Genomic DNA, 56,522 nt, shown 5'->3' with positions numbered 1-56,522 from the left:
ACGTCGTCGCCGCAGTCCGCCTCCTCGCCCGCTCCGGCGGAGGTGGTCTGGAGGTGCGGCCGGAGGTGGCTGCCGCGTTCGACGCGGAGATGCGATCCCGGCTCGGGCACGGCGTGTGGAGCGGCTGCGGCTCCTGGTACCGCGCCGACGACGGGTCGGTCACCACCAACTGGCCCGGCGGCACCGCCGAGTACCTGCGCCGGACCGCACGCCTGCGGGCGGAGGACCACGTGCTGGTCAAGGCCGCGGAAGAGGTGTGAGACGTGGACTACGACGTGCTCGTCATCGGCTCGGGGTTCGGCGGCGCGGTCACCGCGCTGCGGCTGACCGAGAAGGGCTACCGCGTGGGGGTGCTGGAGGCCGGTCGCCGGTTCGCCGACCACGAACTCCCCCGCACGTCCTGGCACCTGCGCGACTACCTGTTCGCGCCGGGCATCGGGTGCACCGGCATCCAGCGGATGACGTTGCTGCGCGACGTCCTCGTGCTCAGCGGCGCCGGTGTGGGCGGTGGTTCGCTGGTGTACGCCAACACCCTCTACGAACCGCCGGACTCGTTCTTCCGCGACCGGCGCTGGGCGCACATCACCGACTGGCGGGCCGAGCTCGCGCCGCACTACGACCAGGCGAGCCGGATGCTCGGCGTCGTCGAGAACCCGGTGCGCACCGAGGCCGACCGGCTATTGGGCCAGGTCGCGGCCGAGCTGGGTGTCGAGGACACGTTCCGGCCCACCCGCGTGGGTGTCCACTTCGGACCGGACGGCGAGGACCCGTTCTTCGGCGGGGCCGGCCCGCGGCGCACCGGCTGCATCTCCTGCGGCGCCTGCATGACCGGGTGCCGAGCGGGCGCGAAGAACACCCTGCCGAAGAACTACCTGCACCTCGCCGAGCAGGCGGGCGCACAGGTGTGGCCGTTGACGACGGTGATCGACGTGCGGCCGGCACGCGACGGCTACGTGGTGCGTACCCGCCGCACCGGCAGCCGCGCAGAGCGTGCGTTCACGAGCAGTCAGGTGGTGGTCGCGGCGGCGTCGCTCGGCACGCAGAAACTCCTGCACGGCATCCGCGACCGGGGCGGCCTGCCGGGCCTGTCGCCACGGCTCGGAGCGCTGTGCCGCACCAACTCCGAGGCGGTCGTCGCGGTGCGCACCCCCGGCGGCCGGATCGACCACTCGCGCGGCATCGCGATCACGTCGTCGATCCACCCGGACGCGGACACGCACGTCGAGGTCGTGCGGTACGGGCGCGGCAGCAACCTGCTGGGCCTGCTGATGACCACGCTCGTCGACGGCGGCCCTTCCCGGATGCGCCGCGGCCTCGCCCAGCTCCGCCGCGAGCTCCGCACCGCCCTGCGCACGCACACACCCCGCAGGTGGTCGGAGGAGACGATCGCGTTGCTGGTCATGCAAAGCCTGGACAACTCGCTCACCACCGGCCTGCGCGGCGGCCGCCTCACCACGGCCCAGGGCGAGGGCGCGCCGAACCCGTCGTGGATCCCGGCCGGGCACGAGGTGGCGCGGCGGCTCGCGGCCCGCGCGGGCGGGGTGCCCAGGGGCGCGTGGACCGACCTGGCGAACGTCCCGCTGACCGGCCACCTCATCGGCGGCTGCGTGATCGGCGACTCCCCCGCCACCGGCGTGGTCGACCCGTACCACCGCGTGCACGGCCACCCCGGCCTGCACGTCGTGGACGGGTCCACGATCCCGGCCAACCTCGGCGTCAACCCGGCGCTGACGATCACCGCGCTCGCCGAGCGCGCGATGTCGTTGTGGCCGCGCAAGGGAGAGCCGGACCCGCGCCCACCGCTCGGCGCGCGCTACCGGCGGATCCCGGCCGTCCCCCCGCTCCGCCCCGCCGTGCCGGTGGGCGCGCCGGGCGCTCTGCGCGAGGGAGCCTCCGATGCCTGACTTTCCTGCTGCACCGTGGACCCTGTGCGGCCGGGGTTGGCTCACGGTGTGGACGGCGCCACGTTCGGCGGTCCCCCTGCTGCCCGCCGGCGTGGCGCCGCTCAGCCTGTTCGGGCGGGTGGTCGTGGTGACCGCGTTCGTCGACTACTCGCCCGCCGGGCTGCTCTCGTACCGCGAGCTGATGGCGGCGGTCGTGGTGCGCCGGGGAGTCCGGTTCGGACTGTCCATCACGGACATCTGGGTGGACGACGAGACGTCGCGGCGAGGAGCGCGGGCGATGTGGGGAATCCCCAAGGAGATGGCGGAGTTCGCGCTCGACGCCACGCCCCACCTGACCGCTCGGGCACACGGGATCGCGGAAGCACGCGAGACCGCCAAGACACGCGCCGAGTCAAGTGCCGAGGTCCCCTCACGGCCTGCACCTGGTCTCCCCGCGTGGATCGCGACCTCCGTCTGGCAGTCGCTCGGCCACCGCACCGCCCGCACTCCCCTGCGCACCTCCGCCCGCGTCCGGCCGGCCCGGCTGCGCTGGCGGTTCTCCCCGGACGGCCCGCTAGCCAGGCTCGCGCACGCCCGGCCGCGCCTGCACCTCGCGGTCACCGGACTGCGGATGCGGTTCGGGAAACCCTGACGTCGCGGTGCCTCCTGAGCACCGCGCATCCACCCATCTCACGAGGAGCGGTTCATGCGAGTTCTCGCGCTGATCCTTGCCTTGGCGGCCACCACCCTGGCCGCCCCGAGCGCGTTAGCGGCGCCACCGGACTACGGCCTGCCCGGCACGTACCCGGTGGCGTACAGCGATGTCACCGCCGTCGCGGGCGGCCGGTCGGTCGCCGCACGCGTCCACTACCCCGCCACCGCCGCCGGCACTAACCAGCCGGTCGCGACCGGCCGGTTCCCCGCGATCGCCTTCGGGCACGGCTTCTTCCAGGCGACCTCGAAGTACACGAGCACCAGCAACCACCTGGCATCGTGGGGCTTCGTCGTCGTGGTGCCGACCACGCAGGGCGGTCTCAGCCCGAACCACGGCACGTTCGCCGACGACCTCAACACCGGCCTGACCTGGCTGGTCGCCCAGGACACCACCACGGGTTCGCGGTTCCGCGACCACATCAGCACGGCCGCGCTCGGCGTCGCGGGTCACTCCATGGGCGGCGGCGCGGCGGTGCTCGCGGCCTCCCGCAACCCGAGGATCACCGCCGTCTCCACCTACGCCGCCGCCGAGACCACCCCGTCGGCCAAGGCGGCGGCCGCGACTCTGGCGGCACCGGCGCAGTTCCTCGCCGGGTCCCAGGACACCATCACGCCGATCGCCGACCACCAGCGGCCGATGTTCGCCGCGAAGCCACCGTCGAAGCAGCTGCGGACGATCACCGGCGGGTTCCACTGCGGCTTCATGGACTCGTCAGGTCTGTTCTGCGACAACGGTTCCATCACCAGGGCCGCTCAGCTCGTGGCGGCCAAGCGGGTCATGACGTCGTGGTTCCGCCACTACCTCAGCGCCGATCCGGCCGCGCGCGACCTCGTGTGGGGCCAGCCCGCCCGCACGGACGCGGCCGTCGTGTTCGAGGGCACCGAGTAGCCGGGCGCGGGAGCGGAACCTCAGCGGCGACTCGCCGACCTCGCGTTTGAACGCAGTGCAGAACGCGCTCTCCGACCCGAACCCGAGTGACGCCGCGAGCGCGCCGACGCGCTCGTCGGTGTCGCGGAGGGCGCGTTCGGCCAGCAACATCCGCCACCGGCACAGGTAGGTGAGCGGCGGCACCCCGGCCACCGCGCGGAACCGCGTCGCGAACGTGGTGCGGGACATGGCCGCCGCCCTGGCCAGGTCACCGAGCTGCCACGGGTGACCGGGCCGGGTGTGGATCAACGTGACGGCCGGCAGCAGCCGCGCGTCGGTGAGGAGTTTCAGCAGCCCCACCGGCAGGTCCGCGCGGCCGAGTTGTGCGCGCAGCACGTCCAGCACCACCAGCTGGGCGTGCTGCCGCACGGCGAAGGCGGCACCGATCCGGTCCGACGTGAACTCCTCGACCAGCTGGTCGATCCGCGACCGCAACGACGACCCGGCGGCCGCGCGCACGACGCTCACGTCCGGCAGCGCCTGCAACAGCAGCACCTGACCGAGCGGGTTGAGGTGCAGGTGCCCGCCGATCACGGCGTCGTCGTCGTGCGGCGAGAACTCCCCCGGCCGGGTCACGTCGATCTCGCGCGGCACCTCCCCGGCCGGCCCACCACGTCCCCGCAACCAGGTCTGCCGGTTGAGCACGACCACATCCCCCGTCGTGACCTCGACCGGCTCCGCCGTCCCGTTCGTCTCGAAGCTGGCCCGCCCGCGCGCCAGCACGACGAACTCCAGTGGCCTGCTCAGCTCCCCCTGCGCGACCCACGCCCCGCTGGCCGTGAACCCGCCGGTCATCACGCCCTGGACGTCGATGAGCTCCAAGACCTCGGACAACGCGTCGCTCCGCACGTCCGAACTATCGCTCAACTTTTCCGGACTTTCAATTATTCAGAGTTCGAGTCACGCGCCTTAGCGTCGAGACCATGTTCGAAAAGCAACGCCCCCTGGGCACCGGGTTCACCGCCGCGTCGACCACCGACGACGTGCTGAAGGGCATCGACCTCACCGGGAAGCACGCGATCGTCACCGGCGGCACCGCGGGCCTCGGCCTGGAAACCGCCCGAGCCCTCAGCAACGCCGGCGCGACCGTCACGGTCGGCGCCCGCAACCCGGACCGCGCCCCAGTCCTGCCCGGAGTCGAGGTCGTCCGGCTGGACCTGCTCGACCCCGCCTCGATCGACGCGTTCGCCGAGCGCCACCTCACCGCGGGCAGGCCGCTCGACATCCTCGTCAACAACGCCGGCATCGGCTCCGACAAGCTGGAACTCGACCCGCGCGGCTACGAGAAGGTCTTCGCCACCAACCACCTGGGCCACTTCCAGCTCACCAAGGCCCTGCTGCCCGCCCTGCCCGGCGCACGGGTCGTGACCCTGACCTCCGGCGGTCACCGGCTCTCCGACATCCGCTGGGACGACCTCCACTTCGCCACCGGCTACGACGCGGGCGCCTCCTACGGCCAGGCCAAGACCGCGAACATCCTGTTCACCATCGAGCTCGAACGCCGTTACGCCGCAACGGGTCTGCACGCCTACGCCGTGCACCCCGGCATCGCGGTCGCCACCACCCTGGCCCGCGGCGCCGACGGCATGTTCCCGCCCGAAGCCCTGAAAGCCATGGGCCTCATCGACGAGGCGGGCGAGCCGATCATCGACCCGGACACCGAACGCAAGACTCCCGCGCAGGCGGCGAGCACCGTGGTGTTCGCCGCCACCAGCCCGTTGCTGGACGACATCGGCGGGATCTACCTGAAGAACAACGACATCTCGCCGGTGGACGCCACCCCGTTCGACGGCACGATCGGGACGGCGCCGCTCACCGACGTCGCACCGCACGCGCTCGACCCGGAGTCGGCGCGCCGGTTGTGGGAGCTGAGCGAACGGCTGATCGGGGCCTAAGCCTCGAACCGCCACTGCTGCTGGGGCTGCACACCACCGCCGCAGTCCCACAGCTGCAACCGCGTGCCGTTCGCGGTCCCCCGCTCAACGGCGTCCAAGCACCGCCCCGACTGCGGGTTCCGCACGTTCCCGTTGGCATCGCGCACCCACCGCTGAGCGCCGTTCCCCAGGCACGACCAGAGCCACACCTGGGTTCCGTTGGCCGTACCACTGCCACGCACGTCAAGACACTTGCCCGACACCGGGTTCACCAGCGACTCACCACGCCACTCCCACCGCTGGTTGGCACCGCCGTGGCAGTCCCAGAGCATCGCGACGGTACCGTCCGAGGTCCCCCAGCCATCGAGGTCGACGCACCGGTTGCTGCCCACCCCGACGATCTTCTGGGCGCCACCGCCACCACCGCCGTCCACGGTGAAGCCGAACCGGTTGACCGCGAGGCCCGCGCCGCCGACCCAAGGCTCGAACCCCGCCTGCACGCTGGTCATGTACCAGGCCGGGTTGATCTGGCCGCGGTTCACGGCGTCCTGGGTGAAAGCCTTCACGCTGAAGTCGGACATGAGGTTCGTCGGCTGCTGCCGGACGTAGGAGATGACGTTCCAGCCGATGTTGCCGATCCACACGTCCCAGGTGGCGCCTTCGAGGTTCACGGTGGCGCTCCTGGAGCCGATGGGTTGCGGGCGACCGCGGTGGTTGGCCCAGATCATCACCTCGGCGCCGTAGTTCTGGCCGGCCGGATTGGGGTTCGCGTCGAACCAGATGTCGAACGACGCGTTCCACTCGCCCGCGTCCGGGGTGCTGATGTCGTAGGTGGCGCGGGGGTTGCGGAAGTCGCTGACGCGCAACGGGAGTCCGCTGCCGGTGGTGCAGCTGCCGTAGTGGCATCCTTTGTAGACGGACGGGTAGCTCGCCGGGGCGCCGTTAGTGGGGTTGTTGTGGTCGGCTCGCGTGATGCGGAAGCCGGTGCCGTCCGCGTTGATGCACTGCGCGGTCGAGGCTCCCCACCGGTTGTTCTGCGCGATGATCCGGCCGCCGTCGAGACTCGTCGTGCCGTACTGCTCACAGATCTCCACGGCGGCCTGGGCCGGTGTCGCCGTCACACCGGCCAGCGCCAGGGCGAGGGTGGCCAGCAGGGTCCACGTTCGCATCGGTCTTCCTTCCACGTCATCGGGGATCTGGGAGCGCTCCCAGCGCTCTCACGGTGAGGCGCATGCCCTGGGATGGCAAGGAAAGCGTCCGAAAGGTGCGTCGATTTCGTCGAACAGCGGCGTGTCCGCGACGAAAGTCACGATGTTTCGCGGTTGCCGCGCGGAACTCGTTGACACGCCGGGAAGAACGCCGGGATTCTCCGATCGGGCGAACTCGGGAGGTTCAACGGTGAAACGCCGAAGTTCAGCACTCTTCCTCGCACTCCTGATGATCATCGGCGCGGTGTCCGCGACTCCGGCCACCGCGGCGACCGGCACTCCGGTGAGCCAGGACGCCGCGATGTACCCCAGAGCGATTCGGCTGGCGAACAGCGGACGCATGCTGCTGACGACCACGGGCTTTCCCGGCGGCGGGCCCGTGGGCGCGATCAGCGAGAGCACCGACGGCGGCGTGACCTACCGCCGCGTCGGCACCGTCGCCGACCCCGAGGCGCGCACCGGCCTGTGCTGCACCACCCTCTTCGAACTGCCACGGCAGGTCGGCTCGCTCGCACCGGGCACGCTGCTGTGGGCGGGCTCCGCCGGTCAGGACGCTCCCGACCGGCGGATGTCCCTGCGCGTGTGGCGCAGCAACGACGTCGGCCGCACCTGGACGCTGCTGTCCACGGCGGTCAGAGCGAGCAACACCGGCGGCCTGTGGGAGCCCGAGTTCTCGATCGACGCCTCGGGAAGGCTGGTGCTGCACTTCGCCGACGAGGGCCAGCCCGGCCGCAGCCAGGTCCTCGCCAGGGTGGTCAGCACCGACGGTCTGCAGTGGACCCAGCGCACGACCACGGTCGCCGGCACGGCGGCAGGCCACCGGCCAGGCATGGCTTCGGTCCGCAGGCTGCACAACGGCACCTACCTGATGGCCTACGAGGTGTGCGGCTTCGGCGGGCAGTTCGACTGCGCGGTCCGGTACCGCACCTCGCCGAACGGCTGGGACTGGGGCGATCCGGCCGACCTCGGCCCGCTCGCCCGCACCGCCGACGGCCGCTACCTCGTCGCCACGCCGACGCTGGCGGTCACGCAGACCGGACGCGTGCTGCTGATCGGCCAACGCGTCCTCAACGCGAATGGCTCGACAGCAGCGCTGAACGGCCTCGCGATGTTCGCCGCAGGCCAGTCGCTCGACTCCTGGACCGCACTCCCGGTCCCGGTGAGCGTGCCCGCGGCACGCCCTGGCGTCTGCCCCAACTACAGCCCCACCCTCGTGCCGCTGGACGGCGACCGCGTGGCCCAGGTGACCACCGACGCCGGGCCGGACGGCGTGTGCCGCGCCTACGCCGGCGCCGCGACCCTGCCCCCGGCGGCCGACCGCACCGGGGCGTTGCGCGCGGTGGGCGGCACGTGCGTGGACGCCGCCGCCGGAGGTGGCCGCAACGGGGACGCCGTCCAGCTCTGGACGTGCAACACCGCGCCCGTGCAGCGCTGGACGTGGCGACCGGACGGGTCGATCACCGTCAACGGCCGGTGCCTGGACGTCCCCGGTGGCGCGACCGCCGCCGGAACCCCGTTGCAGATCTGGGACTGCAACGGCCTCTCGCCGCAGCAGTGGCTGCACCGCCCGGACGGCACGCTCATCAACCCGTTGTCCGGACGCTGCCTCGACTCCCCCAACGGCGCGACGGCGAACGGCACCCGGCTGCGCCTGTGGGACTGCAACGGCTCGCCCGCCCAACGGGTCGAGCACCTGACGAACATCACCACCGCGGCAGCGCGTCCCACCGTCGCCCTGCGGTTCCTGATGATCGTCAAACCCACCTCCACCGCACCCGGCTGGGGCGGGCAGCTGTCCGCCGCCCAGGTCGACGCGGCGCGCAACGCCTTCCTGACCACCTGGCCGCGCATGGTCCGCGACCTCACCGGTGGCACCGTGTTCCTCCAGACGTCCGTCCAGATCTCCCCGGACGCGCTGACGAGCACGAGCGCTGAAGGGATCATCCGGCCCGAGGACGTCGGCGGAGACACCGCGCGCTGGGTTCGCCCCGGCGAGTGGGACGGCGTGCTGATGTACGGGCCGTTCCGCAACCACTCCTACTGGACGCTCGGCGGCACCGGCCCGCACAACACCGGCTGGAGCAGCGTCAACGCGCGCGACGACCTGGGCTACAACCAGGACGCGCTCGCCGGTTGGACGCACGAGGCGTTGCACGGGCTCGCGCAGTTCTACTTCCGCCAGCTCGCCACCGGCCGCGCCCCGCAGTGCGCCGACGATCCCAGCCGCACCGACGGCGTGCACTGCGCCGCCGCCTACGGCTACAACCAGAACTCCGGCGGTCTGCCGTACTGGCTCGGCTGGTACCGCGACTACTTCACCGGCCGGATCGCGAACGGCGCCATCGGGCTGGGCGACCCCGCCTGGGCGCGGGGCAACCGGCGGGAGAACGTCCTGCGCCTCCCCGCCGGCGCCACGGTCCCCAGGGCGTTGGGCGGCGTGCGCAACGCCCTGGGCCGGTGCCTCGACGTCGCCGCGGGCGGGCAGCTCAACGCCACCGCCGTGCAGCTGTGGGACTGCAACACCGCGCCCGTGCAGCAGTGGGCGGTGGAGACCGACGGCACGATCCGCGCGATGGGCCGGTGCCTGGACGTCCCAGGTGGACAGACCGGCAACGGCACACCGCTCTGGGTCTACGACTGCAACGGCTCGGTGTTCCAGCAGTGGGTGCAGCGCGCGGACGGCTCGTTGCTCAACCCCAACTCGGGCCGCTGCCTCGACGTGCCGGGAGGTCAGGGCGGGAACGGCACCCGGTTGCAGATCCACGACTGCAACGGGGCGCCGAACCAGCGCTGGAGCACCGGGCTCTAGGGAGCCCAGGGCGTGTCGACCGACCAGCCGAGGTCGGCGACGAGACTCCCGGCGGTGTCCTGAGGACCGGAGCCGCCGGGGGTCGCGAGCCACAGCTCGCTGTTGACGTGCCGCAGGTAGGAACCTGGGAAGTTCCACGCGCTCAGCCGCACCCCGGTCGGCGCGGACCGGGCGCACCACGTGGCGTCGGCCTTGAGCAGAGCCGAACCGTCGTTGGCGCTGATCTTCACGCGACTGCCCTGGTGGCGCAGGAAGTAGCCGGGGAAGTTGCGCGACTCCAGGCTGTAGCACCCGCCGGCGAGCCCGGGTACGATCCGCCAGGTCGCGTCGGCCTTGAGCAGCGCGGAACTGCCGGAGTCCACGTGTTCGGTGTACCCCAGCGCGTTCTGGTGCCGCACGTACCGGTCGGTGAAGCCGGGAGTGGTGACGCGCAACGACCGCAGGCCGGTGGGCACGGTGACCGGAGCGCCGTCGTCCCCGGCCGAGCCGGGCACGGCGGCGAGCGCGGAAGCCCAGCGGGCGGCCATCTTGTCGTAGCCACCACGCGAGGGATGCACGCCGTCGGCGAGGTCGCCCGTACCCAGGGCGGCGTGCATGTCGACGAAGTGGACGCGGGAACCCTTGCTCCGCACCATGTCCGGGATGGTCGCGTTGTAGGCGTTCGCCCTGGCCTCCAGCACGGGGTCGGACAACGGGATCACGGACGCGACGAACACGTCCGCGTTCGGTGCCGCCGCACGGATGCGGTCGACCAGAGCGCTCAGCCTGGCCGGAGCACCGGCCAGGTCGTAGTTCTGCACGATGTCGTTGGTGCCGATGTGCAGCAGGACGGTCCGCGGTGCGGTGTCTCGCACGACGCCGGTCGCGATCGCGTCGATCTGGTCGATCCGCCAGCCGGAATGGCCTTCGTGGTCGTGGTCCGGCAGGTCGCCGGGTCCGTTGAACTGGGTGCCGACGAAGTCGGTGAGGTGACCCGCGCCGGCCAAGGCGCGCCAGAGGTTGATGCGGTAGCCGCCGGGAACGTTGAAGCCGTCGGTGATCGAGTCACCGAGCGGAAGCAGGCGCGTGCCGCCGTTGCCCTCCGCCGAAGCCGGCGCCACTCCCAGGCAGAGGAGCAGCAAGGTCATCAGGAACGCCGTGCATCGTTGCCACATGCCGAACTCCCCGAAGTAGGAAAGGCCGGGGCGTCGCCGCCCCGGCCTCAGGTGGATCTACGGCGCCCAGGGGGCGGCTGTCGTCCAGGTGCTGTCCGCTGTCAGCGTCTGCGGCCGGTCGAAGCCCGCCTCGGCGTTACCGGATGCGACGAACACCTGGGACTCGAAGTGCCGCAGGTACGAGCCCGGTTTGTTGATCGACTCCAGCGTCACGCCCGTGCCGCTCAGGCCCGGCCGGGCGCAGAACGTGGCGTCGTCGCGGAACAACGCCGAGCCGTCGTTCGGCGAGTTCCGCACCCGGCTGGCGGAGTGCCGCAGGAACTGGCCGGGGAAGTTCACCGACTCGAACGAGTAGCAGGACGAGTCGGCGAGCCCGCGCCGGACGGTGTAGGTGGCGTCGGCCTTCAGGGTCGCGCTGCTGCCGCTGTTCACGATCTCCGTGTACGCCAGGCTGTCGGCGTGCCGGAGGTAGCGGTCGGTGTGACCCCACGTCGCCACCCTCAACGACTGCCGCACGTCCGTCGCCAGCCGCACGGAACTGCGCCACAGGGCCGGATCCGCGGTCGCCCAGGTGGAGTCCGCGGCGAACCCGGTCGCGCTGTCCCACGGGTTCGGACCGCCACTGCGCGCCAGGTAGACGTTGTCCGCGTAGTGGCGCAGGAACGAACCCGGGATGTTCAGCGACTCGAAGGACGTGCCACCCGAAGCGGTCCGCGCACACCAGGTCGCGTCGGCGTTGAACGAACCTCCGGTCGACGCCTCGACGCGCGCGACGTTGTTGGCGTGCCTGAGGAAACGGCCCGGGAAGTTGACCGACTCGAAGGAGTAGCAGCGGGGATCGGCGAGACCAGCCACCGTGCGGAACGACGCGTCCTGACGAGCGCTGTCCGCGCTACCACCGTTGATGACGTCCGTACGTGCCACCGAGTTCGAATGCCGCAGGTAGCGGTCGGTGAAGCCCGGTGTGGTCACCCGCAACGACCGGACGTGCCCGAGCGTGAACGCCACCGACGAGTTGAGGTTGCGCGAGGACGCGATCAGATCGGCGTGCGCCGCCCGCAACTGGTTGGTGTCGACCTTCTGCACCCGCCGGTCGTAGGTGTAGAGGCCGTTGTACTCGCCCTCGACGTCGGTGATCTCCGTGTACACGTACGCGGAGAGCCCCTTGGTGGTCATCAGCTGCTTCACGTCGCGGACCATGCCGGTGTAGCGGTCGTTGAGCTGGCCCGCGCTGAACACCTGCTCGTAGGCGAAGAAGTCGTTCTTCGGGCTGTACTCGTGGCCGGGCGTGCGCAGCCCGATGCCGCCGAACTCGCCCAGCACCGACACGCGGGTCGACGACGGCCGGGGCGCGTCCGGTCCGGTGTAGACGTGCCAGTCGATGATGTCCCCGTTGCCGGGATCTCCCTTGGAGACACAGCAGTTGTAGCCGCTGTGCGCGTTCATCAGCCGGGTCGGGTCGTAGTTCTCCAGGTCGGTGCTCACCCGCCGGGTGTCGGCGAGGTTCCACTCGCCCCACCCCTCGTTGAATGGCACGTACGCGACGACGGCCGGCGAGAACCGGTGCTCGTCGACGATCTCGCGCGCCTCGGTCTCGAACTGCGCGATCTGCGCGGCCGTGCGGCTCTGGTCGAACGCGGGCGTGGACGGAACGTCCTGCCACACCAGCAGTCCGAGGCGGTCGGCGTGGTAGTACCAGCGGGCCGGTTCGACCTTGATGTGCTTGCGGACCATGTTGAAGCCCAGGTCCTTGTGCTTCTGCAGATCGGACGCCAGCGCCGCGTCCGTCGGCGCCGTGTACAGGCCGTCGGGCCAGAAACCCTGGTCCAGCGTGCCGATCTGGAACACGAACTCGCCGTTGAGCGTCGGCCGGAGCACGCCGTTCACGAGTTTCGTGCCGACCTCGCGCATGCCGAAGTAGTTCACGACCTGGTCGACGGTCGCGCCGGAGGAGTTCCGCAGCGAGACCCGCAGGTTGTAGAGGTACGGGTCGTCGGGCGACCACCGGCGGGCGTTCGGCACGGGCACCGAGAACTCCGTGAAGCCACCGGTCGCGGTGCCCACCACCGTCGTTCCGGCCATCGCCTCGGCCAGCACGGTGTGTCCGGCCGCGTTGCCGCGGGTGAAGACCCGGACCCTCGCCGTGTTGTTCGACAGGTTCGGGTACACGTCGACGGAGAACACCGACGTGGGCGCCGTGGGTTCGAGCCACACGGTCTGCCAGATGCCCGACGACGGCGTGTAGAAGATCCGGCTCGTGTCGTTGACCTGCTTGCCCACCGGCTGCTTCTCGCCGCGGCCGTCGGTCGGGTCGTACACCCGCACGACGATCTCGTTGGTGCCGCCGTTGAGCTGCGGCGTGACGTCGACCTCGAACCGGTCGTAGCCGCCCTTGTGCGTGGTGACCTGGGTGCCGTTGACCCAGACCGTCGCCTCGTAGTCGACCGCGCCGAAGTGCAGCTGCACCCGCCTGCCGTTCCAGTTGGACGGCACGGTGAACGTGCGGCGGTAGAACATCAGGTCGCGGTTGTCGTTGCGCATGATGCCGGACAACGCGGACTCGATCGGGTACGGCACGAGCACGCGTTCCGGCAACGTCTGGCCGAGTGGCGGCGCGGCGTACCGGTTGACGTTGCCCGCGCCGTCGGTGGCGGGGTTGAGGAACTCCCACTCCCCGTTGAGGGACTGCCACTCCGGTCTCGTCATCTGCGGGCGCGGGTACTCCGGCAGCGGGTTGGTGGTCGACACCTGGCTGGTCCACGGCGTGGACAGCGGCGGGGTCTTGGGCACGACGGCGGCGGACGCGGTGCTGGAGCCGGTGGCGACGATGCCACCGGCGAAGACCAACACGGCAGCCGCCCACGAGAGGGCGGGGCGCATCGAACTCCTTCAGGCAGGGACTGGAGGTGTGACACACGGGCTAACGCACCGAAAAGATTGCGTCAAAATCCACCAAAGAACAACCCTAAACAACGAAAACTCGACCGAAAGTCGTGTTCGGTTGTGTTGGATTGTTTGATGCCCTGTTTGTCTGCTCCGTCCCCCGCGCTCAGGACGCCGGCACGAGAGCGATCGCGTTGACCTGCGGCTGGTTGACCTTGCCGCGCACGAAGTCGATCCGCACCTTCCCGTTCTCGTCCGCTGTGACGGCGAGGTCCTTCTCCACGCCGAACGCCGTGAGCGGGGCGTCGGCGCCGGCCGCGACCGCCGTGCCGATGATGTCGAAGTCGCTCAGCACGCGGGTGCCGTTCACGTCGACGTCGAAGACCCGCTGGCCGGGCCGGGTGAAGTACCAGTCGAGGAAGTAGAGCCGGAGCTCGTACGTTCCGCCGGCGGTGAGGCCGGTCAGTTCGTAGGTCGACTCCAGATGCCTTGCGGTGTACCAGATCTCGTTCGGGATCGGGTTGGCCACCGTGCGGCTGAAGAACGTGTGCGCCCGCTTGTCGGCCGGTTTGGTGTCGGTGAGGCCGCCGGTCCCGTTGTCCGGCAGGAAGGTCGCGTCGCCCGCGCCTCCCACGTCCACCTGCACCGGTCCGTCCGCCAGCACCGCGGGCGCGGCGCCGAACAGCAGGGCGGCCGACGCCGCGCCCGCGGTGATGAACCTGATGAGTCCACGCATGTGCAGCTCCTGAGATGAGGGTTCGTCAGCGGCGGTAGATGCCGAGCTCGTACAGCGAGTAGCCCCAGCCGGTGCCGCGCTGGGTGGCGTGCAGCCGGATGTACCGGCCGGTCGCGGTCACGTCGATCGAGTCGACGCCGCCGTTGCCGGTGGTCGTGCCGTAGACCGCGCGCCAGTTGTTGCCGTCGTCGGACACCTGGATCTCGTAGGCGCGGCCGAAAGCGCCTTCCCACACCAGTTGCACGTGCTGGAACGTCGTCACCGCGCCGAGGTCGACCCTGAGCCACTGCGGATCGGCCCAGTCGGTGGCCCAGCGCGAGGCCTGGTTGCCGTCCACCGCGTTCGACGGCGGGAACGGCGCGCCGTCCCCGACCTGCTGGTACGACGAGGCCGTGACAGCCTTGCCCTGCGCGACGTTCGTCCCTGCCGGTTGCGGTGCCACGACCCGGATCGACTTGGTCTCGATGCCGATGTTGCCGCGGCCGTCTTCGGCCATGACGTAGACCTTCCACACGCCGAGACGGTCGGGTGCGGTGACGGTGAGGCGGTTGCCGTTGACCTGCACAGGGGCGTTCGCGAGGCCGCCGCTGTTGTCGATGTACTTGCTGTTGAAGGCGGCTGACCAGGTGATCGCGTCACCGTTGGGGTCGGAGGCGGCCACGTCGATGTTCAGCGGAGCTCCGGCCGCGATCGTCTGCGGCAGGTTCATCGCGGAGATCACCGGAGGCGTGTTGGCCGGCGTCGCACCACCGAAGGCCCGTTGCACCGAGTAGAACGACAACCGCTTCTTGCCCGCCGGAGTCAGGTTGAACCACACTGCGCCGAAGTCGTACTCCGTGCCGTAGTGGAACAACGTGCCACCAAAGGAAACCCCGGTGTGCCCGATGATGCAGTTCCACGCCTGGGTGTACCCGTCGCGCTTCTGCACGTCGGTCGGCTCCGCCGGAACACCGTTGGCGTCGTTGGGAACCTCCCATTCCCCCGCCGGTCCGGCCTCGGTCAGGATGTACGGCTTCGTGTACCCACCGGAGATCCAGTCCTGGCGGACCTTGCACACGTTGCCGTACGAGTTCACCGAGTACAGGTCGAGATCAGGCGTGTAGGCCTTCAGGTAGACCCACGCGCCGGTCCACGCGTCCGTGTTCGTCACCGGGTGCGAGGTGTCGATGGCGTGGATCGCCCGCGCGGCCTCGTTGATGTACCGGGCGTAGGCGATCCGCTGGTTCTCCAGTTCGGTGCCCGAGTAGCAGTTCTGCAGGCCCAGGATGGACTCGTTGCCCACGTTCCACATCAGCACACCGGGGTGGTCCTTGTACGTCGTGACCCACTGCCGGATCTGCCCGAGCATGTCCGCCTTGTAGGCCGCGTCCGTCACGTAGTTCACGCACCCACCGGAACCAGGGCCGCCACCGGGCTGCAACCAGAACCCGTTGATCACGCGCAAGCCGTTGGCCGCGGCGGCATCGAGCAACGGCCGAGTCGACGCGTCGGTGCCCCACGTGCGCAACGTGTTGACACCCATGGACTTCAGCTCAGGCATGTACCGGGCGGCATCCGCGGCCGGCGGACCCCAGGTCAGGCCCTTCACCACCCACGGGCGGCCGTTGACGGTGAGCTGCCAGTTGCCCTGCGACCCGGTGACGCGCACGCCGGTTCCCGGTTCGACGACGCCCTGCTCGCCGAACACGCGGAACTCCCACAACGAGACGCCGTAACCGTTCGCGCGCTGGGTGGTGAGCATGCGGACGTACCGGCCGGTGCCGGACACGTCGTAGCCCTGCCTGCCGCCGGTCGAGCCGGTGACCGAGCGGATCGTCTGCCAGGAGTCGCCGGTCGCGGAGACCTGGAGCTCGAACGCCGACGCGTAGGCGCCCTCCCAGTCGAGCTCGACGCGGGTCACCGTCGAGGCGGCGCCGAGGTCGACGCGCAGCCACTGCCCGTCGGTCCACTCGCTGGACCAGCGGGTGCCGCCGTTGCCGTCGACCGCCGCCGACGCGGGTGTGCCGCCGTTCTCGGTCGACGAGGCCAGGGCGGGTTTGCCCTGGGAGAGCAGGGTGGGGGCGGCCTGGGCCGGGACCACCACCGCGAGGCCGAGGAGCACGGCGATCACCGTGCAGATGGAGCGGACGCGAGCCATCGCGCCTCCTGTCACAGGGCAGGGATGTGGGGAGAGCGCTCTCACAACCCTGCCGCCGAACGTTACGACCAGACGTCGGCCGTGTCAAAAGAACCGGGACGAGGACGAAACGGACGAGGTCGCGGAGTTCGCACGCCAGGTCTTGACACCTCGCACGACCTGGCGGGACGCTGTTTGGGAGAGCGCTCTCCAAGCCGGTTCCCCACGTCGGCAGGAGGACATTGGTGTCCCGAAAACTCAGCGCGTTGACGATGACGGCTGCCCTGGTGGCAGCGGTGGTCGTGACCCAGTCGGCGAAGGCCGACGACCTGGTCACGCACCACGAGTTCCAGGCGAACTGCTCGGTCACGACCCATCTCCCGGACGACCCGATCGTCTTCCCGGGACTGCCGGGCGCCTCGCACATGCACACGTTCCTCGGCAACCCCTCCACCAACGCCCGCAGCACCAACGACTCGTTGAAGGGAGCTCAGACCAACTGCAAGACCCCGGACGACAAGTCCGCGTACTGGTTCCCCTCGGTCTACAACGGCGACCAGATCGTGCCGCCGAACTTCCCGCAGGTCATCTACTACAAGTCCGGCATCCTGCGGTACCAGGACGTCGTGCCGTTCCCGCCGGGGATGCGGTTCGTGGTCGGCAGTCCCACGGCGACGCAGGAGCAGTTCCGCACGGCGCCCGGCGCGGTCGAGGGCTGGGAGTGCGGTGACAGCTTCCACAACTGGGACTTCCCCGCGTACTGCCCGCCCGGCACCCAGCTCAACGTCCGCTACCAGGCGCCGAGCTGCTGGAACGGCCGTGACCTCGACTCGGCGGACCACAAGTCGCACATGGCGTACCCGGACCGCGCGACGCTCGTCTGCCCGCCGTCGCACCCGGTCGCGGTGCCGATGATCGAGTTCAAGATGGCGTTCCCGGTCTCGGGTGACATGTCGCGGGTGAGACTCGCCAGCGGGCGTGGCTACACCTGGCACTACGACTTCATGAACGCCTGGGACGCGCCGACCCAGGCCGCGCTGGTCCGGCACTGCATCAACGGCGGGCTGCAGTGCGATCCACGCGGGTTCGACCTGTACAAGCCGAATCGAGGAGCGGCCCTCGGACCGGACTACCGGTTGCCGCGGTGAGGTTCCTCGCCTCATGCACCCCAGGGCGGCGCGTGCCCTGGGGTGTTTCCGCGTTGTTGCTGCTCGCGGGGTGTGCCGCCGCGCCCGCTCCCCCGCCGGCCGAACCCTCGCCGTTCAACGCCACCGACACGGCGTGGGTCCAGCTGATGATCCCGATGAACGAACAGCTGCTGCCCGCGCTGGACGTCGCACCCGCGTCGCTGGCCCAGTTCGCCGCTGACCTGAAGGCGTCGCACACGGCCGAACTGGTCCACTTGCGACAGTTGCGGGACCGGGCCGGGTTGCCCGACACCAACGTGCACGCCGGCCACCAGATGCCGGGCCTGGTCTCGGAAGCCGACCTGCTGGCCATCCGCACCGACCCGTCGGCACTGCCGAAGAAGCTGCACGAACACCTGGATCAGACGGCGAAGCTCGCCCGCAGCGAGCTGGAGAACGGGACGGACGCCGCGACCAAGGAGTTCGCGGCGTCCGTCGAGTCGTCACGCAGGGATCAGCTCGGCAGGCTCGGTCAGGGGTAGTTCACGACGTACCGGACCTGGTTCGCCAGATCCGCCTGACCGCCCGTGCCGTTGATGACGTTGGCGATCGTGCCCACGCCGCCGAGCGACACCGCCACGAGGTGCGTGAACCGGACTCCCGACCGGTTCGGCGCCTCGAAGGCGTTGTCGGTGACCACGCTCGGGTTCGCCTGGTTGAAGCAGTACACGCCGACCCCGAACGCCTGGTGCGTGGTCACGTTGTCCGAGACCTTGTACCCGGCCCAGCCGCGCTTCGAGCCGTTCATCCAGGCGGCCTGGTTCGGCGGGTCGTACGGCAGCTCGTTCTGGTACAGGTAGACGCGGCCGCCGTTGCCGTTCCAGATCAGGTTGTGCTGCTGGTAGTGCTCGACGAACAGGCCGTACGCGATCACGTCGTCACCGTTGACGATCACGCCGTTCTGGCCGGGGTTCGCCGTCCAGCTCACGCCCTCGCCGTGGTCGGCGCGCCACACCCAGGTGTGGTCGATGATCGTGTTGCGGCTGTTCACCCGCATGCTGACGGTGGCCTTGCCGGCCTGCGACCCGCCGACGCGCAGGTACACGTCGTGCAGCGAGGTCGGGTTGGCGGCGTGCGAGGTGGCGCTGGAGTCACCGATCTCCAGCAGCACCGGGGAGTTCTGCACCCCCGCGTCGACCAGGAACCCGGCGAGCCTCACACCGTCCACATCGGACGTCGTCAGCGCGGCCCTGCCGGTGGTCGGCGTCAGCGTCGCGAGGCCGAGGCCGAGCACCACGGTGTTCGGCCGGGTGATGCGGATCGTGTCGTCGAGCTGGTGGATGCCCGGCGTGAGCAGGAGGTGCTTGCCCTGCTGCAACGCGAGGTTGATCGTGGCGGCCGGGGTGCCGGGCTTGACGATGAAGAAGTCCGCGAGCGAGACCGACGTGCCGGGGTTGCCGTTCTCCCAGCTCGTGCCGCGCGAGTTCTGCCGCAGCGCGGGCAGGAAGACGCGGTACTCACCGCCGCTGGTGAAGTACAGGTACGGCTTCTCCCGCGTGACCGGCGACGTGTCGACGGTGGTGTGCGACGGGTTCGGGAAGTTGTTCGGCGGCGCGCCCTGCGTGCCCGCGAACACCATGTTCCAGACCGAGCCCGACCAGCCGCCGGCGAGGTTGCTGTTGCGGGTCAGGAACTGCTGCTGCGACCCGGACACGGTCACGCCGTCGATCTTGCTGTCCACGATCAGACCGCCGCTGGCCCAGCCGTCGTAGCCGTTCCACAGGTGCGCCTGGCCGCGCAGGTGCATCCGCCGGTACGCGGTGGCCTGCGAGACGGCCCAGCGCTCGATCTGGTTCGGCGGCAGCGTGACCGAGAGGTTCTCGGTGCCGCGCCAGAAGTTCTGCGTGGCGTTGCCCAGGTTGTTCGGGTCCTCGCCCTGCTGCAGCCAGTCCGCTTCCACGCGGATGTGGCCGTTGATGTTCACGTCGTCCGGCATCAGGCCGAGACCGACGATCTGCGTGTAGAACCGCAGGTTCACGTCGGCGTTGTAGCTGCCCGGCTTGAACAGCACCGCGTGCCGCTGCGGCCCGAACTGGTTGGTCTTCATCTGCGCGGCGATGGTGTCGAGCCGCGACTGCATCTCCGACTGCGACGAACCGGGCCCGTAGACGTACACGTTCGGACCGAAGTCGGGGTTGCGCGGGTCGGTCGGCGTCACCCCCGGAGTGTCCGGGACGGTGGCGAAAACGCCCAGCTCCCACAACGAGTAGCCCCAGCCGGTGCCGCGCTGGGTGCCGAGCACCCGGACGTACCGGCCGGAGCCGTTGACGTCGAGCGACTGCGTGCCACCGGTGCTCGTGGTCGTCGAGTAGACGTCCCGCCACGAGTTCGCGGCGGCGGTGTCGGACACCTGGACCTGGAAGGCCTTGCCGTACGCGCCTTCCCAGGCCAGGGAGACGCGGCAGACCTGCTGGGTGGAGCCGAGATCCACCTGCAGCCACTGCGGATCGCTGAACTGCGACGACCAGCGGGTGCCCGCGTTGCCGTCGACGGCGGCCGGCGCGAGCGTGCCGCCGTTCTCGGTCGAGGACGCGGTGGCGGTCTTGTTGAGAGCGACGTTGGAGGTGCCGCAGGCGGCGGCACCCGCCTGCGATGTCACGCTGACTGTGGTCACCAAACACAGGGCGGCAGCGGCGAACGCGGCGGCCCTGGACAGGGTCGATCCCATGATCCTGCCTGACGGGGAAGGGCGGAAAGCCTTGGACAGGGGCGTGAGAGCGCTCTCCCAAGGGACGTTAACGCCGGGTGTCAGGCAGGTCAATCAGGCAGAGGCCCTCACGACGAGTTCCGGTTCGAAGATGACGGATTTCGGCCTTTGTCCCGGTTTTTCCAGATCTCCGAGCAGGAGTTCGGCCATCTGCGCCGCCATCCGCTCGACCGGTTGCCGGATCGTGGTGAGCTGCGGCCGGCAGTTCAGCGCGGGCGCGCTGTCGTCGAACCCGACCACGGCCACGTCCTCCGGCACCCGCAGCCCGTGCTCCAGCAGCACGTCCACGGCCGCCTGCGCCATCAGGTCGTTCGCGGCGAACACCGCGTCGAGGTCCGGGCTCTCCTTGAGCAGCTGGTGCATCGCGGCCGCCCCGCTCTCGGCGGTGAACCCGCCCTCGACCGTCGGGACGAACGGGAAACCGTGCCGTGCCATGGCGTCGCGGAACCCGGCGTGCCGGTCCTGGCTCGCCAGCACGTCCATCGGGCCGGAGATCGTGGCGATGTTGTACCGGCCGGACGTCACCAGGTGGTCGGCGGCAAGGCGCCCGCCCGCGCGGTGGTCCATGTCGACGTAGCTGATCGGCATCGGGCTGCCGGGCCGGGCGTAGAGCACCGCGGGCACGCCCGCCTCGACCAGGCGGCCGGGCAACGGTTCGGCGGCGTGCGTGGTGACCAGCAACGCCCCGTCGGCGCTGCCCTGCCGGAGGAACTCGACGACCTCGGTGCGGGCCTTGTCGGTGTCGGCGAGCATCAGCACCGGGTGCACGCTGTGGCCGCGCAGGTAGTCGACCACCCCGGCCGTGACGCGGCCGAAGAACGGGTCGGTGAACACGTCCGATCCCCCGCCGGCGCCGGAGATCACCAGCGCGACCGTGCCGGTGCGGCGGGTGACGAGAGACCGGGCCACGCGGTTCGGCGTGTACCCGGTCTGCTCGATCGCGTGGCGCACCGTCTCCTGGATGTCGGGGTCGACGTTCCGCGTGCCGTTCACGACACGCGAGACCGTCGCGCGCGACACTCCCGCGACGCGCGCGACGTCCTCCAGCGTGGGCGCAACCTTGCTCATGCCACGGTTGTACCACGCCGGAGAGCGTTCTCCCGAGATCAGGAGGTGACGCGCACGTCCTTGATCGCTCCCCTCCAGAAGTCGACGTTCTGGCCGTTGTACTTGGCGCGTCCGACCGTGAACGCGCCGGTGCTCAGCGTCGCCGGTCCGGCGGCCGCCGTGGCGACCAGCGCGCCGTCGACGTAGAGCTTGATCTCGTTGCCGACGCGCTCACCCTTCAGCTGGTACCAGCGCCCGAGCTCCGGCACGATCTCGTACCGGGCGCGGTTGCCGCCGGGCGTGCTGAACGCGAACGCGCCCTGGCCGTACTGGAGGTAGAACGGGTTCTCCGCCTGCCGGCCGTCCTGGCTCACCGCGCTCGCGTAGTTGCCGGGCAGCTCGTCGAGCCGCACCGTCGCCGACACCGTGTAGTCCTTGGTCGTGTCGACGACCGGGCCGTAGGTGTCCGCCGAGCCGTTGCGGAGCTCCAGCGCGCCGTCCTTCCAGGTCGCGCCGGTCGGGGTGAGGCTGAGCGGGTTCTTGCCGGACGAGTCCTTGGCGGTCGTGCCCTTGGTCTCGTTCAGCTTCCACTCACCGCTGCCCGCGTACGGGTACGGCTTGCCCGCGTTCGCCCCGGCCTCGATGACGCGCCGGTTGATCTCGCGGACCGGCCCCGGATCGACCTTGAGGCGCTTGCGGTCGTAGGTCCACAGGCCGTTGAGCTCGCCTTCCAGGTCGGTGACCTGGGTGTAGACCGACGCCGACATCTCCTGCCGGGCCTGGCCGAGGTAGAACGTGCGGGTGTTGTCGACGTACTTCGCCGTCAGCGCCGCCTTGTCCGCCACGCCGCTGTAGATCGCGATCGGCGGCACCGGCCACTGGTGGCCCGGCGTGCGCAGCGTGAACCCGCCGTGCTCGCCGTCCATCACGACGCGCTTGCCGTCCGGCTTGGCCGGGTCGGTGTTGTTGTAGTCGTGGTGGTCGATGACGTCGCCCTTGCCGCTGTCACCCTTCGAGGCGCAGCAGTTCACGCCGCTGTGGGCGCTGACGATCCGGCTCGGGTCGAGCGCCTTGACCTCGTCCGTGATCTGCCCGGTGACGTTCTTGTCCCACTCGCCCCAGCCCTCGTTGAACACGATCCAGGCGTAGATGGACGGGTAGTTCTGGAGCTGGTGCATCAGCTCCTTGCCCTCCTTGACGAACCGCTCCTGCGAGAGCGGGTTGTTGCCGTCCTCGAGGGCGACGAAGTCCTGCCACACGAGCAGCCCGAGCCGGTCCGCGTGGTAGTACCAGCGGGCGGGTTCGGCCTTGATGTGCTTGCGGACCGAGTTGAAGCCGAGGTCCTTCTGGGCCTGCAGGTCGAAGATCAGGGCCTCGTCGCTCGGCGCGGTGTTCAGGCCGTCCGGGTAGAAGCCCTGGTCGAGCTGCATCAGGTTGAAGATCGGCTGGCCGTTGAGCGTGAGCTTGGGCGTGCCGCCGACGTTCGCGATGCCGGTGGAGCGCATGCCGAAGTAGCTCTTGACCTTGTCCTTGCCGAGCGTGATGTCGAGCTTGTAGAGGTACGGGTCGTCCGGCGTCCACAGGTGCGCGTTCGGCACCGGCAGCGTGAGGTCCGAGTTCGCCGGGCCGGTGACCGTGCCGACCTGTTTGCCCTTGGCGTCGCGGGCCGTCGCGGTGACCGTGGCGGTGCCCGCGGACTTCACGTTGACCTTGAGCGTGCTCGCGGCGAGGTCCGGGGTCGTCTTGATCTCGTCGATCCCCTTGTCCGCCACCGGTTCCATCCACACCGTCTGCCAGATGCCCGACGACGGCGTGTAGAAGATGCCGCTGGGGTTCTGCGACTGCTTGCCCTTGGGCTGGTTCGGGCCGGTGGTGTCGGTGACGCCGACGACGATCTCCTGCTCACCGCGCTTGACCGCGTCCGTGATGTCCGCGCTGAACGCCGTGTAACCGCCGGTGTGCTCGGCGACGAGCTTCCCGTTCACCCAGACCTTGGCCTCGTAGTCGACGGCACCGAAGTTGAGCTTCAGCCGTTGCCCGGAGCCGATCTTCCAGTCGTGCGGCACGGTGACCGTGCGGCGGTAGAACATGTGGTCCTCGTGCCGTTCGAGCCCGGAGAGCTGCGACTCGATCGGGTACGGGACGACGACCTTCTCGCGCAGCTTCTTGCCGAACTGCGGCTGCTCGCCGGCCTTGGCCGCGGCGAACTCCCACGGCCCGTTGAGGTTGAGCCACTTGTCGCGTTCGAGCTGCGGCCTCGGGTACTCCGGCAACGGGTTGCGCGGGTCGACCTTCTCACCCCACGGCGTCTTCAGCCGTTCGGTGGACACGTTCCCGACGGTACGCGCGGTCTTGCCGACCTTCGTGCCGTCGACCGCGAGCGCGCCCGCGCCGTCGTAGTAGATCCGGACGCGCTGGCCCTTCAGCACCCGTTCGGACAACCGGATGGTCGCCTTGGTCCGGCTCGTCGTGATGAGCGAGATCGGGAACGGGGTGGCGTCGACCTCGACGCGCAGGTGGTCCTTGAGGTCGTTCGCGCCGGTGACCCGGCCGCCGAAGTCGGCGGTGAGGGTGCGGCCGTCCTTCGAGACCTCCGCCGAGCGCGGCACGACCTGGAAGTCCGACGGCGGCGTGAACGCGGACTCCGGCACGAGCTGCTTCGGCGTGGTCGGGCTCGACCAGCGCAGGAACATGTTGGCGCCGCCGACGTCCTGGAACATCTCCAGCTTGAAGTCGTACTGACGCCCGGCGGTGAGCGTGACCGGCGCGCTGGTCTGCTCGCGGTCCCAGTCACCGACCCAGTGGTCGATCACCGGCTGCCCGTCGACCAGCAACCGGAACCCGTTGTCCCCGGTCGCGTAGAAGGTGTAGTCACCGGTCTGCGGAACCGCGATCTGCCCGGTCCAGCGGGCGGTCGTGTGCTCGGTGCGGCCGTTGAGGAACCCGAACACACCGGTCAGGTCACCGTGGTTGACGTCGGAGTCGAGGACGGTCCCACCGAGGGTCGCGAAGTCCCGCGCCCCCGGTGCCGACATGCTGAAGTACTCGCCCTTCAGGCCGTGCACGGGCTCAGCAGCACCCGCGGACGGCACTCCGGGCGCTATGCCCAGCGCCAGCAACAGCGCGACGAGGACGGGGCCGGCTTTCTTCATCAGTGAAGATCCCCTTCGTTTTACAACGTTGTAAGAGCGCTCCCATACATCCACGCACAGGCCTCGGAGGGTGGGCTACGGCCGAACGGAGGTATCGGCCATGTCAAACCGGACAAGTTTCCGGGACGACCGGGACGCGGGCCGTCGTCCGGCGGCGCTCGCAACCGCGGCCCGGCCGCAACGCGAGCCCTCTCACCCGGTCCGAGGAATCCGGTCCCGGCGAACGCATGAACATCTCGCCGCCGGGGTACTGACAGAACGCCGAACACGCGCGTGTTCGCACCGGAGGACCCGCCCTCGGGCAGGTCCGGGCCGCGCCGGCGACGGGTTGTTGAGACATCGCAGCGTCCCGCCGCCGGCGCGGTTTCCCCGTCTCTCCCCGTACGATGCGCTGCACGAGCGTCAAGCAGCCGGCGCCGTGGACTCCGGCGAGAGGGATAGGGGCGCCGCGGTATGGCGGACTACGTGCAGACTGGTTCGGTGAGACAGCAGAACGACCGCCCGGACCCGGTGGACCGCCTCGACGAGGCCACCGAGGCGCTGGCGGAGCTCCACGACGCCTTCACCGGCGAGGAGTCGCTCGACGACGCGCTGCAGCGGGTGGCCGATACCGCGGCGAGGGCCCTGCCGGACGCCGACGCGGTGACCGTCTCCGTCGTCACCGACACCCAGCCGCACACCGCCGCGGCCACCGACCGGGACCTGGTCGAGCTGGACCAGCAGCAGTACGACTCGGGCCGCGGCCCCTGCCTGGAGTCCGCGCACGAGCTCAAGCCGATCCGGGCCGTGATCGGTGAGCACCGCGACCAGTGGCCCGAGTTCGAGACCGCCGCCGAGAAGGCCGGTGTCCGGGCGTACCTGTCGGTGCCCGTCATCATCCCGGCCTCGGACAACGCCGAGCAGAAGCACGTCGGCACGCTCAACGTCTACAGCTACACCGCGACGGCGTTCGACCCGTTCGACGAGGGTCTGATGCGCCTGTTCACCACCGCCGCGTCCGCCACGATCACCAGCGCCCAGCGCTGGCGCCGCTCCCAGGCCCAGGTGGGCCACCTCGAACACGCCCTGGCCTCGCGGGCCGTGATCGAACAGGCGAAGGGCGTGCTGATGGCGGTGCACTCCTGCACCGCCGACGAGGCGTTCGGCATGCTCGTGGAGCAGTCGCAGCGGGCGAACACCAAGCTCCGCGAGGTCGCGGCGAAGCTGCTGGAGTCGGTCACCGCGTCATGACCGCACCAGCGCGGCCAGCCTGACCCCTGCCCAGATCAGCACGGCGAGCACGCCCACCAGCAGGTACTCGATCAACGGGATGCGCACGACCTCGTCCAGCCGGTCGAGGCCGCGCCACGAGTACACGCCCAGCGCGGCGACGACGAACGCCCCGCCGATCCACCACCGGGCCGTCACGCTCAGCCCGACGCCGTGCATCTGGGTGAGCACGAAGATCGCCACGAACCCGAAGAAGAACATCGGCCACATGCCGTTCGGACCGGAGTTCATCACGGCGACGAGCGTGCCGTGGACGGCGACGAGCAGTTCGAGGCTCATCGTCCACCAGCGGTTCGTGTGGGATGTCGTGAACATCAGACTGCTCTGCACCAGCAGCAGGAACATGTAGAAGAACCCGATGAGGTGACCACTCGAGGACTCCATCGGGTGGTACCAGAACGTGTAGATCGCGGCCCAGCTGAACAGGTAGCCGTGGTAGCGCCGGGCGAACGCCACGACCTGGGCGGAGATCGGCGCCGACCAGGTCAGGATCAGCCCGCGGCGCTTGTTCTCCATCAGCAGCACGACGACGAGCAGCAGCACCACGGAGCCCTGCGAGCTGAAGATCGACACGTCCTGCGCGAGGCCGTCGTAGAAGACCTGGGTCTGCAGGGCGTGCAGCCCGATGAACCCGGCGTTCGCGAGCAGCGCGACGACGTTCATCCGGTGCAGACCGGTGGTGTACCGCCGGACCCTCGTCTGGGCGTAGTAGATCAGCCCCCACGACACCAGCTGGTGGGCCGCGTAGCCCACCCAGGCGGACGCCCTGGTCCAGAAGGTCGGGTCGGGCAGCTTCCAGTAGTACCAGGAGGCTCCCTGGTCGGGCAGCAGCGCGACGCCGTGCAGCCGTTGCCCCAGCAGCCACACCAGACCGGTGAGCACCGCGCTGCCCACCACCGCCCACACCAGGAGCCCGCGACCCCGCCGCACATCGTTCAGCATGCTGAGCATTATGCACACCGCGCGTGCTACGTTCAGCACCCTGAGCAAATCTGGAGGCAGTGCGGTGGCCCGATATCTGTTGCGCGTCAACGGTGAACGGCACGAGGTCGACGTCGAGGCGGACACTCCCCTGCTCTGGGTGCTGCGCGACGAGCTGGGGCTCACGGGCGTCAAGTACGGGTGCGGGGTCGGTCTGTGCGGCGCGTGCACGTCCCATGTGGACGGTCAGGCGGCACGTCCGTGCGTCCGGACGGCGGCCGACAGCACGCGGTCGAGGATCACCACGATCGAGGGTCTCTCGCGCAACGGCGACCACCCCGTGCAACGGGCGTGGCGCGAGCTGGACGTGGCCCAGTGCGGGTACTGCCAGCCGGGGCAGATGATGGCGGCGGCCGCGTTGCTGGCCCGCGATCCCGACCCCGACGACGCGGCGATCGAGGAGGCGTTGCGCGACAACGTGTGCCGCTGCGGCACCTATCCGCGCATCCGCGCCGCCGTGCGCCGGGCCGCCCGGATGATGCGGGAGGAGCGATGATCAGCCGGAGGACGTTGTTGCGCGGCGCGGGGGTCGGCGCGCTGACGGTGGCGGTGCCGGTGCCCGCGCTGGCGGCCGGAGGGCTCGTGCCGAACGTCTTCGTGCGGCTGGACGACGCGGGCCGGATCACCGCGACGGTGCCGCGCCCGGACAGCGGTCAGGGCGTGCGGACGGTCGTCGCGCTGATGGTCGCCGAGGAGCTCGCGGTCGAGGTCGGCGACGTCGCGCTGGAGCAGGCGCCCGGCGACCCGGCGAAGTTCGGCTCGCAGGCGGTGTCGAACTCGACGTCGGTGCGGCAGCTCAGCACGCCGATCCGCACGGCCGCCGCGACCGCCCGGTGTCTGCTGGTCGCCGCCGCGGCCCAGCGCTGGAAGGTGCCGGTCGAGGAGTGCACCGCGAAGGACGGCGCCGTGTGCCACCCGCGCCGGGGCAGGCTGCCGTACCGGGCGCTGGTCCGCGGGGCGGCCGCGCTCGACCCGGCCACCGTGCCGGTGACGCTCACGCCGCAGGACCGGTGGCGCCTGCTGGGCAAGACCCGCGCCGGCCGCGTGGATGCCCGCACCATCTCGACGGGCCGGGTCAGGTACGGCATCGACTCGCGCCCGCCCGACGGCCTGGTGGCCGTGGTCGCGCGGCCGCCGTGGATCGGCGCCGTCCCGGACACGATCGACGACACCGCGACCCGTGCCCTGCCCGGGGTGGTGGACGTGCTCACGCTCGCCGCTCCCGCCGAGGGCCAGGGTGGCGTGGCCGTCGTGGCGAGGTCGACCTACCAGGCGTTGAAGGCCCGCGACTCGTTGCGGATCACGTGGCGCGGTGGCACGCCCGCCGCCGACAGCCGGGCGTGGCTGGCCGACTTGCACGCCGCGTTGCCTGCGCAGAGCCCGATCACCGGCCTGCAGCGGACGTTCGAGATGCCGTTGCTCGCGCACGCGCCGATGGAGCCGATGAACGCCACGGCGGACGTGCGTTCAGATGGCGTCACCATCTGGGTGCCGACCCAGGACCCCGGCCGGATCCAGACCCTGGTGGCCACCCAGCTGGGACTGCCGGCCGCGAGCGTCCGGGTCGAGGCGGTCGCGTCCGGCGGAGCGTTCGGGCGGCGCATCGAGACCGACCCGGTCCAGGAGGCAGTGGCCTGTTCGCGACGGGTCGGCGCGCCGGTCCAGGTGCTCTGGACCAGGGCCGACGACATGCGCAACGACTCGTACCGGCCGATGTCCGTGCACCGGCTGACCGCGGAGCTCGGTCCGGACGGCATGCCCGTCCGGCGTGCGCACGAGGTCGTCACCTGGCCGTTGACCGTCCTGCCGATCTTCAACAACCCCGCGTTGATCAAGGCGAGCGGCGACCACTTCCCGTACGCCGTCCCCGGCGAGGTGACGGTCGCCGTCCGCCCGGCGCCGCTGCGCACCGGCTTCTGGCGTTCGGTCTACTCCGGACAATTCGCCTACGCGGAGGAGAACTTCCTCAGCGAGATCGGCCGGCGCGGCGGGTTCGACCAGGTCGCGCTGCGCCGCACCCTGCTGCCCGCGAACTCGCGGCTGCAGAAGGTGCTCACCGTCGCCGCCGACCGGGCCCGCTGGTCCACGCCGCCGGCGCCGGGCACGACCAGGGGCGTCGCGTGCCTGGAGGAGTACGGGTCGGCGATCGCGGTGATCGCCGTCGCCGAACCCTCCACACGCCGGGTCCTGCGGGTGCACGCGGCGGTCGACGTGGGCGTGGCGCTGCACCCGTCCGGCGTCCGCGCACAGGTCGAGGGCTGTGTGTCCGACGCACTGTCCACAGTGCTCGGTGCGCAGATCACGGTCCGCGACGGGCACGTCGTGGAGTCCTCGTTCGGCGACTTCAAGTGGGCGCGGATCACCCAAAGCCCGGACATCGACGTCGTGATCGTGCCCTCGGACGCCCCGCTCGGCGGTCTGGGCGAGCTCGCCTATCCCCCGGCGGCCTCGGCAATCGCGGCGGCGCTGTCCGGCGACACGCCCGTGACCGGCATGCCGATCGGGACCGACGTGGGGTGATCGGGTGGCTCTGCGATGATGGGGCCGTGGCCGAAGGAGACGAACTGGCGGTGCAGGACCGCCCTGACCAGGTGGGCGCGGACGTCGCCTCCTGGCCCACGGGCAGGCTCCTGTCGGTCGCGGCCCGCGTCGTGGAGAAGCGCTTCGAGGACTTCCTGGCGAGCCGCGGCCTCACCCACGCCGGGATGATCACGCTGCACCACCTCGCCGACGGCCCGCGCTCACAGCGCGAGCTCGCCGTGCTGTGCAAGGTCACCGACCAGACCATGAGCCGCACGATCGAGCACCTCGACCGCGGCGGCCACGTCGTGCGCAGCCAGGACACCCAGGACCGCAGGCGGACGTCGGTGAAGATCACCCCGGCCGGCCGCAAGGCGCTGGCCGCGGCACGCCGCGAGGAGCGCGAGTCCGACACGCTGCTCGGCGCCGTGGACGACTACGACCACTTCCGGCGGCAGCTGATCGCACTCATCGCGGCGGCGTCCACAAGGGACTAGGCGCTGGTCACGGACGAGAGGCGCCGCACGAGTCCCGGACGACCAGCCGCGTCGGCAGCACCACCGGCTCGGCCCGCTCGCCCTCGGTGATCATCGCCATGATCGCCTTCGCGGCCGCCACGCCGAACCCCGGCTTGTCCTGCGCCACCGTCGTCAGCGCGGGATCGACCACGGCCGCGATCTCGATGTCGTCGAACCCGACCAGCGCCAGGTCGTCCGGCACGCGCAGGCCGGCGGCACGGGCTCCGAGCACCGCGCCCACCGCCATCTCGTCGCTGGCCGCGAACACCGCCGTGGGTGGTTCGTCGAGGGCCAGCAGCCGGCGCACGGCGGCGGTTCCGCTCGCCCGGTAGAAGTCCCCGGCCACCACGTACTCGTCCCGCGACGGGATCCCGGCGTCGAGCAACGCCGTGCGGTAGCCGGAGACGCGGGCGTCCGACGGCTGGTTGCCGCGCGGCCCGGTGATCGTCGCGATCCGCGTGTGGCCGAGCCCCACGAGGTGCCGGACGGCCTCGTGCGCTCCGCCGACGTTGTCCGACGTGACGGAGGTGGCCCGCGGCCCGTTCACGGCCACGTCCAGTGCCACGCAAGGAACTCCGGACTGCGCGAAGGCCTCGAACGCGGCGGCGTCCGACCCGCTGTCGATCAGCACCAGCCCGCCGAGGTGGTGGCGCCGGGTCATGTTCACGTACCCGACCGGGTCCGCCAGCGACGCGCCGACCTCGCGCGCGTCACCGCTCGTGGCGAGCATCAGCAGGTGGTAGCCGTGTGCGGACAACGCGGATTTGAGGCCTATCAACAGGTCCTGGAGGTACGGGTGCCGCCAGTCCGGTCGGCGGTGGTCGGTGTCCCACACCAGCCCGATCATCGTGGACTGCCTGGTCGACAACGCCCGTGCCGACTCGTTGGGCCGGTAGTCCAGCTCGTCCGCGACCCGCAGCACCCGTGCACGCGTCTCCTCGTTCACCGTTTCCGGCTGGTTGAAGACGCGCGACACCGTCGCCACGGACACGCCGCAGAGCTGGGCGATCTCTCGCCCGGTCGCCATCCGGCCTCCCACCTGAATCGTAAGCGGTTACATAGACCCTACGAGCAGCACTTCTGCTAGTCAAACGCCTGTCGCTGTTGATCTGTTTATCAGTTCGTTACTTGACGGGCGCCGCGCAACACCGCTGTCATAGGCGCCACACATCTTCCCGGAGAACCACTTCTTCTCCTTCTTCAGCGCGCCCAGAAACCAACGGAGGCCTGGAAAATGCGCCCCAAAGCACTCGCACTCGGCTGTGTCGCGCTCGCGACCGCCGTGGTGCTCGCCGGTTGCGGCAGCGGCACCGCGTCCGACGGCAAGACGAAGCTGACCATCGGGTTGTTCGGCAACTTCGGGTACGCCGAGCTGCTCAAGGAGTACGCCGCCGCGCACCCCGACGTGGAGATCAGCGACCGGACGGCCTCCTACTCCGACCACCACAAGAACCTCGCCGCACACCTCGCCACCAGCAGCGGCGCGGCCGACATCGAGGCCGTGGACACCGGCTACATCAACCAGTTCAAGGCCACGCCGGACAAGTTCGTCGACCTCAACACCAAGGGCGGTGACCAGCTCAAGGACCGCTGGCTGCCGTGGAAGTGGGAGGGCTCGCTCAGCAAGGACGGCAAGCAGATCGGCTACGGCACCGACGTCGGTGGCCTCGCCATCTGCTACCGCCGCGACCTGCTGCAGAACGCCGGCCTGCCCGCCGACCGCGACCAGGTCGCCGCGCTCTGGCCGACCTGGCAGGAGTTCATGAACGCGGGCAAGAAGTTCCAGGAGAAGGCGCCCGAGGGCGTCAAGTGGTTCGACGGCGGCCCGACCGTCCTCAACGCGATCGTCGGACAGGCGGGCGTGGGCTACTACGACAAGTCCGACAAGATCGTCGTCGGCGAGAACAAGGAGATCAAGGACGGCTGGAACCTCGTCGTCGACGGCGTGAACGCCGGGCTGTCCTCCAAGCTGCTGTACTCGACACCCGTCTGGAACACCGGGTTCAAGCAGGGCCAGTTCGCGACCGTGACGTGCCCGGCGTGGCAGATGGCCAAGATCAAGGACCAGGCCGGTCCGGAGGCCGCAGGCAAGTGGGACGTCACGTCGGTGCCCGGCGGTGGCGGCAACTGGGGCGGCTCGTACCTCACGGTGCCCAAGTCCGGCAAGAACGTCGACAAGGCCGTGGAGCTGGCGGCGTGGCTCACCGCGCCCGAGCAGCAGGCCAAGGTGTTCAAGAGCGCCGGGCTGCTGCCGTCGATCCCGAAGCTCTACGACGATCCGTCCATCGTGGACTACAAGAACCCGTACTTCAACGACGCCCCGATCGGCAAGCTGTTCACCGACGCGGCGAAGAAGCTGAACCCGCAGTACCAGGGCCCGAAGGCGGGCGACATCCAGACCGCGATCGGCAACGCGATGCAGCGCGTCGAGCAGGGCAAGCAGAACGGCGAGGACTCGTGGCGCCAGTTCGTCGGCGACGTCCAGAAGTGACCCGCTGACATGGCAGTGATCGACAAGACGACCCGGAGGCACCGCTGGGACACGAAGTTCGCGCCGTACGGGTACGTGGCGCCGTACTTCCTGATCTTCGGTGTCTTCGGGCTGTTCCCCCTGCTCTACACGATCTGGGTCTCGTTGCAGGAGCGCAACCTCCTCGACGAGGCCGCGGCGAAGCTGGTCTGGTTCGACAACTACGCCAAGCTGATGGCGGACCCGTACTTCTGGAACGCCATGGGCAACACGCTCAGCCTGTGGCTGCTCACCACGGTGCCGCAGATCCTGTTCGCGCTGTTCATCGCGCAGCTGCTCAACCGCAAGGTCCGCACCCGCACGTTGTTCCGGATGGGCGTGATCCTGCCGAACATCACCTCGGTGGCGGCGGTGACGATCATCTTCGCGCAGCTGTTCGGCCGTGACTTCGGCCTGGTCAACTGGATGCTCGGGCTGTTCGGCGCCGGGCAGATCGACTGGCAGGCCGGCACGGCGTCGTCGCACGTCGCGATCGCCGTGATGGTGGTATGGCGCTGGACGGGCTACCACGCGTTGATCTTCCTGGCGTCGATGCAGGCGATCTCGCCGTCGCTGTACGAGGCGGCCACTCTGGACGGTGCGAGCGGCCGGCAGCAGTTCTGGCGCATCACGGTTCCGCTGCTGCGGCCGCAGATCATCTTCACGACGATCATCGCGACCACCGGCAACATGCGCCTGCTCGCCGAGCCGCTGCTGTTCAACCCCGGCGCGGCGGCCGCGACGGGTGGGTCCGACCGGCAGTTCCAGACCGCCGCGCTGTACCTCTACGAGCAGGGGTTCACGAAGTACGACTTCGGCTACAGCTCGTCCATCGCGGTCGTGCTGGCCGTCGCCACGGTGATCGTCGCCGGGATCGGCTACCTGGTGACCAAACGGATCCGGACGGAGTGACCCGATGACCGCAGTGCTGGAACGCCCGGCGCCGGCGCGGCCCACCGGCCCTGCCACGAGGGCGCGCAGGCTGGCCCGGCGGGTGGCGGGGCCGTGGACGTACGCCGCCCTGATCGCCGTGCTGGCCGGGTCGGCCTTCCCCGTGTACTGGTCGTTCGTGGTGTCCTCGCAGACACCGGACGCGATCGACAGCGTGCCGCCCGTCCTCGTGCCGGGCGGCCACCTCTTCGCGAACATCGCCCGCGTCTTCGACACCACGGACTTCGGGCTGGCGTTGCTGAACTCGATCGTGGTGGCGGGCACGGTGACGATCTCGGTCGTGCTGTTCTCGACGCTGGCCGGGTTCGCGTTCGCCAAGCTGAAGTTCCGCGGCCGCAACGTGTTGCTGCTGCTGATCATCGGCACCCAGGCGATCCCGACCGAGCTGGGCATCATTCCGCTCTACATGATGATGGCCGAGTTCGGCTGGGCCGGTGAGATCCACGCGGTGATCGTGCCCGGGCTCGTGACCGCGTTCGGCGTGTTCTTCATGCGGCAGTACTTCGAGCGGGCGATCCCGGACGAGCTGCTGGAGGCGGGCCGGATGGACGGCTGCCACTCGTTGCGGCTGTTCTGGCACGTGGCGCTGCCCGCGGCCCGTCCGGCGGCCGCGGTGCTCGGGCTGTTCACGTTCATGCAGGCCTGGAACGACTTCTTCTGGCCGCTGGTCGTGCTCACGCCGGAGAACCCGACCGTGCAGACCGCTCTGTCCACTTTGGCCAGCGGCTACACCACCGACTACACGCTGGTGCTGACCGCCGCCACGATCGGCACGGTGCCCGTGCTGGCCGTGTTCCTGTTGTTCGGCCGCCAGATCGTCGGCGGCATCATGTCGGGCGCCGTGAAGGGCTGACCTCCTTGGAGACTGTTGTGAGCAATCCGGCTTTCCGCTGGGGTGTGGCGACCTCGGCGTTCCAGATCGAGGGCGCGGCGCGGACCGACGGCCGCGGTCCGTCCATCTGGGACACCTTCGCGCTCGTGCCGGGGGCGGTGGCGTCCGGCGACACCGGGGACGTGGCGGCGGACCACTACCACCGCTGGGCCGAGGACGTGCGGCTGCTCGTCGACCTGGGCGTGGACGCGTACCGGTTCTCGGTGTCGTGGTCGCGGATCCAGCCGGAGGGCAGGGGCCGCGTCGAGCAACGCGGTCTCGACTTCTACCGGCGGCTCGTGGAGGCGTTGCTGGACAACGGGATCGAGCCGTTCCTCACCCTGTACCACTGGGACCTGCCGCAGGCGCTGGAGGACGAGGGCGGCTGGCGGAACCGGGCCACCGCCGGCTGGTTCGCCGACTACGCCGCCCTCGTGCACGACGAGCTCGGTGACGTGGTCCGCAAGTGGACGACGTTGAACGAGCCCTACTGCTCGGCGGTCGTCGGCTACGGCGAGGGCCGGCACGCGCCCGGTGCCCGGGAAGGCCACGGCTCGCTGGCGGCCGCGCACCACCTGCTGCTCGGCCACGGCCTGGCGGTGCAGGCGATGCGCGCCAACGGCGGTGACCCCGGCGAGTTCGGCATCGTGCTGAACCAGTCCCCCACCGTGCCGGTCACCGACTCCCCCGCCGACGCCGCCGCCGCGACCCGGCAGGACGTCCTGTTGCGGCGGCAGTTCACCGATCCGCTGTTCGGCGGCGCGTACCCGGACGAGATGGCGTCGATGTTCGGCGACCTCAGCGACTTCTCGTTCCGCCACGACGGCGACCTGGACGTGATCGGCCAGCCGTTGGACTACGTCGGTCTCAACTACTACTACCGGTTGCACGTCGCCGACGCCCCGCACCGCGAGCCCGACCCGGCCAAGCGCACGGCCCACGACATCGGCGTCGACACGAGCCGGTTGCCGGACGTCCCGCGCACGGGCATGGGCTGGCCCGTCGAACCCGAGGGCATGACGTTCGCGCTGGCCGACCTCAAGGCCCGTCATCCCGGCCTGCCGCCGGTCTACGTCACCGAGAACGGCTGCGTCTACCCGGACAACGCCGACTTCGAGGACACCGAACGGATCGCGTACCTCGGCGACCACATCGCGGCCGCGCAGGCTGCGGGTGTCGACCTGCGCGGCTACTTCTGCTGGTCACTGCTCGACAACTTCGAGTGGGCGCACGGCTACAAGCACCGGTTCGGCCTGGTGCACGTCGACTACCAGACGCTGCAACGCACCCCGCGTGCGAGCTACCACTGGTACCGGGCTTTCATCGCTGAAGCGCGGCAGGGCAGCTGACGGCCGGGGTCGTGAGGCCGAGCAGGTAGTTGTCGACGTTGGACCTGGTGCAGGCGCTGCGCGGGTAGGCGATGTGGCCCCAGCCCTCGTAGGTGAGCAACGCCGTGTTGCGCGGCGCCTGCTTCTTGATGTTGACCGCCCACGCGTGCGGGGTGGTCGGGTCGTACTTCGAGTTGATCACCATGATCTTCGGCGCGTCCCCGATGTCGAGGCGGTGCGGCGAGTTGGCGGGCCGCCCGGCGATGCCGGCGCACGCGGTCGCCTCGTCGTGGCCGAGGAAGCTACCGCGCAGGATCGGTGAGCGGCGCAGTTCGTCGGCCCGCATCCGCTGGTACTCGCGATAGGTGTCGAGGCGCAACGAGAAGTCCTGGCACACGGTCGCCAGGCGTACCGACCCGTAGTTCGGTTCGAAGGCCTGACTGCGGAACGACGGCGTACCGGCGATGAGGTCTGCGGCGTAGAGCCAGTCCGGTCCGCGCAGCGCGAAGTACATGTTGTCCAGCAACTCCTGCCGGCCGCCCGGTCCGGCGTCGGCGCGGACCAGCGCCGCCTCCCACGCCTGGCGCACGTCCTGGCCGTGCACCGAGCAGTCGGTGCTGCTCCCGCACCACTTCTCGAACTCGCGGAACGCGTCGTCCGAGGCCGCCGCCCGGTCCCCGACGAACCGCAGCAGGTCAGCGCTGTGGTCGACCACGCTGTCGAGCACCATCGCCCGGAGGTTCCGCCCGAACCTCTCCGCGTACGCCTGCCCGAACACCGTGCCGTAGGACAACCCGAAGTAGCTGATCTTCCGCTCGCCCAGTGCCCGGCGCGCCGCGTCCATGTCCTGCGCGACCGTCGCCCCGTCGGCGTGGTCGAACACCGGCCCGCTGCGGTCGCGGCACTTCGCCAGCACGTCCCGGTTGTGCTTCAGCAAGGCCTTGAACCCGGCCTCGTCCCCGGGGTGGATCGACGGGCCGCCCGGCAGCAGGTCGGCGCACCGGATCGCCAGGCTGCCGCCGGTGCCGCGCTGGTCGATGCCGACGATGTCGAACCTCGCCCGCACCTCCGCGCTGAACAGCCCGGACAACGCGAACTCCGCCGCCGAACCACCGGGCCCTCCGGGGTCGACCACCAGCACGCCCAGCCGTCGCGCGGGGTCGGTGGCCTGGTGCCGGGCGATCGCGAGGTCGATCCGCTCGCCCCGCGGCTTCGCCCAGTCGAGTGGCACGCTGAGCGTCCCGCACTCGCCTTCCGGATCGTCCGGGCAGGCCGCCCACGCGATGGCCCGCGCCGGTTCGGCGTGCGCCACACCTCCGGTGAGCATCAGCACCGCGACGCACCCCGCCAGAACCCGCTTCACCGACCGCACAACGCCCCCTCGGAGTTCTCCGTGCGGCTCACCCTAGTGAAGAAAGCGCTCTCACCGACCGCCGTTCGGAGGTGAGAGCGAGGGGCCGGGACGATCCGGCCCGTGGCCACTTCTGCCTCCGAACGCCACTCCTCACTACTCCGTCCAGACCCTTCACGACCGAGTGACGGCGAGTTGCGTCGATTTTGAGTCGATTTTAGGATGGTGCCCCACCATCGAGGTCGATCCACCTGAGGACGTGCGCCATGCCCGAACTGTCCCGTCTGCCTCGACCGGTCGCGGAGTCGTGGGACTGGCAGCTCGCCGGCCTCTGCCGGGGCATGGACAGCACCTACTTCTTCCACACGCCCAACGAACGCGGCGCGTCCCGCGACCGGCGCGAGGCGGCGGCCAAGGCCGTCTGCCAACGCTGCCCGGTCATGGAAAAATGTCGCTCGCACGCGCTGGAGGTGCACGAGACCTTCGGCATCTGGGGTGGACTCGGGGAGAGTGAGTTGAGGGCGATGCTCGCGGAACGCGCGCGCAGGACGTGACGTACACGCCGCGCGCGGTGGCCGGCATGCTCGGCATCGCTCCCACCACGCTGAGAACGTGGGACCAGCGCTACGGCCTGGGCCCCTCCGTGCGCACCGACGGCGGACATCGGCGATACGAGGACGCCGATGTGGACGTGCTGCGCCGGATGGTCGTGCTGACGTCGCAGGGGGTGGCCGCGTCGGCTGCCGCCGTCCTCGCGCGGCAGCGGCCGGTGGCTCCGTCAGCCGGTCCCCGCGCGCCGATCGACGCCGCGGAAGCCCTGATGGCACAACACGACTTCCTCGACGCGGCGAAGAGGCTGGACGAGCCGGCGATGTCCGGGCTCGCGTCGGCACTCCTCAGTGGACACGGCGTCGTGTCGGCGTGGGAGTCGGTGTTCGTGCCCGCGATGGTGGCGCTCGGCGAGCTCGTCGAACACACCGGGGAGGGCGTGGAGATCGAGCACCTGGCCAGCGCGAGCGTGCTGCACGCGTTGCGCGGCATTCCGCGCGTCAGCGAACCCGGTGTGCTCGCGGCGTTGTTGTCCTGCGCGCCGGACGAGCAGCACTGGCTGCCGCTGGAGGCGCTCGGCGCGGCGTTGTCCGAAGAGGGCTGCACGTGGGGCAACCTCGGCGCGCGGGTGCCCGCCCCGGCGTTGTGCGACGCGGCGGAACGGTTGCGGCCCAGCGTGATCCTGGTCTGGGCGCACCGGCCCGACCTCGCGGCGCAGGTGCCCCTCGACGTGCTCGGCGCGCGGTCGGACGCCCTGGTCGCGGTCGCCGGGTCGGGGTGGGACGACGTGCCGCTGCCGGCGTCCGTGCACCGGCCGGCGACGCTGACCGAGGCGATCCGGCTCGTGCTCGGTCGCGTGCGCTAGAAGACCTCGCGCTCCCGTTCCTGCTGCCGCACCTGGTTCAGATCGTCGATGCGCCGCAGTCCCTGCACCGCGCGGATCATCCGGTGGTTGCCGCTGACCTGCTTCTCGTGCTGGTCGAGCCACGCCCAGTAGCCCGCGGTGAACAGGCACGCGCGTTCGCCGGTGCGCTTCTTGGGGTCGAACCAGCAGGTCTTGCAGTGGTCGGTCATGCGGTTGAGGTAGGCACCGCCGCTGAGGTACGGCTTGGTGGCGATCACGCCGCCGTCCGCGTGCTGGCTCATGCCGATGACGTTCACCGGCATCACCCACGGGAAGCCGTCCACGAAGGACGTGACGAACCAGTCGTTGAGCGCCGCCGGGTCGTATCCTCTTTGCAGGGCGTGGTTTCCGAGCACCATCAGCCGTTGGATGTGGTGCACCCAGCCGTGGTCGCGGACGCCTTCCAGCGCGGTCCGCAGGCACGCGGCCCGGACGTGGGCGGGCCGCAGCTCCGCCCACCAGTCCGGCAGCGCGGTGGTGGCGCGGAAACCGTTGCGGTCGCGGTAGTCCTGGCCGAGGTGCCAGTACAGCTGCCAGACGTACTCGCGCCAGCCGAGCACCTGCCGGACGAACCCCTCGACGCTCTGCAGCGGCGCGTCGCCGTTGCGGTAGGCGTCCTCCGCCGCGTAGACGACCTCCAGCGGGTGCAGCAGGCCGTGGTTGAGCGGGACGGACAGCAGCGAGTGCGCCATCGTCCAGTCCCTGGTCAGCACGGCGTCCTCGTGTGGGCCGAAGTGCGGCAGCCGGTCGCGGACGAAGACCTCCAAGGCCTGCAACGCCTCCGTGCGCGTGATGGCGAACCGGCGCGGGCCGTCCCTGCCGACGGCGGGCAGGTCCATCGCGTCGAGGTCGGCCCGCACCTCGGCGTCGATGTCGTCCTCTTCCGGCCACCACGGCGCCGGCACGCCGAGATGGGTGCGCTTCGGCGCCGGCTCGCGGTTCTCGGCGTCGAAGTTCCACCGGCCGCCGACCGGGTCGCTGCCCTCCATCAGCACGTCGAACCGGGCGCGTTGGTAGTGGTAGAAGTCCTCCATCAGGAACTTCTCGCGCGTGCCCGCCCACGCCGTGAACTCGTCCCGCGACAGCGCGAACGCGTTGGTGGGCAGGACTTTCACGCCCAGCTCGGTCAGCATCCGCACCGCGGCCCTGGAACCCGGTTGGTAGGCGGACACCGGCCCTCGCAGTTTGCGGATCGCCTCGCCGTAGGTGTTCGCGCGCACGAGGGTGACGCGGTCCGGGTGCTCGGCCGCGAGGTGGCGCATGCCGGACAGCACGAGGTGCAGCTTCTGCCGGTGGTACGGCCTGCGGCGCAGGGCCGCGGCGGACTCGATCAACACGATCTCGTCGTGGCCGGTGAGGAAGTGCGGTCCGAGCTGGTCTCCGAACAGCAACAGCGTCATCGGGCACCGTTCAGGTCGGCCAGCACGGCGTGCGCCGCCCGTCGTCCGGAGTGCAGCGCGCCCTGGATCGAGCTGGTGTCGCGGTGGTCGCCGCACACGTACCGGCGTTCGCCCGCCCGGACCGACTGCTTGAGCCGGTGCGGCGCGTTCATCCTCGGCAGCGCGCGCGGGATCTCGTAGCGCCGCAACACCTCCCACCTGCCGGTGTCCGTGCCGTACAGGCGTTGCAGGTGCCTGCGGACCGACAGCTCGTCGGCCTCGCCGAGCACCGAGGCCTGCACGAGCGGGGCGTGCGGCGAGTACGGCCGCGACACCTCGGACATCACGGCGGTGTTCACAACCGGGCCGCCCCCGGCGTCGACGACCAGGCAGCCGTCGCGCAACGGCGACCTCGGCGGCCGGAAGTACCAGGTGGTGACGCCGTTCCAGCGCGGTTCGACGAGGCCGGGCAGCAGGCGGGCGGCGGTCGTGCCGTCCGTCGCGACCACCACCGCGTCGGCGGCGATCCGGCCGCCCTCCTCGAGTTCCACGGAGGTGTCGCTCACCGCCCGCACCGCCGTGCCGAGCCGGACGGTGCCGGCGGGCAGCCGTTCCGCCATCGCCTTCGGCAGTTCGCCCATGCCGAGCGCGGGCACGGCGGCACCGCCACGGGCGAAGCTGCGCCACACCAGGTGGAAGAACCTCGACGACGTGGTGAGCTCCCGTTCGAGGAACACGCCCGCCAGGAACGGCCCGAACACCGCCTCGACCGCGCGGTCCGACAACCCGAGCGCGCGCAGGGCGTCCCGGGTCGGTCGGTCCGGCGCGGCGAGCAGTGGCCGTGCCGGACCGAACGCGTAAGGCCCGGAGAACCGGGCGATGGCGGCCACGTCCCGCGCGCTCAGCACGTGCTGGCGCAGGAACCCGTCCCACGCCGACGGCCCGCTGCGCGGATCGGCGAGCAGGTCGTGCCTGCCGTCGTCGTGCACGAACACGCCCGGCCGGAAGTGCCGCAGCGGCAACGGATCCAGGTTCAGCCGCTGGAGCTCCGGGTAGGCGGGCAACATGATCTGGAAGCCCCGGTCGAACCTGACTCCGTCCTCGACGTCGGTCCGCACCCGGCCGCCGACCTCGTCACCGGCCTCGACCACGACGACCTCGCGGCCGGCGGCGGTCAGGTCCAGCGCGGCGCTCAGGCCGGCCAGTCCGGCTCCCACCACGACGATCACAGCGTTCCTCCGTTATGCGGGCGCATGACCTTCAGTCGGTCACCACGACCGTATGGGCGCTCCGGCCCGCCTGCACAACGGCGGCACTCCGGTCAGGTGATCTCCGCCTTGGAGATCGCGTAGTAGGCGTCCACCGTGTCGCCGTCGATGCCCATGTAGGCGTCGATCCACGCCGCCGCCGCTCGCACCAACACCAGCACCGCCACGAACTGCTGTTCCTCCGTCAACCTCGCCAGCACCAACGCGACCCGTTGGTCATCACCGGACGCCAGACCGCTCAACACGTCGGACGCGACCTCTGTCGCCCGCACGTCCTCACCAGGCACGAACACCGGAATGCGCGCGTTCGGCAAAAGCGCCCCACGCGGCACACCCCGCAACAACACCGCGGCACACGTGTCGATCGCGACCACCCGTGTCCGCTCATCACCCGCCAGGCACCGCGCGGCCTCGACGGACCACTCGTGGTCACGCCGGTTGACCGCACCCACGGCGGCCAGCGTCAACTCCCTGGCCTGCACGTCGTCGAGCCGGTGCATCGACTCCCCGCCTCCTACTCACAGTCGGCCCCGACTGGAATGTGCCCCCGCACGTTTTCTGTGTTGCTACAACTACTCAGACATGGTCAAACGACCCGACCTCCGCTGCATGACGAGTGGCCGGCAGTTCACTCGTCCGCACCAAGAACACCGCTACCCCAAACGTGTTCAGATGTTGATAACATCCCGATGATGCCAACACGACACCTCTACGTGGTCCGCCACGGCGCCGCGGACGCGTTCGGCAACCTGACAGCAGTCGGCGAACGCCAAACCGCGTTCCTGGGCGAACGCCTGTCCCGCTCCCCGATCACCGCCGTGTGGCACTCACCCCTGCCCAGGGCAACCCGCACCGCCACCCTCCTGGCCGCCCACCTGCCAGGCGTACCCGTGGCGGAGGCACCAGAACTGATCGACCACGTCCCACACGTGCCGACGTCCCCACCCCGGCCTGGGCGGGCTTCTTCGACGGCTACTCGGCCGACGAGGCCGAGGCCAGCGAGCGTCTGGCCGACTCGCTGACGGCCCGGTTCGCCCGGCCGGCCGCCGCTGAGACGCACGAGGTGCTGGTGACGCACGCCTACCAGGTGGCATGGCTGGTTCGGCACGCCCTGGGCGCGCCGGCGGACCGCTGGCTGGCGATGAGCTGCGGGAACGCGGCGCTGACGGCACTCCAGTTCCGCGAGGGCACGCCGCCGGCCTTGCTGCTGTACAACGACATGAGCCACCTGCCGGAGGACCTGAGGTGGACGGGCTTCGGCCCAGGCCCACGCCCCTGAACACCCGAAACGCGCCCGCGCGGCCAGGACCGGGAGCGCTGTCTGTCGCTGCCACGGGGACGCAGCAGGAGTGGTGTCCGTCGCTGCCACGCGACCCGAAGCAGGAGCGCTGCCCGTCGCTGCGATGCGGACGCAGCGGGAGCGCCGCGCGGCCGCAATGCGGCCACGGGGGAAGGCGTGCGCGACCCCAGGCCGCCGATCCGCCGCGCCGCGCGGCGGCTGTCACGTCTGCCGAAGCACCGCCTGAGCCGCGCTGAGTCGCTCGACCTCGCGCAGGCCCGACCGGTCCGCCGACATCTCGCTTCCAATCACCGCGTCCCCCACCACCGCGTCCCCCACCACCAGGTCTTCGGCCGCCGCGTCCCCCGCCACCGGGTCTCCGGCCGCCGCGTCCCCCGCCACCGGGTCTCCGGCCGCCGCGTCCTCCACCACCGGGTTTCCAGGCACCGCGTCCCCCACCACCAGGCCTCCGGCCACCGCGTCCCCCACCACCGCATCCCCCACCACCGCATCCCCCGCCACCGGGTCTCCGGCCGACTCCTTCTCCACCGCGGCCCCCACCGCCGAGGCCTCCACCACCGCGTCCGCCCACTCCAGCAGCCGCGTCAGGTGTTCGTCCGCCTCGCCCGTCACCACCGGAGCCTCGCCCACCACGACCTCGCCGCTGGTCCCGTCGATGCTGACCACCGTGCCCTCCCCGAGCGTGCGCCCTCCCAGCGTCACGGTGTCCTCGCCCACCTCCAGCGCGGCCACCCCCACCACCCCTGGCTTGCCCATCGATCTGGCCACCACGGCCGCGTGGCTGGCCGGGCCTCCCCTCGCCGTCACGATTCCGGTGGCGGCGGCCAGCCCCCGGATGTCGTCCGGCGACGTCTCCGGGCGCACCAGGACGACCGGTCCGTCTGCGGCCATGCGCACGGCCGCGTTCGCCGTCAGCGCGATCCGGCCCGTTGCCACGCCGGGGCACACGCCCAACCCTCGCGCCGCCACGTCAAGGACGTCCGTGGCGATGCGCGGTGTGCGGACGTGCTTCAGGTGGTGTGGCGACACCCTCAGCAAAGCCTCTTCGCGAGTGAGCACGGCCGCGTTCGCCAAGTCGACGGCCAGCCGGACGGCCGCGGCACCGGAGAAGCGGCCCGGGCGCACCTGGAGCAGCCACAACGTGCCGGACTCGTAGGTGAACTCGACGTAGCAGGCGTCGCGGTAGTGGGCTTCGACGATGGCCAGCGCGGCCTGGAGTTGTTGCCAGACAGCGGGTTCGCGGTCGGCCAGGGCGGCCAGGGGGTAGGTCAGGTTGGTGCCGGACACCACGTCCGGGCCCTGGTGCCCGAAGAGGACTTCGCCGAACGGGGTCTTCGAGCCCGTGGTGGGGTCCCGGCTGAAGGCCACGCCGGAGCCGCTGTGGTCGTCGCGGTCGCCGAACACCATCTGTTGCACGATCACGGCCGTGCCCAGGTCGTGCGGGATGTCGTTCAGGGTGCGGTAGGTGCGGGCGCGCGGGGTGCGCCAGGACTTGAACACTTGCTGCACGGCTTCGGCCACGGCGTTGGCGCGCACGTTGAGGATCGTGTCCATCATTCCGGGCATCGACACGGCCGCGCCCGAGCGCACGGACACCAGTGGCGTGGCCAGCGCTTCCACCGCGGACGCCAGTTCGGAGAGAAGGCCGTCGGGGAGGACGCCGTCGTGCTGGAACGCCCGGCAGGCCGAGGTCGTGACCACGAAGGCCGGCGGGACCGGTAGGCCCAGGCGGTGCAGGAGCACTAGGCCGTGGGCTTTGCCGCCCACCAGTTCCGGGGGTTCGGAGGACGTAGCGGTGAGGTGGGTCAGCCAGACCATCGGGCGATTCCCAGGGTGGCCAGCAGGTCCTCGTGCAGTTCGGCCCAGATGGTGTGGAACGAGTCCAAGGTGTCGGCGAGGTGGCCGAGCGAGCCGGCCTGGGCTCGGTGCAGGGCCGTGGTCAGGCGGGATGAGTAGCGGGCGAAGCGCGGGACGGCGGCGGCCAGGGCGGCGATGACCGGGACCGCGTGGGAGTGGAAGTCGGCGAACGACGACAGAACGCGGGTGTCGTAGGCCGTGTCGGTGTGGTCGTTGATGATGCCGCCCGGACGGACCTGCCAGGCCGTGCACAGGTCCAGCAGTTCCGGGTTGAGCACCAGGAAGTCGTCGAACGCCGCCGTCAGCGCCGGCCGGGTGCCGGCCTGGTCCAGTTCGGCCGCGGTGGCGGTGGCGTCGGCGGTGCGGCCCGCCTCGGTCAGCGACCAGCCGCCGAAGCCCCGTTCGTGCGTGACGAGGCCGGCCACCGCGAGGTCGATCAGCTCGGACTCCACGGAGGACTCGTCGAGGCCCGTGAACCAGGCGACTCGGGTGGGTCCGGTGCTGCCCACGCAGCGCAGGGCGTGCAGCACGAGGTTCACGGCATCGCCTCTCGCTTGCGCGCGCCCGCCGCGTGGCCGGCACCGCGGCCGTGCGCCCTGCCCACGATCACGCCGGCGCGCACGCTCACCGCGGACTCGGTCTCGTCGCCCACGTCCGTGAGGCCGATCGCCGACGCCATCACGGCGTCGTCGTCCAGCACCAGCCGGACGTGCCGCCACGGCTCCGCGGCGAACACCCGCCGCAGGCACGCGACGACGTCGGTCACCCGCAGCCGGACGAGGCGGCCCGTCTCCTCCGGGTCGCCCGTCACGACCGCGACCACGACCTGCTCACCGGGCTTCGCCGAGCGCACGGCCTCCTCGGCCGCGCCGAGCCTGCCCGCGCCCAGCACAACGACCAGGCCGTCGGTGACGGCGACGGACTCGCCGCTGATCACGTCCACGAGGCCGGACGGCGCGGTCCAGGGGTCCGCGCACGTCCTGGCCGGCGCGACGTACGGCAGGTGCGGCGGCGCCCAGGTGTCCTCCAGGTCGATCGTGGCCAGGTGCCTGCACGCGTGCGCCACGTCGAACGGGTCCCCGAACCCCGGCGACGTCTCGGCCCGGTGGCCCGCCCCGTCCAGCATCGTGAGGACGAGCTCGGCCAGCCGGACGCGCCGCCCCGGAGCACCCCGTTCCAGGGCGAGGGCCAGCAGCAACGCCTCCAGCCTGGCCACCTGCGCGAGCACGGCCGGGCCGTGCTCGTCGTCGAACACGCCGTCCAGCGACCGCAGCTGCAGCCGCCCTCCCGGCGCCGAGTCGCCGACCAGCGGCAACCGTTCCAGCCACACGCGTGCGAACACCCCGAGCGCGTCCAGCCGCGACGTCGGCGACACCGTCGCGAGCGGCTCACCGGAGCCCTTCCCGACCAGGTCGATCAGCACGGCCAGGTACAGCGCGCGCTTGCTCGGGAAGTTCGAGTACACCGCCCCGCGGGTGAGCTCCGCCCGCTCGGCGATCCGGTCGACCCGCGCCGGCCCGAACCCGTGCTCGGCGAACTCCTCCCGCGCGGCCGCCAGGACCGCCGCACGCGTGCGTGCCTGCTGCTCGACCCGTGTGAGCCGGACCATCACCGCTCCCGATGCCTGTGAGATGTTCTGAACATCCAGATTACCTCAACATCTGAAGCCGATCCCAACTCAGTCGATTGCCGCCAGCGCCGCGACCGGACTGACCCGCGCCGCCCGCCGAGCCGGCCACAGCCCCGCCACCACGGTGATCACCACCAGCACTACCGCGACGAGCAGCAGTTCCGGGAGCGGCAACGTCAGCGGCACCCCGATGTTCAGCGCATCCACGGCGAGCCACGCGAACGGCACGCCCAGCACCAGCCCCAGCACCGCGCCGATCGCGCCGTACAGGCCGGACTCGGCGGCGATCATCGTCCGCACGCCACCCCGGCCGAGCCCCAACGCGCGCAGCAGGCCGATCTCGCCGGTCCGCTCGTGCACCGACAGGGCGGTCGTCGTACCCACCCCGACCACGGCGATGAGCACCGTGAGCCCGAGCAGTCCCAACGCCACGGCCAGCAGCCCCGACACCTGGGCCCGCGCCTGGTCGCGCAGGTCGGACAGCATCCCGACGTCCGCCCCGGCCGCCACCTGCCGGACGGCGTCGCGGGCCGCGATCAACCCCTCCTCGCCGGACCGCGAGGCATTGGCCAGCACCATCGGTTCGGACGGCCCGAGCCGGTCCAGGTCGGCCGGCGCCAGCACGGCGCCGCTCGAGAACGGCCCGTCGTTCGCCAGCACGTCCCGCACGGTCACCGACACCTCGCCCCCGGCGCCGCGCAAAGTGACCCGCTCCCCCACTCCAACACCGAACGACGACGCCGCCCACCGAGCCAGCACGACCTCACCTGGCGCCACCAAAGCCCCGAAGTCGAGCACCGGCACGTCCAGGTCGCCCGCCTTCACCGACGCCGACCGGAACGTCACCACGTCCTTCAACGCGGGAGAAGAGCGCAACGCCGCGATCGCCGCACCGTCCACTTCGGACACGACCAGGTCGGCAGGCGCCCGGGACGCCAGCTTGTCGTCCAGATACGCGGTCATCCCGCTGGTCCCGACGAAGGTCGCCACGATCAGCGCCACCCCCAGAGCGACCACGACCGACACCCCCGCGGCCCGGCGCGGCGCCCCGCCGACACCTCCGGCCGCGAGCGACCCGACCGCGCTGAACCGCCGCAACGGCCAGCTCACCGCCGTCAGCACCGGCCGCACCACCACGGGCCCCAACGCGATCAGCGCACCGAACGTCGCCATCACCGCGAGCACGAGCAGCACCAGCGCGTTGTCGCCGTCCGGGTCGGTGCTCGGCCCCGAGGTCAGCAGCACCAGCACGAGTCCCACCGCCGCGACCCCCAGCACCAGCCCCACGACCAGCCGATACGCGCTGATCCGACTCTCCCCCGCCGCCGTGCTGGAAGCGCGGAACACCTGCAACGGCGCGGCGCGCGAGGCGGTGAACGCGGGCGCCGTCACGGCCCCGACGGTCAGCAGCACCGACCCGATCACCACCGCGACCCCCGCCCCGGCCGACACCTCCGGCGACGGCATCCCGGCGATCGCGACAGCGGCCCGCGCGGCCCCCGCAGCGGCCAGCACTCCGGCCACCCCCGCGACCAGCCCGACCACCGCGCCCTCGACCAGCAACGCCCGCACCAGCTGACCGGGCTGAGCGCCGACCGTCCGCAGCAGGGCCAACTGCCGCAGGCGTTGCGTGAACACGATCCGGAACGTCGCCGTGGCCACCAGCGCCGCCGCGAGCACCGACACCGCCACGAACATCGCGATCAGCTCGAAGACCCGGTCGACCTGGCTCGACGCGTCCCGCACCTCGGCGGCACGGGCGGCGGCACCGGACCGCACGCTGGTCACCGTCTCGAGCCCGAGCGCGTCGCTCATCCCCGCGAGCACCTGCCCGGCGGCCACCGAATCCGTTGCCCGCACGTCGATCCGCGGGTAGACACCGCCGCCCAGCGCCGCCGCGACGGCGTCACCGGCGTAGGCGCGCTCACCGGGATCGGGCGGCCCGTCCACGACCCCGGTCACCAGCAGCTCGCCGTCCTCCACCGCGATCCGCGACCCCGCGCTCACCGCGAACCGGCCGGCCGTCCGCTGATCCACGGCCACCTGGCCGGGACCGTCCGGATAGGACCCGCTGACCAGCCGGATCCGGGACAGCGGACCGACTCCCGGGTCCGCGATGACGGTGAGCGAGGCCCGGTTGACCCCGCGCAGCCGCACGGTCGACTCGACCCGGCCCACCGCCTCGGCCACCCCCGGCAGCGCCCGCACCTTCGCGAGCTGTTCAGGAGACAGCCCCGACCCGGTGACGACCACGTCGGTCGCGGCGGGCGTGGTGCTCAACGAGTCCGCGACCGCCCGCAACGCCACGTCACGAGCCAGCACGGCACCAAATACGAGGAAACACGCGACGAGCAAGGACAACCCGGTCAGCAACAACCGCCCGGGCCGCCGCCCGACACCGCTGAGCTGGGTGCGGATCACGCTCAGGTTCAGCAGGGTCATCGCACGACCCTGCCGTCCACCACGTGCACAACCCGGTCCGCACAGGCCGCGGCAGACGGGTCGTGCGTCACCATGACCACCGTCTGCCCGAACTCGCGCACGGACGTGCGCAGGAACCGCAACACCTCCGCGCCAGAGGAGGAATCGAGGTTCCCGGTCGGTTCGTCCGCGAACACGACCTCCGGCCGGGACACCAGCGCACGGGCCAGCGCGACCCGTTGTTGCTGCCCGCCCGACAACTCGCTGGGCCGGTGCGCGAGCCGATCGCCCAGCCCCAGCACCTCGACGACCTGGTCGAACCGCCGCCGGTCGACCGGGCGTCCCGCGAGATCCACCGGCAACGTGATGTTGCGCCGCGCCGTGAGCTGCGGCAGCAGGTTGAACGACTGGAACACGAACCCGACCCGGTCCCGCCGCAACGCGGTCAGCGCGCGATCCGACAGCGCCGTGATGTCCGTGCCTCCCACCAGAACGCGGCCGGACGTGACGCCGTCCAGCCCCGCCAGGCAGTGCAGCAACGACGACTTCCCCGACCCGGACGGTCCCATGATCGCGGTGAAACGACCGCGTTCGAAGCCCACGCTCACGCCGTCGAGCGCGCGCACTCCACCCGTGCCCTTGCCGTACACCTTCACCAGGTCCTCCGCCGCGACGGCGAGGTCAGTCCCGTTCATCAGAAGGCGTATCCGGGGATGACCAGGTCGCGTTCGCCGCGGCAGTGCCCCTGGGCGTTGCTCGCCATCTCGTCGTACTTCTCGCGCGTCGGCACCGTGCCCTCGCCGGTGACCTTCACGAGCTTCCACGAGACGTACTTGCCGACCTCGGTGCTGATGCCGTCGTTCGCGAAGCGGGCGTAACGGATCTTGCGGATCTCCTCGTCCAGCTTCTTCGCCTCGTCCGCGCCGGACGGCATCCCGCCGGCGCGGTCGATCAGCTGCTGGGCGAGATCGCAGTCCTCTTTGGACGCTTGGGTCGGTCCGCGTGAGGCCTGCCAGGCGTAGTTGACGCCGAAGCCCACACCACCCACCACCACGATCGCCGCGATCGCGAACGCGACCAGCCGCAGTGTCCTCTTCCGGGCGTCCATTCGAGAGTCCTCCGAAAAGCGTTGCCTGATGGTGACGGCAACTATTCCGGCGCGCCAGGCGAACCACATCGGCCTGCGGTGCGGAGAAGCACGGCCTCCCACCCGGTACCTGAGTACTAGTCCGGTCGGTCGTTCGGCGGACGCACGAGGCCCGACTCGTACGCGAACACCACCGCGTGCACCCGGTCACGCAGGCCGAGTTTCAGCAGCACCCGGCCGAAATGGCTCTTCACCGTCGACTCGGACAGGAACAGCCGCGCCGCGATCTCGGTGTTCGACAGCCCTTCCGCGACCAGCCCCAGCACCTCCTGCTCGCGGTCGGTGAGCGCGTCGAACCGGTGCCGCGCCCGTTCGTCGGTGACGAGTCGCCCGGCGAACCGGTCGAGCAGCCTGCGCGTCACCCTCGGCGCGACCACCGACTCCCCCGCCGCCACCACGCGGATCGCGCCCAGCAGGTCGTCCGGCGGGGCGTTCTTCAGCAGGAACGCGCTGGCACCCGCCTGCAGCGCGGCGAACGCGTCCTCGTCGGTGTCGAACGTCGTCAACGCCAGCACGCGCGGCAACTCGGCCCGCGCCTGCAACGCGCGGGTGGCCTCCACGCCGTCCATGACCGGCATCCGCAGGTCCATCACCACGACGTCGGCCTCGACGGTCTCGAGCAGCGCGAGCGCCTGCCGCCCGTCGCCCGCCTGGCCGACGACCTCCATGTCGGCCTGCGCCTCCACCATCATCGCGAAGCCGGCGCGGACCAGTTCCTGGTCGTCGACCAGCACGACCCGGATCGTCATGCCTGCAACACCCTCCTCGTCAGCACCGCGCGGACCCGCCAGCCGGACCCGTGCGGGCCCGCCTCGAACCGCCCGCCGTGCAACGACACGCGTTCCCTCATGCCCACCAGTCCATTGCCACCACCCGATCCCGGCACCGGCGTCCCGGCACCGTCGTCGGTGATCGACACCTCGATGTCGTCGCCCGCCCGCACGTCGACCTCGACCGACGTGCCGGACCCCGCATGCCGTAATACGTTCGTGAGGGCTTCCTGGACCAACCGGACCACGGTGAGTTCCTCGGCCGCGTCGAGCCCGTCGGCGGCCACCCGCACCGAGATCACCAAGCCCGCCGACCTGGCCCGGTCCGCGAGCACCTCCAGCTGATCGAGTCCGGGACGGCGAGGCGGGACGTCCTCGGAGTCGCCTCGCAGCACCGCCACGATCCGGTGCATGTCCGCCAGCGCGTCCCGCCCCACGTCAGCGATCGTCCGCAACGCCGTGCGCGCTCGCGCCGTGTCCTTCTCCACGACGAACGTGGCCCCATCGGCCTGGACGACCATCACGGCGAGACTGTGCGCCACGACGTCGTGCAGCTCACGCGCGATGGTGGCGCGTTCGGCCGCGGCGGCGAGCTTGACCAGGTGGTCCCGCTCCCGTTCGGCCGTGGCCGCTCTCTCCGCGAACGCCTCCGCCGCCTCCTTGCGCTGCCGCAGCACCAGGCTCACCGACCACACGACGGCGCACAACGCGACGACGAACCCGAACACGAGCGGATCGCCCATGTCGGTGTCCACGAACCAGGTCAGCACCAGCCCGGCGGCGACCGCCCCGGCCACCGCGTAGACGTGCCGCAACGCCCCGTGCGTGACGACCGCGGCGATCGCGAACAGCACCGCGATGTCGTACGTCTGCAACTCCCGGACCACCACCAGCTGCACCAGCGCCAGCCCGTACACGACGGCCATCACCAGCAACGGCCGGCGGCGGCGCAGCAGCAGCGCCAACGCCATCCCGACGCCGATCAGGATCGTGCCCGGCGAGGACAGCGGGTACTGCCACGCGAGCGTCGCGACGGCCGTGGCGATGGCTAGGTCCAGCAACACCCGCCACCAGTCGGCCGGGAACAGCGGTCCGTCCTCCATGCGATCCGACCCTAGCCGACGCCCCTGACAGTCCCGTGTGGACCGAGTCATGCCCTGCGGGTATCGACCACGACGCAGCAGGTCTTGGACGGCGCGCGGAATCCGAACGAACCTGGAAACACCACTTCGGAAAGGAAGAACCACCATGAAGGTGTTCGTCACCGGGGCCTCCGGCTACATCGGCAGGGCGACCGTCGCCGCGCTCCGCCGGCACGGGCACGTCGTCGAGGCGCTCGCCCGCACCGACGTGTCCGCCGCGGCCGTGAGCGAGGCAGGCGCCACCCCGGTCCGCGGCGGACTGGCCGACCTCGACGTGCTGGCCGGGGCCGCGCGCCGGGCGGACGCCGTGATCCACCTCGCGCAGGCCGACAGCGGCGAGGCCGACCTGGCCGCCGCGACCGCGATGCTCGGCCACGGCACGTACGTCCACACGGGCGGTACCTGGGTCTACGGCGACACGAACGGCATCGCCGACGAGGACGCCCCGTGGAACCCGCCCGCGCTCGTGGCGTGGCGCGAGGAGGTCGAGCTGAAGGTCCTCGCCGCGGGTGGTGTCGTGATCAGGCCAGGATTGTTGTACGGCAGGGAGAACCGGCTGATCGACGTCTTCTTCACCCGGCCCGGCAAGGCTTCCGGCGCGATCCCGTACATCGGCGACGGCGCGAACCACTGGTCGCTCGTGCACGTCGACGACCTCGCGGACCTGTACGTCAAGGCGCTCGACGCCAAGCCGGGTTCGGTGTACGTCGGTGTCGGCGGGGTGGACCCGACGGCACTCGACATCGCCACCGCGATCAGCCACGGCGCGGGCCTCGAAGGCCGGACCGTCGCGCTGTCCCTGGCAGAGGCCCGTGCGCAGATGGGTCCGATCGCCGACGCGTTCGCGCTGGACCAGCGGTTCACGCCGGCCCGCGCCCAGGCCGAGCTGGGGTGGGCGCCGCGGCACACCGACCCGCTCGCGGAGTTCAGGGGCTAGGCGCGTTCTCCAGGCCCGCGAACACGATGGCGATCAGGCGGCGCCCCTGGGCCACACCGGCCTCGTTGTTCGGGACGCGCCACAGGAAGCTCATCAGCATGATGATGTCCGCCGGGTCGTGGCCCGGCGCCATCGTGCCCTCGGCCACGCAGGCGTCGACCAGCTTCGTCACCGCCTCCGTGGCCGGGCCCCAGGCCGCGCGGACCATCTCCTGGGCCGCTTCGCTGTGCAGCGCGTCGCCGAGGCCGTGCTTGAGGCGGATGTAGGACGAGAGCGTCTCGAACCACTCGACGAACGCGGCCTTGGCCGAGGTGTGGCGTTCCAGCACGTCGTCGGCGTCGGTGGTCATGCGCTCGATGTCGTGCTGGTAGGCCGCCAGGATCAGGTCCTCGCGGGTCGGGAAGTGCCGGTAGAGGGTGCCAGGGCCGACGCCCGCCCGCTTCGCGACCTCGCTGAGCGTCACGAGCGGGTTCTCCGCGAACAGCTCGTGAGCCGCGTCGATGATCGCGACACGGTTGCGCGCGGCGGCCTTGCGCTGCGTGCCGTACGTGCCGGGGGTCTCCTGGTTCATACCTTCAGATGATGCCCTGCCGTTGACTCGCGGACAATCCTCCGCTAGTTTCGGAAGCACTCCCGGAGAATCCTCCGCGAGTTCGCCTGAAGGAGACATCCATGTCGAACGTGCTGGTCACCGGCGGTACCGGGTTCATCGGCAGCTGGTGCGCGCTCGCGTTGCTGGAGGCGGGACACGACGTCCGCACGACGGTCCGCGACCTGAAACGGGAAGCCGGGCTGCGCGCGCTGCTGCACGGCGCGACCGAGTTCGAGGACTCGCGGCTCACGGTCTTCCGCGCCGACCTGAGCAGTGACGACGGCTGGGCCGAAGCGGTCGCGGGCTGTGACTACGTGCTCCACGTCGCCTCCCCCACGCTCCGCACCGCGCCGGAGAGCGAGGAGGCGATGATCTCGGCCGCCCGCGACGGCGTGCTGCGGGTGTTGCAGGCCTCGCGCGACGCCGGGGTGAAGCGCGTCGTGCTCACGAGCGCGCTCGGCGCCGTCGCCTACGGCCACCCGAAGCGCTCGGAGCCGTTCACCGAGGAGGACTGGACGAACGTCGACGCCGACATCGCCCCCTACCAGCGGTCGAAGACCCCGGCCGAACGCGCCGCGTGGGAGTTCGTCAGGACCGAGGGCGACGGGCTGGAGCTGGCCGCCGTGCACCCCGCCGCCGTCATCGGCCCGGTGCTGGGCCCGGACGACCCGCCCTCGCTGCGCACCATCCGCGGCATGCTCGACGGCACCCTGCCCGCCTGTCCCCCGTTCGGCACGGGCTGGGTCGACGTCCGCGACGTCGCCGACCTGCACCTGCGCGCCATGACCGATCCCGCGGCCAACGGGGAGCGCTTCCTCGCCACCGCCGGGCCGAGCCTGCGGATCGTGGAGGTCTCCCGGATCCTGCGCGCCCGCCTGGGCGAGCGGGCGGCCAAGGCCCCGACGAAGGAGATCCCGCTGGCGGTCGCGCGGGGCCTCGCGATGGTCAACCCGGCGATGAGGTCGTTGCGGCCGCAGCTCGGCCACGACTTCAACGCGACCAGCGCCAAGGCCGAACGGGTGCTCGGGTGGCGGCCGCGGCCGATCGAGGACAGCATCGCCGAGACCGCCGAGAGCCTGCTCGCGCACGCCGCGGTCCCGGCCTGACGCCTACCTGAGGTGGTCGACCGGCAGCGGACCGCGTGAGCGCATCGTCCTGATGGCGAACGAGCTGCGCACGTCGCTCACCGCCGGGATGGCCACGACGTGGGCGAGCAGCAGCCGTTCGTAGGACGGCAGGTCCGGCAGCACGCCCTCGGCGAAGAAGTCGGCCGAGCCCGTCACGAGGTGGCACGCGACGACGGCCGGGATCGCGAGCAGGCCCTCCTCGACCTCCTGGGCGGTCTCGGCGGAGTGGTTGTTCACCTTGATCTCCAGGAAGACCGTGAGGCCGAGGCCCGCCTTCTCGCGGTCCAGCTCGGCCCGGTAGCCGGCGATGATCCCGGCGGCCTCCAGCGCGCGGACCCGGCGCAGGCACGCGGAGGGCGAGAGGCGCACGGCCTCGGCGAGCTCGTTGTTGGGCACCCGGCCGTCGGTCTGCAGGCGACGCAGGATGGCCCGGTCGACGGCGTCGAACCTGTCCATGTGCACAATGTTCGACCGATCGTGCCATCGGCGCAATCGGGTTTCGTCACTACCGTTCCGGGCGCTTCACTTTCGCAGCGGCTGCTGCGTCCGGCGCTCAAGAATTCACGGCATGTCCTCCCCTCTCACCGTGTCGCGCGCGTCAGCGATGTACGTCGGGGCCCTGCTGGGTCCCGGGTTGCTGATCGTGCCCGGCCTGTCGGCCGCCATCGCCGGTCCGGCGTCCGTCCTCACCTGGGCCGCGCTGCTCGTCCTGTCCGGCCTGCTCGGCTGGGTGTTCGCCGCGCTCGGCATCCGCGTGCCGTCCGCGACCGGCGTGCGCGGGTACGTCGCGGCGGGCCTCGGCTCACGGGCCGCGACCACGACGTCGTGGACGTTCCTCGCCGGGATCATCGCCGGGACGCCGATCGTGAGCCTGATCGGCGCGAGCTACGTCGCCGAGCTGACCGGGTCGGGCCGGGCGGTCGCGTGCGTGGTCGCCGTCGGCATCACCGCAGCGGTGTTGGTGATCACCTCTCGCGGGCTGCGCACGTCGTCGGCCGTGCAGTTCGGGCTCGTGCTGTTGTTGCTGGGCGTGGTGACGCTCAGCGTTGTCGGCGGCGCGTCGGCGTCGGACGCCGCCAACTGGACGCCGTTCGCCCCGCACGGGTGGAGCGCCGTCGGGTCGGCGGCGGCACCGTTGATGCTGGCGTTCGTGGGCTGGGAGGCGGCCGCACCGCTGACCGCCCGGCTGGCCGACCCGCGCCGGCAGCTGCCGCGGATCGTGGCGATCACGCTCGGCGTGACCAGCGTGCTCTACCTGGCGCTCGCGGCGGTGACGGTCGGGGCGCTCGGGCCGGACGGCGGTGGGTCGACGCCGGTCGCGAAGCTGCTCGTGCTGGCCGTCGGACCGGCCGGCACGGCGCTGGCGTCCGTCTCCGCCGTCGTCCTCACCGTGGGGACGATCAACGCCTACGTGTCGGGTGCGGCGGCGTTGGCGCATTCGCTCAACCGGCGCCCCGTGGAGCTCGACACCCCACCGCGCTGGCTGAACGTCGCGATCCTCGCGTCCAGCGGTGTGCTGATCAGCCTGTTCGGCGCGGGAGCGCTGGAGCTGGACTCGCTGGTGGCCGTGCCCAGCTCGATGTTCCTGGTGGTGTACCTGGGGTGCACGGCCTCGGCGTGGAAGGTGCTGACCGGCCGGGTGCGCGGCGCGGCCGCCGTCGCGTTCGCCGTTGTGCTGGTGATCCTCGCGTTCACCGAGATCGCTGCTCTCGCGGCCGTCGTGGTGGCCGCGGTGGCGTGGGCGTTCACCACTCGCTCCATTTCGGACCGGGAAGAGTTTCCGTTGGTACACAGGTGATGTGCGTCTCAAGGCCGAGATGCCGCGGGCGAACGGCTGAAGGGCTACAGCCTGCCGCTCAGCGCGAAGGGCACCGCGAGCATCGTCCAGGCACCGCCGTGGCACTACGTCGGCTTCCGCGGCTCGCTGTCCTACACCGTCGACGACCTCAAGATCCTGACGGGACCGGACGCGCGGTGACGCGCCAGGCGCAGTAGCCGAGACCGATCGCGCCCACGGCCATCGGGATGCTCGTCAGCAGCCCCGCGAGGCCGTTGCCGGGGATCACGAACGTGACGACGATGAACGACAACAGCACCGGCACCCACTTCGGCACGGCGTGGGAGCGGAACAGCCCCACGCACTGAAGCACGGTGCCCAGCAACACCAGCGCGGCGCCGGGAACCATCAACGCGAACAGGTGGGCGTCGTTGTTGGCGGCCTCGACGACGGCGGTGCCGGCTGCCGGGCTCACGGCGGGGTCGGTCGGGTAGAAGTACGCCGCTGCCCACCCAGCCACCGCCGCGCCCTGCAGTCCGCCGCCGATCCACATGAGCGCGCCGCCCCAGGTCGCCCAGGCGCTGCCCCGGTGGCGCACCAGGAACATCGTCGCGAGCGCCTGGAGCGGGATGTTGAGGACCTGCATGGCGGCGAGGCCGGTCAGCAGGGTCCACCAGAGATCGCGGCCGGCCGCGATGTCGGTGTAGGCGTAGGTCTCGCCGCCCGCGGCCGGTTCGGGCCACAGCAGGCCACCGGCGACCGCGGCGATCGAGGTGATGCCCAGGACGGCCGCGAGCAGGGCCATCCGGGTGCGGGTGGAGGTCTCGGCGGCGGTGGGTGCCGCGGTGTCGACGGACATGACGCTTCCCCTTTCGTTTCGTGGCTCCAGCGAACCCGCGCACCCCCGCCGCCCACATCGGTGCGGCCCCCGGACCGGTTCTCCGTGCCAGCACGGAGGCCCTCCGCCGACACCGGCCTTACCCTGGCCCGATGAGGTGGCAACGGCCCGCCGGCCTGGCTCTGCTG

49 protein-coding genes and 1 pseudogene (2 of these 50 only partly in view) are annotated in these 56,522 nt (G+C 70.9%); 24 read left to right on the top strand and 26 right to left on the bottom strand.

Annotated features, from left to right (window positions below; translation table 11 throughout):
- The 4 genes in view from ACFWNN_RS08905 to ACFWNN_RS08890 are tightly spaced (at most 54 nt apart) and all read left to right on the top strand, a layout consistent with a single transcriptional unit that may run on beyond the window.
- A protein-coding gene (locus ACFWNN_RS08905; RefSeq protein WP_382439314.1) for a flavin-containing monooxygenase crosses the window boundary here: on the top strand, nt 1–260 show its 3' portion. 1,180 nt of this gene lie to the left of the window's left edge; only the last 260 of its 1,440 coding nucleotides appear in the window; its start codon lies beyond the left edge, outside the window; the stop codon is at nt 258–260.
- 3 nt (nt 261–263) lie between these two features.
- Nucleotides 264–1,904, top strand: coding sequence for an FAD-dependent oxidoreductase (locus ACFWNN_RS08900; RefSeq protein ID WP_382439313.1), 1,641 nt, complete (start codon nt 264–266; stop codon nt 1,902–1,904).
- Entirely contained in the window at nt 1,897–2,535 is a 639-nt protein-coding gene (locus ACFWNN_RS08895; RefSeq protein WP_382439312.1) for an acetoacetate decarboxylase family protein, read from the top strand. Before ACFWNN_RS08900 ends, ACFWNN_RS08895 begins: the two co-directional genes overlap by 8 nt.
- 54 nt (nt 2,536–2,589) lie before the next feature.
- Nucleotides 2,590–3,486, top strand: coding sequence for an alpha/beta hydrolase family protein (locus tag ACFWNN_RS08890; RefSeq protein WP_382439311.1), 897 nt, complete (start codon nt 2,590–2,592; stop codon nt 3,484–3,486).
- A gap of 18 nt (nt 3,487–3,504) precedes the next feature.
- Here ACFWNN_RS08890 and ACFWNN_RS08885 read toward each other — a convergent pair.
- Nucleotides 3,505–4,374 (bottom strand): annotated as a pseudogene (locus tag ACFWNN_RS08885) (AraC family transcriptional regulator); the annotation flags it as partial.
- A gap of 74 nt (nt 4,375–4,448) precedes the next feature.
- Between ACFWNN_RS08885 and ACFWNN_RS08880 the strand changes: the two are divergent.
- Nucleotides 4,449–5,420, top strand: a complete 972-nt coding sequence (locus tag ACFWNN_RS08880; protein ID WP_382439310.1) for an SDR family NAD(P)-dependent oxidoreductase — start codon at nt 4,449–4,451, stop codon at nt 5,418–5,420.
- Here the strand turns inward: ACFWNN_RS08880 and ACFWNN_RS08875 are convergent.
- Nucleotides 5,417–6,568 (bottom strand): ricin-type beta-trefoil lectin domain protein, encoded by a 1,152-nt coding sequence (locus ACFWNN_RS08875; RefSeq protein ID WP_382439309.1) that lies wholly within the window; start codon nt 6,566–6,568, stop codon nt 5,417–5,419. The two genes, ACFWNN_RS08880 and ACFWNN_RS08875, sit on opposite strands and share 4 nt — an antisense overlap.
- A 229-nt stretch (nt 6,569–6,797) precedes the next feature.
- Here ACFWNN_RS08875 and ACFWNN_RS08870 point away from each other — a divergent pair, with 229 nt between their 5' ends.
- Complete coding sequence (locus ACFWNN_RS08870) at nt 6,798–9,416, top strand: ricin-type beta-trefoil lectin domain protein (protein WP_382439308.1); 2,619 nt, start codon at nt 6,798–6,800, stop codon at nt 9,414–9,416.
- On the opposite strand, the gene ACFWNN_RS08865 is transcribed toward ACFWNN_RS08870, so the two are convergent.
- From ACFWNN_RS08865 to ACFWNN_RS08850, 4 genes are all read right to left on the bottom strand, one after another.
- On the bottom strand, nt 9,413–10,570 hold the full coding sequence (locus ACFWNN_RS08865; protein ID WP_382439307.1) for an AbfB domain-containing protein: 1,158 nt from the start codon (nt 10,568–10,570) through the stop codon (nt 9,413–9,415). The two genes, ACFWNN_RS08870 and ACFWNN_RS08865, sit on opposite strands and share 4 nt — an antisense overlap.
- A 57-nt stretch (nt 10,571–10,627) precedes the next feature.
- A complete protein-coding gene (locus tag ACFWNN_RS08860) occupies nt 10,628–13,450 on the bottom strand; it encodes an AbfB domain-containing protein (RefSeq protein WP_382439306.1) in 2,823 nt (940 codons plus the stop codon).
- A gap of 169 nt (nt 13,451–13,619) precedes the next feature.
- Complete coding sequence (locus ACFWNN_RS08855; RefSeq protein WP_382439305.1) at nt 13,620–14,189, bottom strand: malectin domain-containing carbohydrate-binding protein; 570 nt, start codon at nt 14,187–14,189, stop codon at nt 13,620–13,622.
- 25 nt (nt 14,190–14,214) lie between these two features.
- Nucleotides 14,215–16,326, bottom strand: coding sequence for a discoidin domain-containing protein (locus tag ACFWNN_RS08850; protein WP_382439304.1), 2,112 nt, complete (start codon nt 16,324–16,326; stop codon nt 14,215–14,217).
- Between the two features lie 224 nt (nt 16,327–16,550).
- On the opposite strand from ACFWNN_RS08850, the gene ACFWNN_RS08845 reads away from it, so the two are divergent.
- Both ACFWNN_RS08845 and ACFWNN_RS08840 read left to right on the top strand, forming a co-directional pair.
- Nucleotides 16,551–17,453 (top strand): DUF1996 domain-containing protein, encoded by a 903-nt coding sequence (locus ACFWNN_RS08845; protein ID WP_382439303.1) that lies wholly within the window; start codon nt 16,551–16,553, stop codon nt 17,451–17,453.
- Between the two features lie 32 nt (nt 17,454–17,485).
- Complete coding sequence (locus ACFWNN_RS08840) at nt 17,486–17,974, top strand: DUF305 domain-containing protein (protein WP_382439302.1); 489 nt, start codon at nt 17,486–17,488, stop codon at nt 17,972–17,974.
- Here ACFWNN_RS08840 and ACFWNN_RS08835 read toward each other — a convergent pair.
- The 3 genes from ACFWNN_RS08835 to ACFWNN_RS08825 form a co-directional block, all read right to left on the bottom strand.
- A complete protein-coding gene (locus ACFWNN_RS08835) occupies nt 17,965–20,106 on the bottom strand; it encodes a discoidin domain-containing protein (protein WP_382439301.1) in 2,142 nt (713 codons plus the stop codon). The two genes, ACFWNN_RS08840 and ACFWNN_RS08835, sit on opposite strands and share 10 nt — an antisense overlap.
- Nucleotides 20,107–20,253: 147 nt before the next feature.
- On the bottom strand, nt 20,254–21,267 hold the full coding sequence (locus ACFWNN_RS08830) for a LacI family DNA-binding transcriptional regulator (RefSeq protein WP_382439300.1): 1,014 nt from the start codon (nt 21,265–21,267) through the stop codon (nt 20,254–20,256).
- A gap of 38 nt (nt 21,268–21,305) precedes the next feature.
- A complete protein-coding gene (locus tag ACFWNN_RS08825; protein ID WP_382439299.1) occupies nt 21,306–24,398 on the bottom strand; it encodes a PA14 domain-containing protein in 3,093 nt (1,030 codons plus the stop codon).
- Between the two features lie 480 nt (nt 24,399–24,878).
- Here ACFWNN_RS08825 and ACFWNN_RS08820 point away from each other — a divergent pair, with 480 nt between their 5' ends.
- Complete coding sequence (locus tag ACFWNN_RS08820) at nt 24,879–25,628, top strand: ANTAR domain-containing response regulator (RefSeq protein ID WP_382439298.1); 750 nt, start codon at nt 24,879–24,881, stop codon at nt 25,626–25,628.
- On the opposite strand, the gene ACFWNN_RS08815 is transcribed toward ACFWNN_RS08820, so the two are convergent.
- Nucleotides 25,623–26,609 (bottom strand): hypothetical protein, encoded by a 987-nt coding sequence (locus ACFWNN_RS08815; protein WP_382439297.1) that lies wholly within the window; start codon nt 26,607–26,609, stop codon nt 25,623–25,625. The two genes, ACFWNN_RS08820 and ACFWNN_RS08815, sit on opposite strands and share 6 nt — an antisense overlap.
- A 64-nt stretch (nt 26,610–26,673) precedes the next feature.
- On the opposite strand from ACFWNN_RS08815, the gene ACFWNN_RS08810 reads away from it, so the two are divergent.
- Genes ACFWNN_RS08810 through ACFWNN_RS08800 form a run of 3 tightly spaced genes read left to right on the top strand, consistent with a single transcriptional unit; the run spans nt 26,674 to nt 29,665 of the window.
- Nucleotides 26,674–27,144, top strand: a complete 471-nt coding sequence (locus tag ACFWNN_RS08810) for a (2Fe-2S)-binding protein (protein WP_382439296.1) — start codon at nt 26,674–26,676, stop codon at nt 27,142–27,144.
- Complete coding sequence (locus ACFWNN_RS08805) at nt 27,141–29,168, top strand: molybdopterin cofactor-binding domain-containing protein (protein WP_382439295.1); 2,028 nt, start codon at nt 27,141–27,143, stop codon at nt 29,166–29,168. Before ACFWNN_RS08810 ends, ACFWNN_RS08805 begins: the two co-directional genes overlap by 4 nt.
- Before the next feature lie 26 nt (nt 29,169–29,194).
- On the top strand, nt 29,195–29,665 hold the full coding sequence (locus ACFWNN_RS08800; RefSeq protein ID WP_382439294.1) for a MarR family winged helix-turn-helix transcriptional regulator: 471 nt from the start codon (nt 29,195–29,197) through the stop codon (nt 29,663–29,665).
- A 7-nt stretch (nt 29,666–29,672) separates the two neighbouring features.
- Here the strand turns inward: ACFWNN_RS08800 and ACFWNN_RS08795 are convergent, their stop codons facing one another.
- Entirely contained in the window at nt 29,673–30,713 is a 1,041-nt protein-coding gene (locus tag ACFWNN_RS08795; protein ID WP_382439293.1) for a LacI family DNA-binding transcriptional regulator, read from the bottom strand.
- 207 nt (nt 30,714–30,920) lie between these two features.
- Here ACFWNN_RS08795 and ACFWNN_RS08790 point away from each other — a divergent pair, with 207 nt between their 5' ends.
- From ACFWNN_RS08790 to ACFWNN_RS08775, 4 genes are read left to right on the top strand one after another with little or no spacing between them, the layout of a single operon-like run.
- Nucleotides 30,921–32,177 carry an extracellular solute-binding protein gene (locus ACFWNN_RS08790; RefSeq protein ID WP_382439292.1) on the top strand — a complete coding sequence of 419 codons (1,257 nt, stop codon included), beginning with the start codon at nt 30,921–30,923 and terminating at the stop codon, nt 32,175–32,177.
- Nucleotides 32,178–32,186: 9 nt separating this feature from the next.
- Nucleotides 32,187–33,107: a carbohydrate ABC transporter permease gene (locus tag ACFWNN_RS08785; protein ID WP_382439291.1), complete on the top strand. Its 921-nt coding sequence runs from the start codon at nt 32,187–32,189 to the stop codon at nt 33,105–33,107.
- A 4-nt stretch (nt 33,108–33,111) separates the two neighbouring features.
- Complete coding sequence (locus tag ACFWNN_RS08780) at nt 33,112–33,999, top strand: carbohydrate ABC transporter permease (RefSeq protein WP_382439290.1); 888 nt, start codon at nt 33,112–33,114, stop codon at nt 33,997–33,999.
- A gap of 17 nt (nt 34,000–34,016) precedes the next feature.
- Complete coding sequence (locus tag ACFWNN_RS08775) at nt 34,017–35,366, top strand: GH1 family beta-glucosidase (protein WP_382439289.1); 1,350 nt, start codon at nt 34,017–34,019, stop codon at nt 35,364–35,366.
- On the opposite strand, the gene ACFWNN_RS08770 is transcribed toward ACFWNN_RS08775, so the two are convergent.
- The gene (locus ACFWNN_RS08770) at nt 35,338–36,708 is read right to left on the bottom strand and encodes an alpha/beta fold hydrolase (RefSeq protein WP_382439288.1); all 1,371 of its coding nucleotides are present in this window, start codon (nt 36,706–36,708) and stop codon (nt 35,338–35,340) included. The two genes, ACFWNN_RS08775 and ACFWNN_RS08770, sit on opposite strands and share 29 nt — an antisense overlap.
- A gap of 254 nt (nt 36,709–36,962) precedes the next feature.
- On the opposite strand from ACFWNN_RS08770, the gene ACFWNN_RS08765 reads away from it, so the two are divergent.
- Nucleotides 36,963–37,250 (top strand): WhiB family transcriptional regulator, encoded by a 288-nt coding sequence (locus ACFWNN_RS08765; protein ID WP_382439287.1) that lies wholly within the window; start codon nt 36,963–36,965, stop codon nt 37,248–37,250.
- On the top strand, nt 37,247–38,110 hold the full coding sequence (locus ACFWNN_RS08760; RefSeq protein ID WP_382439286.1) for a MerR family transcriptional regulator: 864 nt from the start codon (nt 37,247–37,249) through the stop codon (nt 38,108–38,110). Before ACFWNN_RS08765 ends, ACFWNN_RS08760 begins: the two co-directional genes overlap by 4 nt.
- Here ACFWNN_RS08760 and ACFWNN_RS08755 read toward each other — a convergent pair.
- From ACFWNN_RS08755 to ACFWNN_RS08745, 3 genes are all read right to left on the bottom strand, one after another.
- Nucleotides 38,107–39,549 (bottom strand): cryptochrome/photolyase family protein, encoded by a 1,443-nt coding sequence (locus ACFWNN_RS08755; protein ID WP_382439285.1) that lies wholly within the window; start codon nt 39,547–39,549, stop codon nt 38,107–38,109. The genes ACFWNN_RS08760 and ACFWNN_RS08755 overlap by 4 nt on opposite strands.
- Complete coding sequence (locus ACFWNN_RS08750) at nt 39,546–40,757, bottom strand: NAD(P)/FAD-dependent oxidoreductase (RefSeq protein WP_382439284.1); 1,212 nt, start codon at nt 40,755–40,757, stop codon at nt 39,546–39,548. Before ACFWNN_RS08750 ends, ACFWNN_RS08755 begins: the two co-directional genes overlap by 4 nt.
- A 92-nt stretch (nt 40,758–40,849) precedes the next feature.
- A complete protein-coding gene (locus tag ACFWNN_RS08745; protein WP_382439283.1) occupies nt 40,850–41,296 on the bottom strand; it encodes a hypothetical protein in 447 nt (148 codons plus the stop codon).
- 39 nt (nt 41,297–41,335) lie between these two features.
- Between ACFWNN_RS08745 and ACFWNN_RS08740 the strand changes: the two genes are divergently transcribed.
- The gene (locus tag ACFWNN_RS08740; RefSeq protein ID WP_382439493.1) at nt 41,336–41,818 is read left to right on the top strand and encodes a histidine phosphatase family protein; all 483 of its coding nucleotides are present in this window, start codon (nt 41,336–41,338) and stop codon (nt 41,816–41,818) included.
- A complete protein-coding gene (locus tag ACFWNN_RS08735; RefSeq protein WP_382439492.1) occupies nt 41,803–42,075 on the top strand; it encodes a histidine phosphatase family protein in 273 nt (90 codons plus the stop codon). The genes ACFWNN_RS08740 and ACFWNN_RS08735 overlap by 16 nt, the downstream gene beginning before the upstream one ends.
- Before the next feature lie 222 nt (nt 42,076–42,297).
- Here the strand turns inward: ACFWNN_RS08735 and ACFWNN_RS08730 are convergent, their stop codons facing one another.
- From ACFWNN_RS08730 to ACFWNN_RS08695, 8 genes are all read right to left on the bottom strand, one after another.
- Nucleotides 42,298–43,914 carry a PEP/pyruvate-binding domain-containing protein gene (locus ACFWNN_RS08730; RefSeq protein WP_382439282.1) on the bottom strand — a complete coding sequence of 539 codons (1,617 nt, stop codon included), beginning with the start codon at nt 43,912–43,914 and terminating at the stop codon, nt 42,298–42,300.
- Complete coding sequence (locus tag ACFWNN_RS08725; protein ID WP_382439281.1) at nt 43,902–44,492, bottom strand: transcriptional regulator; 591 nt, start codon at nt 44,490–44,492, stop codon at nt 43,902–43,904. The genes ACFWNN_RS08730 and ACFWNN_RS08725 overlap by 13 nt, the downstream gene beginning before the upstream one ends.
- A complete protein-coding gene (locus ACFWNN_RS08720; RefSeq protein ID WP_382439280.1) occupies nt 44,489–45,562 on the bottom strand; it encodes a TetR/AcrR family transcriptional regulator in 1,074 nt (357 codons plus the stop codon). The genes ACFWNN_RS08725 and ACFWNN_RS08720 overlap by 4 nt, the downstream gene beginning before the upstream one ends.
- A gap of 69 nt (nt 45,563–45,631) precedes the next feature.
- A complete protein-coding gene (locus ACFWNN_RS08715) occupies nt 45,632–48,025 on the bottom strand; it encodes an FtsX-like permease family protein (RefSeq protein WP_382439279.1) in 2,394 nt (797 codons plus the stop codon).
- Nucleotides 48,022–48,699 (bottom strand): ABC transporter ATP-binding protein, encoded by a 678-nt coding sequence (locus tag ACFWNN_RS08710; protein WP_382439278.1) that lies wholly within the window; start codon nt 48,697–48,699, stop codon nt 48,022–48,024. The genes ACFWNN_RS08715 and ACFWNN_RS08710 overlap by 4 nt, the downstream gene beginning before the upstream one ends.
- Nucleotides 48,699–49,112, bottom strand: a complete 414-nt coding sequence (locus ACFWNN_RS08705) for a hypothetical protein (protein WP_382439277.1) — start codon at nt 49,110–49,112, stop codon at nt 48,699–48,701. Before ACFWNN_RS08705 ends, ACFWNN_RS08710 begins: the two co-directional genes overlap by 1 nt.
- Nucleotides 49,113–49,228: 116 nt before the next feature.
- On the bottom strand, nt 49,229–49,900 hold the full coding sequence (locus ACFWNN_RS08700; protein WP_382439276.1) for a response regulator: 672 nt from the start codon (nt 49,898–49,900) through the stop codon (nt 49,229–49,231).
- A complete protein-coding gene (locus ACFWNN_RS08695) occupies nt 49,897–51,024 on the bottom strand; it encodes a sensor histidine kinase (protein WP_382439275.1) in 1,128 nt (375 codons plus the stop codon). Before ACFWNN_RS08695 ends, ACFWNN_RS08700 begins: the two co-directional genes overlap by 4 nt.
- Nucleotides 51,025–51,169: 145 nt before the next feature.
- On the opposite strand from ACFWNN_RS08695, the gene ACFWNN_RS08690 reads away from it, so the two are divergent.
- Nucleotides 51,170–52,000, top strand: coding sequence for an NAD-dependent epimerase/dehydratase family protein (locus tag ACFWNN_RS08690; protein ID WP_382439274.1), 831 nt, complete (start codon nt 51,170–51,172; stop codon nt 51,998–52,000).
- Here ACFWNN_RS08690 and ACFWNN_RS08685 read toward each other — a convergent pair.
- Nucleotides 51,990–52,571 (bottom strand): TetR/AcrR family transcriptional regulator, encoded by a 582-nt coding sequence (locus ACFWNN_RS08685; protein ID WP_382439273.1) that lies wholly within the window; start codon nt 52,569–52,571, stop codon nt 51,990–51,992. The genes ACFWNN_RS08690 and ACFWNN_RS08685 overlap by 11 nt on opposite strands.
- A gap of 101 nt (nt 52,572–52,672) precedes the next feature.
- On the opposite strand from ACFWNN_RS08685, the gene ACFWNN_RS08680 reads away from it, so the two are divergent.
- Nucleotides 52,673–53,698: an SDR family oxidoreductase gene (locus ACFWNN_RS08680; RefSeq protein WP_382439272.1), complete on the top strand. Its 1,026-nt coding sequence runs from the start codon at nt 52,673–52,675 to the stop codon at nt 53,696–53,698.
- 3 nt (nt 53,699–53,701) lie between these two features.
- Here the strand turns inward: ACFWNN_RS08680 and ACFWNN_RS08675 are convergent, their stop codons facing one another.
- Entirely contained in the window at nt 53,702–54,175 is a 474-nt protein-coding gene (locus tag ACFWNN_RS08675; protein ID WP_382439271.1) for an Lrp/AsnC family transcriptional regulator, read from the bottom strand.
- A 112-nt stretch (nt 54,176–54,287) separates the two neighbouring features.
- Here ACFWNN_RS08675 and ACFWNN_RS08670 point away from each other — a divergent pair, with 112 nt between their 5' ends.
- Nucleotides 54,288–55,517 (top strand): APC family permease, encoded by a 1,230-nt coding sequence (locus ACFWNN_RS08670; protein ID WP_382439270.1) that lies wholly within the window; start codon nt 54,288–54,290, stop codon nt 55,515–55,517.
- A 148-nt stretch (nt 55,518–55,665) separates the two neighbouring features.
- Here the strand turns inward: ACFWNN_RS08670 and ACFWNN_RS08665 are convergent, their stop codons facing one another.
- Nucleotides 55,666–56,355, bottom strand: a complete 690-nt coding sequence (locus ACFWNN_RS08665; RefSeq protein WP_382439269.1) for a hypothetical protein — start codon at nt 56,353–56,355, stop codon at nt 55,666–55,668.
- A gap of 131 nt (nt 56,356–56,486) precedes the next feature.
- Between ACFWNN_RS08665 and ACFWNN_RS08660 the strand changes: the two genes are divergently transcribed.
- Nucleotides 56,487–56,522 carry the beginning of a sensor histidine kinase gene (locus tag ACFWNN_RS08660; protein WP_382439268.1) on the top strand. It continues 1,917 nt past the right edge of the window, so only the first 36 of its 1,953 coding nucleotides appear in the window; it begins with the start codon at nt 56,487–56,489; its stop codon lies beyond the right edge, outside the window.

The sequence above is a fragment of the Lentzea sp. NPDC058450 genome (genome assembly GCF_042721395.1).
Taxonomy (GTDB): domain Bacteria; phylum Actinomycetota; class Actinomycetes; order Mycobacteriales; family Pseudonocardiaceae; genus Lentzea.
Note: the sequence above shows the minus strand (reverse complement) of the source record. Positions and strands in the feature narration are given on the sequence as shown.

Excerpts from the sequence above, each read along its gene's own strand:
- ACFWNN_RS08895 (WP_382439312.1), top strand. The coding sequence starts at position 1,897 with ATGCCTGACTTTCCTGCTGCACCGTGGACCCTGTGCGGCCGGGGTTGG.
- ACFWNN_RS08890 (WP_382439311.1), top strand. The coding sequence starts at position 2,590 with ATGCGAGTTCTCGCGCTGATCCTTGCCTTGGCGGCCACCACCCTGGCC.
- ACFWNN_RS08880 (WP_382439310.1), top strand. The coding sequence starts at position 4,449 with ATGTTCGAAAAGCAACGCCCCCTGGGCACCGGGTTCACCGCCGCGTCG.
- ACFWNN_RS08875 (WP_382439309.1), bottom strand. The coding sequence starts at position 6,568 with ATGCGAACGTGGACCCTGCTGGCCACCCTCGCCCTGGCGCTGGCCGGT.
- ACFWNN_RS08865 (WP_382439307.1), bottom strand. The coding sequence starts at position 10,570 with ATGTGGCAACGATGCACGGCGTTCCTGATGACCTTGCTGCTCCTCTGC.
- ACFWNN_RS08860 (WP_382439306.1), bottom strand. The coding sequence starts at position 13,450 with ATGCGCCCCGCCCTCTCGTGGGCGGCTGCCGTGTTGGTCTTCGCCGGT.
- ACFWNN_RS08855 (WP_382439305.1), bottom strand. The coding sequence starts at position 14,189 with ATGCGTGGACTCATCAGGTTCATCACCGCGGGCGCGGCGTCGGCCGCC.
- ACFWNN_RS08850 (WP_382439304.1), bottom strand. The coding sequence starts at position 16,326 with ATGGCTCGCGTCCGCTCCATCTGCACGGTGATCGCCGTGCTCCTCGGC.
- ACFWNN_RS08830 (WP_382439300.1), bottom strand. The coding sequence starts at position 21,267 with ATGAGCAAGGTTGCGCCCACGCTGGAGGACGTCGCGCGCGTCGCGGGA.
- ACFWNN_RS08825 (WP_382439299.1), bottom strand. The coding sequence starts at position 24,398 with ATGAAGAAAGCCGGCCCCGTCCTCGTCGCGCTGTTGCTGGCGCTGGGC.
- ACFWNN_RS08815 (WP_382439297.1), bottom strand. The coding sequence starts at position 26,609 with ATGCTGAACGATGTGCGGCGGGGTCGCGGGCTCCTGGTGTGGGCGGTG.
- ACFWNN_RS08805 (WP_382439295.1), top strand. The coding sequence starts at position 27,141 with ATGATCAGCCGGAGGACGTTGTTGCGCGGCGCGGGGGTCGGCGCGCTG.
- ACFWNN_RS08795 (WP_382439293.1), bottom strand. The coding sequence starts at position 30,713 with ATGGCGACCGGGCGAGAGATCGCCCAGCTCTGCGGCGTGTCCGTGGCG.
- ACFWNN_RS08790 (WP_382439292.1), top strand. The coding sequence starts at position 30,921 with ATGCGCCCCAAAGCACTCGCACTCGGCTGTGTCGCGCTCGCGACCGCC.
- ACFWNN_RS08785 (WP_382439291.1), top strand. The coding sequence starts at position 32,187 with ATGGCAGTGATCGACAAGACGACCCGGAGGCACCGCTGGGACACGAAG.
- ACFWNN_RS08780 (WP_382439290.1), top strand. The coding sequence starts at position 33,112 with ATGACCGCAGTGCTGGAACGCCCGGCGCCGGCGCGGCCCACCGGCCCT.
- ACFWNN_RS08765 (WP_382439287.1), top strand. The coding sequence starts at position 36,963 with ATGCCCGAACTGTCCCGTCTGCCTCGACCGGTCGCGGAGTCGTGGGAC.
- ACFWNN_RS08755 (WP_382439285.1), bottom strand. The coding sequence starts at position 39,549 with ATGACGCTGTTGCTGTTCGGAGACCAGCTCGGACCGCACTTCCTCACC.
- ACFWNN_RS08745 (WP_382439283.1), bottom strand. The coding sequence starts at position 41,296 with ATGCACCGGCTCGACGACGTGCAGGCCAGGGAGTTGACGCTGGCCGCC.
- ACFWNN_RS08740 (WP_382439493.1), top strand. The coding sequence starts at position 41,336 with ATGTGCCCCCGCACGTTTTCTGTGTTGCTACAACTACTCAGACATGGT.
- ACFWNN_RS08730 (WP_382439282.1), bottom strand. The coding sequence starts at position 43,914 with ATGGTCTGGCTGACCCACCTCACCGCTACGTCCTCCGAACCCCCGGAA.
- ACFWNN_RS08720 (WP_382439280.1), bottom strand. The coding sequence starts at position 45,562 with ATGGTCCGGCTCACACGGGTCGAGCAGCAGGCACGCACGCGTGCGGCG.
- ACFWNN_RS08715 (WP_382439279.1), bottom strand. The coding sequence starts at position 48,025 with ATGACCCTGCTGAACCTGAGCGTGATCCGCACCCAGCTCAGCGGTGTC.
- ACFWNN_RS08710 (WP_382439278.1), bottom strand. The coding sequence starts at position 48,699 with ATGAACGGGACTGACCTCGCCGTCGCGGCGGAGGACCTGGTGAAGGTG.
- ACFWNN_RS08705 (WP_382439277.1), bottom strand. The coding sequence starts at position 49,112 with ATGGACGCCCGGAAGAGGACACTGCGGCTGGTCGCGTTCGCGATCGCG.
- ACFWNN_RS08700 (WP_382439276.1), bottom strand. The coding sequence starts at position 49,900 with ATGACGATCCGGGTCGTGCTGGTCGACGACCAGGAACTGGTCCGCGCC.
- ACFWNN_RS08695 (WP_382439275.1), bottom strand. The coding sequence starts at position 51,024 with ATGGAGGACGGACCGCTGTTCCCGGCCGACTGGTGGCGGGTGTTGCTG.
- ACFWNN_RS08690 (WP_382439274.1), top strand. The coding sequence starts at position 51,170 with ATGAAGGTGTTCGTCACCGGGGCCTCCGGCTACATCGGCAGGGCGACC.
- ACFWNN_RS08685 (WP_382439273.1), bottom strand. The coding sequence starts at position 52,571 with ATGAACCAGGAGACCCCCGGCACGTACGGCACGCAGCGCAAGGCCGCC.
- ACFWNN_RS08680 (WP_382439272.1), top strand. The coding sequence starts at position 52,673 with ATGTCGAACGTGCTGGTCACCGGCGGTACCGGGTTCATCGGCAGCTGG.
- ACFWNN_RS08675 (WP_382439271.1), bottom strand. The coding sequence starts at position 54,175 with ATGGACAGGTTCGACGCCGTCGACCGGGCCATCCTGCGTCGCCTGCAG.
- ACFWNN_RS08670 (WP_382439270.1), top strand. The coding sequence starts at position 54,288 with ATGTCCTCCCCTCTCACCGTGTCGCGCGCGTCAGCGATGTACGTCGGG.
- ACFWNN_RS08665 (WP_382439269.1), bottom strand. The coding sequence starts at position 56,355 with ATGTCCGTCGACACCGCGGCACCCACCGCCGCCGAGACCTCCACCCGC.